Consider the following 47,768-nt stretch of genomic DNA (forward strand, 5'->3'; position numbering starts at 1 on the left):
GCCTGGAACGGAAAGCGACGGTTGTCAGGGGTTCCCCATTTATTCTCCAACCAGAAAGGGACTATCACAGAAAATCAGTTTTCACTGACTTTCTGGACAGCCCCCAATTTCATCCAAAAAATCAATAAGCTCTCGCAAACCAGACGGTATGCTTTGCTTCTTTACCACAGCAAATGCATGTCGATTTTTCTGCAGGAGGATTGAATGGAATGTTGCGTGTTGTGAATTTCGTTTCCTCTTTCACTTTTTCCTCACAGGCATCATCTCCGCACCAGCCAGCCAAAATCCAACCAGGAATCTCACCTTTACTTGCAGAATTCTCGATATGCTTTGTTAACTCATCAAGCGTATCAATATGTGTATGAGAATGTTCTGCGCGGAATGCACGTGCTTTTTCAAGCAAGCGTGTTTGCATCGTTTGCAGTTCCTGCTCAATACGCGAAACAATTTCCGATAGATCTACCGCCATTTTTTCATCTTCGTCGCGGGCTTTCAAGAGCGCTTGACTGTTTTCAAGGTCACGTGGTCCCAATTCAACGCGAAGCGGCACACCTTTTAATTCCCACTCATTGAATTTAAAGCCAGGCGATTGATCGGAGTCATCCAAACGGACACGGATGCCTTTTGCCTTCAGTTCAGCGAAAACTTCATCCAACTTCTCCATAATTGCCGGATTCTTTTTCCACGGACCGACAGGGATTAACACAACTTGCGTCGGTGCAATCCGTGGAGGCAGTACGAGACCTTGCTCATCGCCGTGTACCATAATAACAGAACCAATCAATCGTGTTGAAGTACCCCAAGATGTCGTATGAACGAATTCATGGCGATTTTCTTTCGTCAAAAACTTAATATCGAATGCTTCCGCAAACTTTGTTCCTAAATAGTGAGATGTTCCCGCTTGAACGGCTTTTCCATCCTTCATCATCGCTTCGATTGAGTACGTATCGACCGCACCCGCAAAGCGCTCGGATGGTGTTTTTTGTCCATCGTAAACAGGAATCGCAAGCAAGTCTTCAACAACTTCCTTATAAATATTCAACATTTGCATCGTTTCTTCACGAGCTTCTTCCTCATCAGCATGCGCTGTATGCCCTTCCTGCCAAAGGAACTCAGAAGTACGAATGAACGGCAATGTCTTCTTCTCCCAACGGAATACGTTCGCCCATTGGTTGATCAACACAGGTAGGTCGCGGTAGCTTTTAATCCAGTCAGAATACAAATGCCCAATCATCGTTTCGGAAGTTGGACGCAACGCCAAACGCTCCTCCAACTTTTCACCCGCAGCTTCTGTCACCCATGGAAGCTCAGGAGAAAATCCTTCGATATGGTCTTTCTCCTTTTGGAAGAACGACTCAGGAATTAACATCGGGAAATATGCATTGCGATGGCCAGTTTCTTTAAAGCGGCGATCCATTTCATCTTGAATATGCTCCCAAATTTCAAACCCGTCCGGTTTAAACGCAATACACCCTCGAACTGGCGTATAATCCATTAAATCCGCTTTCTGAATCGTGTCGATATACCATTTTGAAAAATCATTTTGCTGATTGCTCATCAGACTTCCTCCTCTACATTGTCTCCATATAATCCGCGATTCGCCAAAGGTTCAATTGATTTCAAAATGCAAAAAAGCGCAAAGCTGTCCCCAATAAGGACGTCTTTGCGCTGTGTAGACGTGGTACCACCTTCATTCGGCTCCTCGAATAGAAAAGCCCTCGAACGTTCAATAACGGAAACGAACCGGTCATGTTTGCATGACATCTCCGTGGTAGGGTTCGACGAAAAGCGGTGATATAGCTCTCAGCACCTCGCTATATTCTCTGTCTCACAATTTCCATCTACTTGGCCACATCGTGGATTGTATATTGCTTATAATATAGCAGAGTTTCATGAATCATACAAACCCAAGATTTTTGGGCGAATCAACCCACTGATGAAGACCTCACTTCGTCATTTCCAAATCTTCGAGACACATATGAATACCATGTTTCCTTAATATCGTAAAAAAGTGATTTACAAATATGAATTGAATACGGACAGGTTGAATCAACCTCTTTTTCAATAAAGTGAATTCCGTGTTCCTTAGCATACTGCAGCTGTTTTCGAAGCATTATGTCCAATACATCCATTTGATCATTGTCCTCTACACCGACCCACCCAAGTTCATAGCTTCTTTCCGAAAGCCCGTACATTAAGCTAAAGCCTACCACCTTTTCACCCGTTATTGCGACATAACTACACTCCTGTAGTAACCCATCGATTATGAATTGTTTCCATTTCTCAATCGGCAATTCTGCCATAGGATTACCTGTATGGGTTTCCGCATATTTTTGCTTAGAAAGTAAAACGAGGCTGGCTAAAAGCTTTGGATGATCTATGATGTCAGCAATCGGGTAGATGGATTCATTTTCTATACTTGAAAAATAATCTGCTATAAAATGAACAATGTCCGTCTGACGTACTAATTGAAAACCGCTTCCACTTAACACATCCATTAAACTTGCAAACCGATTGTCTATTAAAAAGAAGAGCGGTTTCTGAAAAGCATTTTTTAAGTACTCGACAATCCTTTCAAGTCCTTCAGTATCTTCTTCGTACGCAATCCTTATATAAACACAAAAAGGATGGATAGAAGAAGAATGCGCAGATACAAATGCTTTCACATCGCCGCTATTCCAAAAAAGAAATGTGCCTTCATTTTGCTTGTTTGCAACACTCCTATACAAATCCCATTTCAAATCGGCGTGTTGTGCAAAAACTCGATTCACAAACGGTTCATATTGTTCCTTTTTCGGACTCGTAATGATTTGCATACTGCTCACCCTCAACCCAATATTCCACCCCATCGTCGCTCCGATTCATAAACCCATAATCAATCAAAAATCGCCGGATCGTTGCGAAATCGGGATAAATTTGTTTTAATAACTCGTTTACCTCTTTCTCCATATAGATTTTGCCCATTTCAAACCGTTTTGCAATTTCTTCAGCAATTATATATTTTCTCTTTTCTTTGCTCGGAAACGTATCGAGCGGCCCGTCGACACCGAAGCGAAAATAGTTTTTCAAAACCTTTTCCCGTTCATTATCGGTTATTTGAAATTTTTCATCCATTTGGTTTCCCCCACTTACCAAGTCGTATTTAAGTTATTAGCATAAAACCCGATTGCTTTTTTATACGCTACAACATGAGGATCACTTGATGTCTCCGCAATGCATATTAATAATACTTCCATCGCTCTTTCATATTCGCCTACATTGTATAATGTCATCGCGTAAAATGTTTTGAGCGCATTGTTTTCAGGAAACTGTTCTATCCCTCTCTCCAATACTTCTTTCGATTGCGCATACTTGCCTAATGCGCGATAGGAGCTCCCAAGACCAATAAGCGCACCTATTGCATCTTGTTCTTCCAGTCCTATCTGCAATGCTCTCTCATAATAAGGAATTGCCGCAGATTCCTTTCCTAAAGCATCGAAACTCCACGCTGTTTGATAGTTCAACAGCGCATCACCCGGCGTCTCTTCAACAAGAGATGTTAATAGTTCATTGGATTTTACAAGTTCTCCTTCATTTCGAAGTTGAATTGCCTCATACAATCTGCTCATTGACAGTCCCCTTTCCTATGAAATCAATTCACAAAAACAGCCCTATGAACTTGACAAAAAAATTTACATATGCTATAATTTACAGTTACCGTTTTCTGTTATATAATAAGATTCTCCTGGCCAGGGGGATCTTATTTTTGTTCTACGGGAGGAGCATATATGAAGAAGAATGAATCAAGTTTAACTTCCTTAATCGCAGCATTCGCCCGAGCATATCACAGTAAATTTGACACACCTAAAATTTTTGATGATTTCATTGCAAAAGATTTAATTACCGAAAAAGAATTCGCGAATATTCGCGAAAACATGATCCAAGGTATTCAATTCTTCAATAAAGATATTACGAAGAAATATCAGGATCATCCGGATGAAATTATAAAATGGGTAACCCAAGTTCAGCTATCGCCCACTCCTCTGTCACGTGCAGCCTATTGCGAAAATGTATTGCTCAATGAAATCTCTTTAGGTGCAAAACAGTATGTTATTTTAGGAGCGGGGTTAGATACCTTTTGTTTTCGACATCCAAAATTAGAACAAAGTATAGAAATATTTGAAGTAGATTATTTAGCTACACAAGAATTTAAAAAGCAAAGACTGTCATATGCCGAATACCCAATTCCCAAACATCTTCATTTTGTTTCTATGGATTTTACGAAAGATTTTACTGTTCAACCTCTTGTTGAAGCAGGTTTTAAGCCGAACAAAAAAACATTCTACAGTTTTTTAGGTGTCTCCTATTATTTAACAAAAGAAGAAAATTCAAACTTGGTAAATCAATTGTTTACAGAAGTTCCATCAGGGAGTTCAATCGTTTTTGATTATGCAGATGACAACCTTTTTAAAGAAAAAGGTAGATCTAATCGAGTTCAAAATATGGTTCAAATGGCTTCAGCTAGTGGCGAGCCAATGAAATCCTGCTTTACCTATAATGAAATAGAGAAAATGTTAGAAAATGCAGGTTTACTCATTTACGAATATTTGTCGCCTGATACCATTAACAATGAATTTTTCCAAGAGAGATCCGATTACTTGTCCGCATTCGAAACGATTCATTATATCCACGCGGTCAAAAAATAATATGGCACCTCTCAATCCGTCATAGATTGAGAGGTTTTTCATAAATATTTAGATCTCCCAACGCGCATAAGCATTTTCCCTATCCATTCAGCTCTTGAAAATGCTTCTGCGTCAAATTCGCAAGATCCAATTCATTCTCCACTATTTTCGGTAGGCAGTACGATCAAATCAAGGAACATGTCATCCATCCAAGGCCCATTCGTTTCGCAATAGCCATTTTCACTGCATATATCGATGTACCATTGTACGATTTCATTGTCTCCATTAAAAACTGTCGTCACTGAATAGCGCTTTCCGGTAGGAAAATGCTGCATCCAGCTAAATCCTTCGTCTGCTATGCATACCGACTTCCCCTCATACGTCTTATGTAAAGGTGCTGACACTGTATGCATCCGAAAAAGCGTAACATATCCTTCAAATTCAGGGCTTACAATATACCGCTCCACATAGCTCCTTTTCAAAATCCGTTTCCAATCATATCGGCTGCCGTATTTTCTCTTTAACATTCCGTTCTCCTTCCTACTTCGGCCTAGCGCTATAAGGTTGCAATTGTCCGATGATTTGCGATTTTCCTCCGTGAACAATTTGATCGATGACACCGCCTGAAATTTCATCATGCGTCAGCCATCTGGCCGTATCTCCCTCTAAAATAAAACCCAAATACACTTCTTCATAAAGGCAATTTGTAGAGACTTGAATCTCTTCATCCTCAAAATACCTCCTACTACCTTTCACATGGACAAGTCGGAAGGAATTAGCTTCTTTATTAAGTTGGCATACTTGCTCTAACGCATTGGTATTCGGCATCCAGTTGACAATTATCTGAAATGGCCCCCGCGCATTAATGGCCTCCTTCACTTTTGTGAAAAGCAGATCGGTATTGTAATCAGCTTGAATCGGAAAAATCGACTCTGGCGGACATCCGTTTTTAAGTAATTGTAACTTTGCATAATTTCTTCCGACAACTGAAACAGCAAATCCTTCTTTCGCCAAAAAGCGGCTCACTCCCGCCAACATGCCAGAGCCGCCGATGACAAGTGCATGCTTTTTACTCATCATTTCTCTCCTTTCTACTCAAATAATCCTTCGCCATATAATAAGCACTCACTGTAAAAAACTGCGTAATCTCTTTCTCTTGAATCAATTCTGGTATACGGCTAAAAGGAAAAAGTCGAACTTCCAATCTCTCTGTCTCATCCAATTCTTGTTCATACCGTTTTTTTGCATTATTGATTAAAAACATAGCCACTTTATTTGTTTGTGTAGCCGGATTTACCATAAATTCGCCTAATGGAATCGGCGGTTCATCAGATAAATATCCGGTCTCTTCTCTAACCTCCCGAATGATGGCATCTTCATATGTTTCCCCTTCTTCTATCTTGCCAGCAGGCACTTCAATGTAAAAATCATTACCCGGATGGCGATACTGCTCGACAAGAACAATCTGTCCATCTTCCGTCATCACAACCGCATTTACCCAATCCGCATACTCATTGACATAGTAATTTTGAATGATTGTTCCGTCTTCCATTTGGCAAGTATCATTTCTCAAATTTCCAAATGGCGTTTTAAAATGATATTTCGAATCAAGCACTTTCCATTTCATATAAAGTCTCCTTTACAATATCTTTTATGGTACATGCATCATTAGAGAGCTCGCTTCTGTTTTCGCCGATAAACAAATTGCCATACACGAAAAGATATCCAACCAAGCAGCGGAAATAAATTCGCCATATACAAGTGCTGTCTATTCGCGAAAATCAAAAAGAACACTCCCGCCAAAAAAGTCGGTACCATAATTGCAACCCACATTCGGACTTCCTTATTTTTAAAGCTAAGCTCAAAACGATCATCCATACGACCTTCCCCCCTTTATCGAAGGACGCCAAATATTTCACTGATTTCTATCACTTCCGAATTTTAAAACTACCTATATCATACAACATTCCGAACAGATTGCATGCATCGATTCATCATTCGAAGCATATGGACGACTTGGCATAATCCGTATATCTGCTATAGTAAATGTATTATAGTTGGATGGAGGAAACAATTTATGATGAATTTACCAAACTGTCCCGAATGCAATTCAGAATATACATATGAAGATGGCAATCTTTTTGTTTGCCCGGAATGTGCACATGAATGGATGATTGGTGCAGAGACTGAGGAATCAGAGGAGAAAGTCGTCAAAGATGCAAATGGCAATGTACTAACTGACGGTGATACAGTTTCTGTCATTAAGGATTTGAAAATAAAAGGTAGTTCATCTATCGTCAAAATGGGAACAAAAGTGAAAAATATCCGTCTCGTCGAGGGTGATCATGATATTGATTGTAAAATCGAAGGATTCGGCGCTATGCAACTGAAATCGGAGTTTGTAAAAAAGATCTAGGCATTTAAATTAAAAAGGGAAACCAAAATAACGGTTTCCCTTTTTTCGATATTATACTACTTTCATGGCGTTATCACTAGTCGCTTATACTACGCTGCTTTCCTTTTTCGCTTGGACCAATTGCCCGCCACCAGCTTTTAAATATTTCTCAATGCCTTCTGCTGCTCGGTAGCCCAATGCTCCAATTGTGGCTGTCGGATGATGCCCGCCAAATTGTGGGAAAGCGGATCCGCCGACAACGAAAATATTTTCAGCATCCCACATTTGCAAGTAGTTATTTACAGCGGAAGTTGCTGGATCAGACCCCATGATAACTCCTCCTGCATAATGCCCACCATCGTATATATGATCGAATTCATGCGGCACTTCGTCCTCATCGATTATGTCAGCACCCATCTTCTCCATGATTTCACGACATTTCTCAATTCCGAACTTGGCAATATTTCGATCTTGATCTGTGTATTTGTTCGTTACACGCAAAAGTGGATCGCCGAAATCGTCTTTGTAGGTCGGATCTAAGTCAAGGTAGTTATGCCACCAAGACATAATATTCGGAGTATACCAAACAACGAGATTCCGATAAGCGTAATGAATGGAATTCTTCTTGAACTCCGCACCCCATTTTGGCGTTCCTTTAGGTACGTGGTTGCTCGAAATGGCCGCCTCTCCGTACTGCCTCATTTCAATTCCTCCACCGCCAATGAAGTCCAAGTCCTTATGGTCAAAGTTATCAGCTGCAAAGTCGCTCAGCGTTCCGCCTAACGCTCCGGCGCCAGCATAATAATTAAATTTCCGATCTTCAAAATACCCTCTTGCGCCAAGGAATGTAATATCGAATTGACCATTAAAATTTCTTCCAATGACACCTGTCCTCGTTTTTGGGTCATATTGCTTGCCAATTCCCGATAGCATCAATAACCGATTGTTGGTAAACGTAAATGCTGCCAATACGACTACATCTGCAGGCTGCTCGTACTCCTGGCCTGTCAATGTATCGACATACATTACACCTGTTGCTTTTCCACCTTTATATAATACACGGCGGACGTATGCCCCGACTCTCGCTTCAAAGTTCCCAGTCTTCATCGCTGTCGGTAGAACTGTCACTAATGGATCGGACTTAGCGCCGAAATCACATCCGTATTGCGTGCAATAAGAGCAGTACATACATCCATTCATTTGCTCGCCGTCAGGATTCGTGTAGGCTTGAGACAAATTGCCGGATGCGACTTGAAATGGATGATACCCTAATTCTTTTGCCGCTTTTTTGAATAGCTTAATCGGTGGAGATTCTAACATCGGCGGATTAGGATAATCACTAGAACGCGGAGCTCCTAACGGGTCAGGTTCACCCGAAATACCAGCCGTTTTTTCCCACTTATCATAGTACTTTTCCATTTCATCATATGTGATGCCCCAGTCTTGAATGGTCATGCCTTCCGGGATTTTCTCTTTACCATACCGATCGATCGTCATGCTGCGAATTTCAAAATCATATGGACGCCAACGGTATGTCGACCCAGCCCAGTGTACACTGCCACCGCCTAAGTCCGTACCCACCATCATTTCTTGACGGGTCCGAACAGGCAGTGCCACTTCGTCAATATTATTACGTGAAGTAATCGTTTCAGAAGAAAGATTCTGCATCATTTCGTATCGGTTCGTGTAGCGCAGCTCGTCTTTTACTCCTATGTAATCCTCGCGCACTTGGTTTTTCCCGCGTTCCAATCCAACCACCTTATAGCCCGCTTTCGAAAGTTCAGCTGCCACTACACCACCGGCCCAACCAGTTCCAACAATTACTACATCTACTTTATCTAATTTAATTGCCACGCCCAATGACCTCCTTTAATGACCTTGATAATCTCGCAAGCTTTTTTGTTCCAATGGAATGAACTCCTCCGGCTCGATTTGCGCCATATAACTCGCTCGCGGTCCAGGGTATTCTTTCATTTTCCAGCCCATCATATCTTTGTTTCCTCCATAAACCGGATCAGCGTAAGCACCTTCAAGTGTTGTTTGACGAAGCAAATTGAAAAAGTTTTGTGAACCGACACCTTTCAGCTCGACTTTGCCCTCATCAAACATCCGCATTACTTCGTCTTGCTGTTCAGGACTTGCCTCGACAAAACTCGTTCCAAATTCTCTCTGTGCTACGTTGTCCATTTCCCGAAGCCCTAAGATGAAGATTTCTCCTCGGTTCATTCTTGTCTGGTATCGAGGAGTTGGAGTAGGGTTTTGCACTTCTGCATTCGGCCCTTGTCTATCCTGATTGTCCGTATTATTATGTCTGCCTGCGTCTTCCATACTTAGAAGAAATGGCCCTTTCATATATTCTTTCGCATTCATACCCCATTCACTGTTCAATTGTTTATCAATGAAAAAAGGGACACCAAGCTCGATTGCACCTGGACCTAAATCATCGCTCGGCAATATTCGCTCAGTAGCGGCCGATAGTATGTCAAAATCTTCTACACGTGTGAAGAACACGCGTGCATCTTGCAAATAGCCACTATCCTGTTTGCCGGCCTGCTTGACATTTTCAGGATTTTTTTGAAGTTGATTCGTCAGTAAACTACCGAATAATCCTCCACCAACTACACCGCCTGCAACAAGTCCAGTATTTTTTATAAACGTTCGGCGGCTCATTCCTTTTTTCTCGTTCACATCCGTTGGTTGATCAGCCATTTTGCACTCCTCCTTCTTTACTAACCGCTTACCTTCCATGTTTACCCTCTATATATTGATTTATTCACTATTTTTTGTTTCTTTACAATAAAAATCGTCGTTTAATAGGGAAGCGAGTCGAAAACCGCGATGGGGGTAGGCGAAGTGAGTGAAAAATTTGAAGCTGTCTTGACATTGATTAGAGTGCAACATTGCATGCGGATGTAAAGAATCGCTAACATTATGCTGAATGCCTATGTGATGTCGACACTTTGATATGTATCAATATCTTCTTCCTTGCGAATGCAGCTCTAAAGCCCGTTACCGATGAATTTTCAAATCTCATTGGTAGACGAAAAAGCCGATCCCCGCTCGTTCATGTATTATGGATGAGTAATTCCATTAAAAAACCAGCCCGGATATGACATTACGGGCTGGCATCACTAAAATAGTTATTTAATTTGATTTGATTTGCGTTTTATCCCCCTGACTTTATTGCTGGTGGACAGCGGCTGTATCATTCGAAAGACCGGCATGAAGGGCCGTTTTATATTGCTCATTCAGTTGATGGCAGCTAGCTCGTTTTGCTTTTTGATTACAATTTAAATTGCAAGACGTGGCGATTAAGCTCCTCGGCATATTTTGCAAGCTCCTCTGAACTATTTGCGACTTCTTCCATCGAACTATTCGTCTGTTGGGCTGATGCGGATGTTTGTTCAACGCCTGCAGATGTTTCCTCTGTGATAGCTGCAATTTCCTCCACAGATCTGCGCATTTCCCGACTTCGTGATACCATTTCCGACAAATTACTTGAAATCGTCGTAATATGAGCAGTCACTTCTGTCACTGCGTCATTAATATCGTTAAACGTTTGACTCGTTTGGGTAATTTGCTCCGTTCCTTTTTGTACTTCTTCATATCCATCCAATAAAGCAGCTGCTACAGAACTGGATTCAGCTTGAATGTCATTTACGATTTTTGTAATATCCGTTACAGAGTGAGAAACCTGTTCGGCTAAGTTTCTTACTTCCTCCGCTACTACCGCAAACCCTTTGCCGTGTTCGCCAGCTCTGGCCGCTTCTATAGCTGCATTCAAAGCTAATAAATTTGTTTGATCGGCAATCGCTTTTATTACGACTACTAATTTAGATATTTCCTGTGATTGGGTGTCCAAGCCCGTAATTCTATCTACAGAAGATTGTACAATTTTATCGATTCTAACCATTTGTTCATTGGATAGATTCATTAAACGACGTCCTTCTGTCGTCATACTCAATACTTTTGAAGAACCGTTTTTAATATGCTCTCCTTTACTGTCTGCCTCTTCTACTTTTTGGACAAACAGATCCATCATGTCAGATAGATGACTTGCTTGTGTAGCTTGCGATTCCGCACCTCCCGCCAAATCAGACATCGTCATCGCAACTTGGGCAGATGCGGCTTTCACTTCTGTCGCAGATTGTGTCAACTCTTCACTTTGGGCTGTTACAGAACCAGAAATGCCATTAATCGTATTTAATAAGTTGCGGGTATTGTCTCTCATTTCATTCGCTGCACGGACAAGCTGACCTACTTCATCCTTAGCATGTGTTTTCATGTTTTCGCCGCTTAAGTCGCCTTTTGCAATTTCCAACATGCGATTCATTACCATTTTAATTGGTTTTGTAATTTGATCGGCTGTAAAAAGTGCCGCAGCGATACTTATAAGGATTAAAAGGGCAGTAACCACACTTACAATTTTAAGTGTCAGTTCACCGCTAGCCAGAATCTCCTCTTCCGCAGCATTAATATTTTCTTCAAAATCTGCAGCCAATTTTTCATAGCCTGACATAATCTCACGAACCATTGGCGTTGACTGCTCTAAGTTTCTGAGCGCTTCCTCTTGATTGCCCTTATCATACTCAGCAAATACATCTTCTGAAATGAGTGTCCTCCAAGCAACAGTTTTACTGATCAGCTGATCAAACTCCTCTGTTTCCTGTATCGCCCGTATCACTTCTTCATTTTGCATTCCATTTTTACTGAACTCATTGAATCGATCCTTATAATCTCCTCCATACAAAATATATCCTCTTGCCGCCGCAATACGGTTAGCCATAGACAATGCCAGTTGCTCATGTGCAATTAATAAAGGCAGCTCTTTCTCTACTATATTCTTTGCTTCATTGTTACTTTTCACCATTACTGAAATATTATAAGCGCCGTATATAAGCACTAATATAATCACCAACGCGAAAGCAAGTAGTAGCTTTCTTTTAATGCTTTTGAACATATTCTACATCTCTCCTATCATTTTTGAATAGCGAACACGTAACACGGTAATTTATATCGACCGAAAGGACCATATATAAAATAATTAATTATTCATGGTTATATCCATCTTTATAATCATTTTAATAATGGAATTGTTATAATGGGTATTTGTTGAACACTGTTCACAGTAGAGGTTGTTTTTCTTGAACATCGAATTTCTTTATACTACTCCTCTATTTTGTTATACTTTAAATAGAACAAACTGGAGGGAGATTTATGAAAAAAGCCATTCTATTTTTTTGCTTATTAGCAAGCATAATTTTTATAGTTGCAGGATGTAGCAAAAAGGATGTTGATTCGAAAACTGATCAGAAAGGATTAGATGCATTGGAAGCAATTGAAGGCGTTTGGAACGGCACGATCAATATACCGAATCAGCCGCTACCAATCATTTTAAAATTCACGGAGGACAAAGGAATGCTCAGCATTCCTGTACAAGGATTAGACAACTTTCCACTATCCAACGTGGACTTAGAGGATGCGGATTTAAAATTTGGTGCAACGATTCAAGGACAGCGCATCACTTTTGACGGCAAAGTAGAGAATGATAAAATTTCGGGAACCTTTACTCAAATGGGGCAATCTTTTCCTTTTGAATTAGTGAGGGGAAGTGTGGAAGAAACCCCTGATTCAGGGGATGCTGTCGAAGTACAACTCGAAGATGGCATGATGTCAGGTCTTTTAGAAATGCCTAAAGGCGATGGTCCGTTTCCACTAATGGTAATTATTGCAGGATCCGGTCCGACAGATCGCAACGGGAACTCTCCTTTGATTCCCGGTAAAAACAATAGCTTGAAAATGCTTGCTGAACAGTTGGCGGATAACGGCATTGCAAGTATCCGATATGATAAGCGAATGATTGGCGAGAATGCTAAGTTAGGCGGAAAAGAAGAGGATTTACGATTTGATGATTATATCGAGGATGCAGCTGCATGGGTGAACTTTGCTAAAGCAGACGATCGTTTTTCGAAGGTCGGAATTATCGGTCATAGCGAAGGTTCTTTAATTGGAATGGTGGCAGCTGAAAAAACGGATGCAGATATGTTCATTTCCATTGCAGGACCGGGAAGGCCAATTAATGAAGTGTTATTGGAGCAACTTGAACAACAGCTCCCTGTAAACTTATTGAAAGAGTCGGATGATATATTAATACAATTGAAGCAAGGCGAGCAAGTAAAAACGGTCAGCACCGAATTGCAAAGTATATTCCGCCCTTCTGTCCAGCCGTATTTAATTTCGTGGTTGAAATATGATCCAGCGAAAGAAATCCAAAAAATTAAGGCACCTGTTCTTATTATTAATGGAACGAGGGACGTGCAAGTACCTGCCACTGATGCTGAACGTCTTCACAACGCCAAAGAGGACTCGGTACTAGCCATTATACAAAACATGAATCATGTATTGAAAGAAGCCCCCGAAGATCGAGAAGGAAATATGGCAACGTATATGAACCCAGATCTTCCATTAGCCGAAGGACTGATGGATGAGATTTTGAGCTTTTTGAAAAAATAAAACCAATAAAAGAGTGAGCCTTCCAACAGATTCAGAGGAAGGCTCACTTTTACTTTTAATGCAATTTTACTCGTTGAAGCCTAAGGGCATTCAGTACGACCGAGACTGAGCTAAACGCCATTGCAGCACCCGCAACCCATGGAGCCAATAATCCGAATGCAGCAACCGGAATACCAATCGTGTTGTAGAAAAACGCGAAAAACAAGTTTTGCTTAATATTGCGCATCGTTTTTCTGCTCATAATGAAAGCGTCGGCAACACTATTTAAATCGCCACGCATTAATGTAATGTCAGCCGCTTCAATTGCAATATCCGTTCCAGTTCCGATCGCCATTCCAATATCTGCAACAGCGAGTGCTGGAGCGTCGTTAATGCCGTCCCCAACCATTGCGACTTTCTTTCCTTGCGCTTGCAATTTCTTAATTTGATCGCTTTTCTGATCTGGAAGAACTTCTGCAATAATATGCGTCAAGCCGACTTGGCGCCCGATTGCTTCCGCAGTTTTCTGATTGTCTCCCGTCAACATGATGACGTCAAGACCAAGCTCCTGCAATCGTTGAATCGCCTCTTTGGACGTTTCTTTCACGGTATCTGCAACGGCTACGACACCCGCAAGCTTCCCATCGATTGCGATGAGCATCGCCGTTTTTCCTTCGTTCTCCATTTTCTCCATTGTTGCTTCGATATTATCAAGTGCAATGTCCCGGCTTCGCATTAGTTTCCGGGTACCGGCAAGCACATGCTTACCAGCAACTTCCGATTCAATACCGTATCCAGGAAGTGCTTTAAACGTATCCACTTCAACCAATTCAACGCCTTTTTCTTTGACACCTGTAACAATTGCCTGTGCCAATGGATGCTCTGATTGATTCTCAGCAGACGCGACCAATTGCAAAACTTCCGCATCCACAAAGCCCTCAGCAACGATTGTATCTGTCAATGCGGGTTGACCTTTTGTAACTGTTCCCGTCTTATCCAACACGACCGTGTCAATGGAACGAGTATTTTCAAGGTGCTCGCCGCCTTTAAAGAGTAAGCCCATCTCAGCCGCTCTACCTGAACCCGCCATGATTGATGTCGGCGTCGCTAAACCGAGCGCACACGGACATGCGATGACAAGAATCGAGATAGTCGGGATGAGTGAAGATCTGAAATCGCCAGGCGTGACGACAAAATACCAGATGAAAAACGTCAAAATCGCAATTCCGACAACAATTGGTACGAAAATACCCGAAATTTTATCCGCCAACCGTTGGATTTCCGCTTTGGAGCCTTGTGCTTCCTCAACGACTTTCACAATTTGTGATAATGCGCTATCTTTTCCGACTTTCGTCGCTTTAATTTGCAAAGATCCATTTTTATTGATGGTCGCGCCAATGACTGAGTTTCCGGGAACTTTATCGACAGGAATACTTTCTCCCGTAATCATCGATTCGTCGATCGCCGATTGTCCTGAAATAATTTCTCCATCAACTGGAATTTTTTCTCCCGGCTTCACAAGAATAATATCTCCTGCCACCACTTCTTCGATTGGCACTTCTTGTTCGATGCCATCTTTTAAGACACGAGCTGTTTTCGCTTGTAAGCCCAATAGTTTTTGAATGGCTTGGCTCGTTTTCCCTTTTGCTCTCACTTCGAACAATTTACCAAGTACGATGAGCGTAATAATGACCGCAGATGCTTCAAAATACAATTCTGGTTCTCCGACGCTCCCCGCATTCATCCATTCAAACGTTAAATAGAGACTGTAGAAATAAGCTGCACTTGTACCTAATGCCACTAAAACATCCATATTAGCGCTTTTATTTCTCAATGCTGTAAAGGCACCTTTGTAAAACTGTGCCCCTACGATGAACTGGACAGGCGTTGCAAAAGCGAGCTGCACCCAAGGATTCATGAGAAATTCCGGTAAGTAGAGGAACGATAGAAACTCAAAATGCGCTACCATTGTCCATAATAATGGAAGTGTCAAAATCGCCGATAAAATGAATTTCCGGTATTGCTTTTTAATCTCTTGCTCTTTATGATCCAACTTTTCCTTGCCATCGCTTTTGGGAATCAATTCATAACCCATTTTCTTCACATTGGCGATCATTTCGTTCGGACTCGTTTGCCCGCCATCATAATCGACAGTGAGCGTTTCAAGAGCGAAATTGACCGTTGCTTTTGAAACACCATCCATTTTATTAATGCGCTTTTCGATTTTCGTAGCACACGCCGCACACGTCATGCCAGAAATATCAAACTCTGCTTTATCTTGAATAACGCCATACCCCAACTTCTCGATTCGAGCGGTAAAGTCATCGACATTCGTTTTTTCAGGGTCGTAAACAATCGTCGAGTTCTCCAAAGCGAAGTTAACATTCGCCTTTTCAACGCCCTCAATTTTAGATAACCCTTTTTCTATACGGTTTGCACATGCCGCACATGTCATCCCGTTTATCTTAAGTGTTTTTTCTATAGTTGCCATTTATATCCCTCCAATACTATGCAGGGGTATATTTTTTTGAAAAAAGAAGGATTATACAGGTAACGTATAATCACTTCTACATTCGCTTTATACCCCTACATGGTGTAAGCGAAAGCGTATTTACTCCTAATTAAGCAACTTCGTAGCCTTGATCTTCAATTGTTTCTTTGATTTGTTTTAAGGTCGTTTCGTTATCAAATTCAACTGTTACTTCATTATTCGCAAGATCTACTTTTACTGATGAAACACCTTTCAGTTCACCGACACTTGACTCGATTGAATTAACGCAATGACCGCAAGACATGCCTTCAACTTTTAAAACTTCTTTCATGATGTAAAACCTCCTGTTTTGTTGTTAGTTACAATATAATATACCCCATACCAGTATGTCAAGTGGATAGAAGCAATTATTTTGTCATTGTTCTCATGACACTCATAAGCTCCTGTATGGCCGCCTCGCCATCTTGTCCTTTAATGGCATTGACGACACAATGGTGTGTATGGTCTTCCAATAAAGCTAATGAAACCTTGTTCATTGCTGATTGAATCGCACTTATCTGATGTAGGATATCTACACAATAGCGATCGTTTTCAATCATTTGATGAACGCCCCTCACTTGCCCTTCAATTCGTTTCAACCGGTTTAACAGCTGTTGCTTATTCGGCTGGACAGTTTTCTTTGTTGCTTCTGCCATATTATCACTCCTCAGAGTTTTGTATACCCCTTACCCCTATAGTAACATCTATAGCAAGGAAGAGCAATTATAATGTTTCGACTGACAGGAAGAAGCAAACATTCTAGACCGCCAACAGCTTTTTTATTTCCTCTTCGTTCCGCTCAAATCCTATTATTACTTTCGGTTTGCCTCCAAAACCTAAAAACGTTTTTTTCTTAAATACGAAAGCTGGCACGACCCGAGAGCCACTTACTTTAATAAGCTCTTTCTCTTTTTCCGGTTCTATCGATAAATCATAACCGACATACGGAATATTTTGTTCGGCAAGAAATGCTTTTGCTTCTTGGCAATCCGAGCAGGTCGGCCGTGTATAAAGTTCAAATTGAACATTCTTCATAAGTCGCCACCGTTGCCAAAACCTTATAAAACACTATAAAGCCTGTTTGATTCTTGCTTCATCCTGTCCGATTTTGCCGAAGCTACTTTCGTTTGGTCTAACAGTCCACAAGCGTTAATTCGGGTACAACGGACCCTACACATTAACAGTGTCTTGTTGGTGACTAAACTGTTAATCCTTCGTAGCTTGCCAAATTTAACGATGCATTTCTATCCCGATCCAACTTCAATCCACATTCACATGAAAACACACGATCAGCCAGTTTCAGGTCCTTTTTAATCGTTCCACATGATGAACACTTTTTGGAAGACGGGTAAAAACGATCCGCTTTAGTGAAGCCAATTCCATATTTTTCGCACTTATATTCCATTTGGCGAATGAACTCATGGAATTTTTGGTCTCCAATTGCTTTTGAAAGATGGCGATTTTTCAACATGCCACTCACATTCAAGTCCTCCACCACAACTTTGCTTGGTTTGGTTTTCACGATAGCGTTCGTTGCCTGGTGGATATGATTGTTTCGGATATTCGATAATCGCCTGTGTAGGTGTTGTATCTGCTTTTCAAGTTTTATAATGTTGCTCGTTTTGACGAAACGGTCTCCCTCCTTATTCATTTCGTATTTGCGCGATACGCTTCGTTGCAACCTACGCAAGCGTTTACCCTCCCTTATTATGAGGACACATATTTAAAACAATTCATTTTACCTCAAGAACATATGAGTACAGAGAAACTTTGCCATTGAATTGAAATTCTGCCCAAAGTTTGTACTTGCCTGCTTCCGTCAAGACCGTATCAAATTGCGTTTGATCAGCTGAAACCGGATGGACATGGATAAATTTTTCGGCATTTTCATCTAAAATGACGACGTGCCCTAATGCACCTAAGTACCGTTCAGGCTTTTCGCCTTTTGTATCAAATTGCAATGAAATGTCTTGGCCTGCTTCAAATGTATTTTCGTTTAATTCAACAGTATGACCGTCAACAGTTTGTAATAGATCTTTACCGACAGACAAGTTATTTGAAGCTTGACTATGATGGCTGTGCCCTACATGTAGCTTAATTGGTGAAATAGCATAGGGCAGATTTTCGGGTGTAATATCTACGAATACTTTGTATTCATTATCCGCCAGCTCCTTTTCCAACGTATAAATGCCAGCATCTATTTTTTCAGGATGAACATGATAAAACTCTTGTAAATCTGCACTTACGATAATGAGATGCATCTCTTTTTCGTGAGAGGTCCCTAATTCAGGCGCATTGCCATTCTTGTCTTTCAATTCGATTGTAATCACACCATCTTTATATGTGACATTGACTGTCACTTCACTTTCTCCTTGAACATTGTGGTGATGGTGATGTTCAGCATGATGATCCATCAAAATTTCCTCCTTTTTTTATCTACTTATATACTTCTCCTCTAACATTATTTAATACTATATAGGGGTATATAGTTTACAAAAATATATACCCTTCATTTCTCCCCGTCAATCATTCGAAGTGGAATTGCACAACATCAATAAGTTTATAACTCATAACGTTTTCTCTTGTTTTGCTGAGCGTACAAGTAGAAGCGCTAATATCGCACCTGCAAAAGCCACCATACCAGACCAGAAAAATGCTTGGTGGAAGCCCTCGTTCAAAGCAACGATCGAGTCACCTGCGGTACTGGAGGACGTTGTTGCAGCTGCAATGACAACCATAATGGCTAGGCTAATCGCCGCACCGACCTGGGAGGTAGTATTGTAGATGCCCGATACCAACCCTGATTCTTCCGGCTTGGCACCTTCTATCGCCGCCTTTTGAGCCGGGATATAGGCTAGTCCTCTACCAATAGAGCCCAGTACTAAAGCAAGTAGGAGGTTAGCCAAATAAGTTCCATTCACAGGCGTGTCGAAGGCAAGCAAGAGCATGGAACCTCCAAGTGCAAGAAACCCAACAAATAGAACGACTTTTAATCCAAATTTCTCAACCAATTTTCCAGCTATAAAAATCATTGTAATCGCTATAATTATCGGTACCGGAATTAAGGCCATACCCGCTTTTAAAGGAGAGTATTTCAATACCTGCTGCAAGTACAACATAATGAAATAATTGAATGGCATCCACATTCCATTCAGCAAAACAAGCGCAATATTCCCCGCGGCCAAGTTGGGAATTTTAAAAGTGCGTAACGGCAAAAGCGGCTCGCTTTTCTTTGCTTGAATAAAAATAAATAAAATGAATAACAAGATCCCAATAATCAATGTCCATATAGTGGCAGGTGAACTCCAGCCATGTTGTTCCGCAGTTACGATGCCGTATACGAGCAGGACGATAGAAGCCGTAACGGAAATAGCACCGGTATAATCGATGCTGCCAGTTCTACGTACGCTTTTCTTCAGAAGCCCTGGAGTCAAGAGTAAGATCAGAATGCCGATGGGTACGTAAATCAGAAACGTCCATCGCCAGCCCAGCCACTCCGTAATAATGCCTCCGAGGAATACGCCGGCAAATCCTCCTGCCGCACCGGAAAGCCCCCAGAACGCAAGCGCCTTATTCATTTCCTTCGGGTTTGCGGCAAACAGTGTCATTACAATAGACATTGCCGCTGGTGTAATTAGTGCGGAACCAGCACCCTGAAAGGCACGTGCGACGTTTAGCACCGAATCATTCCAAGCGAATCCTGCAAGTAAGGATGCCAAGGTTAAGATTGAATACCCCCACATAAATATGCGCCGTTGGCCGAACAAATCGCTAAACTTGCCTCCCAATAGCAAAAGTCCTCCAAAAAAATAATATAGGCGTTCACCACCCATTGTAAACTTACCTGCGTATAGCCAAGCCCTTCTTTGATTGCCGGCAGGGCAACTTGCATGATCGTTCCATCCATCGTAGTCATGGTAAACGCGGTGCACAATAAAGCAAGTGCTTTCCAACGGTTTGGGTCTAGTAGCGAAATTGTCTGCGTTGGGGTAGACATATTGATAAAACCTCCTATACTGTTCAATTGAATAATGCCCCAAACACTCCCATTTATACGACACGGGGGTATTAATGCTGTGAAAAATATACCCGCTAATCCATTTGTAAAGTGGAATAGTAGGTTGACCACATCATATTATACCCCCGTACCGTATGTAAAGCATTTTGTCTCATCTTCAAAAAATAGTGACCGGAGCATGGCTGCCGCCGGTCACGAACTGTCTTAATGATGGTGATGATGATGTCCTCCTGACACTTCAGGCTTCATTTGACATAAAATTGAATCGTCATGCTGATGGGCAGACGTTTCCAATTGAATCGTCACATGATGAATGTTTTCATGCAATAAATCATGCTCAATGCTCCGAAGCAATTGCTCACTTTGCCCGATTGTCATTTGTTCATCCACAACAACGTGGCAAGATAATGCGTTCAGTCCGCTCGTAATAGACCAGACATGCAAATCATGAACGCTGTGCACTCCTTCTGCATTCCGGATTGTATTAATTATATCGTTCATTTTGACATTTTGAGGCACGCCTTCCATCAATACATGCAAACCGGATTTCAATACAAAATAACCGCTTCGCAAAACAAGCACGGCAACGATGACACTTGCCAATGGATCAGCCCAGCCCCAGCCGAAAAACATCATGAGCAACGCCGCTGCAATCGCTCCAATTGAACCCAACATATCGCTCATAACATGCAAATAAGCACCTTTCATGTTCAGGTTCTCATCCACATCACCGCCGCGCATCATAATCCAAGCCACTAAAATATTGACTGCTAATCCGATGCTACTGACGATCAACATTCCAGTTGTCGCAACTTCAGGCGGATTTGCAAAGCGTTGAATTGCTTCGTAGAAAATGAATAAAGCAATGACAATTAATGTTACACCGTTTAATACAGCAGCTAAAATTTCGAAGCGTCTATAGCCGAAAGTCTTGCTTTTACTGGCTACTTTTTCTCCTAACTTAAATGCAATTAACGCAATTGCTAAAGAAATCGAATCGCTTAACATATGACCTGCGTCTGCCAACAGCGCAAGGCTGTTCGTCAAAAACCCGCCGATCGCTTCAACAACCATATATGCTGTAATGATCAAGAACGAAATGAGTAATACTTTCTTATTCGCTCCGTGTGTATGATCATGCCCGTGATCATGTCCCATTTGACTGCCTCCTCCATATAATTAATTATGCGTCGCGTGTTCAATAGCCTGTCTCAATAAATTCATAACGTGATGATCATCTTCCGAATAATAAATCGTCGTTCCTTCTCTTCTAAACTTCACCAATCGTAAATTTTTCAAAAAGCGCAATTGGTGAGAGACAGATGATTGACTCAAGTTTAATGTTTCAGCAATATCATTAACTGAATGCTCCTCTTTGCATAACAAGTTTAAAATTTTTATTCTCGTTGGATCACTTAATGCCTTAAATGTTTGAGATACAACAAAAAGCGTTTCTTCATCTAAAAGTTGCTTGTTCTCCTCCAAAACTTGATCTACGCGATTCTCTTCACTCATTTTCGTCCCTCCCTTTATTGATTATATGAACATGTGCTCATATATTATAATCCCCATTCCCTTTTGTCAATTAAAAAATGTAGTACCCCCCTATTTTTTATACCCACTAATTTCACATATTAACAATCATTTATATTGAACGAACTCTCACTTTAGATAATAATTCATTTGTTTACATACCCTACACAGGTATAGTAAAATAACTTTACTTTTGAAAGCTTTTTTGATGAAAGGTGTGTTGATTGCGTGCAAACCTGTAAAAAGATAAAAATTGCCGTTAATGGTGGGATTTCGTTCGGGGCAAAGCTCAATGCCAGGCAACTATCGGTCATTGCTGACTTTTTAGGTGATCAGGAATTGGAATTGACGACATTCCAGCAGCTATATATTGAAGTAATGGAAAGCGATGTAGAATTTGTTATAAAAAAATTTAAGGAGGTCGGTCTTTTCTGTTATCCTGTTGGAAATTATGTAAAAAGCTTACGCCATTGCAATTTTTGCAAAGGTGCGGAGGAAGAAGGAATGCCTGTTGCTATTGAGCTAAATAAACGGATTGCTGGAAGACCCGTTCCCTTCACGCTCCGTCCAGCCTATACCGGCTGCCCGATCGGCTGTGGGGAACCACTTATCAATGACATCGGCGTCATTAAATCCAGGAATGGTTATGATTTGTATATCGACGGGAATCCGAAAGGGGCTTACGCGAAAACAGGCACCCTCTTCCTCGAACAAGCGCAGCCCGAGGAACTATACAAAGCTGTCGACAAAGTGATTGACTTCTATGCGGAAAACGGAAAGAAGCGGGAACCGTTTTACAAATTTGTAAATCGATTTGGTGTAGAAACATTAAAAGAATTGGTGCATGAACAAACGAATGCGACACTATCCTGAAAAAATAAATACAAAAATATACACAGGCGAAGGAATGTATAGATTCTTTCACCTGTGTATTTTTGTAGGATTTTTTAATTAAGTTCTTAAAATAAATGATTACAACGTCACATGCTTCGGCTTTTTCCAGAACAACGCTACTGCAGTGCCTAACAACAGGACGATAGCCGCGAAGTAATATGGGTAGTTCAAGTTGATGTCGAATAGTATTCCTCCAATAATGGGGCCAAATATGTTGACGATACTTGTAAACGTCGAGTTCATGCCACCATGCACCGAGACGGATGGATTATTTTTTTCTTTTGAATGATTATAGCGCCTTTATATTTAATACTTGTAAATATCCGCGCCCATTCCTACACATAGTTGCAGAATTCCTCTATACCGAAAATTTATCATTTGTAGGCCTGCATATGGTTGGCCATTTCAATAGGAATTTGCTTTTGCACGAAGCGATGAAGCACCAACTTTATTTCTTGCATAATCAACAAAAATATAATAATATGACTGTGGGTCAAAAATGACTAAGGGTCAAAACGAGGTGGGTTTTAATAATGTCAGAAAGAATGGAAAAAATATTTCATGATAGAAATATAACAATCCTAAATAATGCAGAAACGTTATTTAGATTAAATGGTTTCGATAAAGTAACTATGAACGACATAGCGAAAGAATCAGATGTCGCTAAAGGCACTTTGTATTTGCATTTTAAATCTAAAGAAGAATTACTTTTTAATATTTTGAAACCTAAATTGGAGGAATTTAATCATAAAGTAGAACTAATAGACAAAAATGAAAGTCTAACAAGAGATAAAATAATTAAAATAATAACTTATGGATTTGATAGTGACTTTTTTGACTTTTCCAAGGATCATTTTCTTTATATGCATAAGTTATTTAATGTGCAATATCACAATGAATTAAGTTCATGTATCGATAAACTCATAAAGAATTTTTCCAAAATAATACAAGAGGGCAAAGAAAAAAACGATATAAATTCCTCTTTGCCAAATAACTATTTATCACATCAATTGATGCACATTTTTGACCCTCAAATTTATTTTAGTTTAGTTGAAATTGAAAAAAACACAAAAGAAAATTTTGTTCGCAATACGATTAATTTTTATTTAAATGTATTAGGTATAGAAGGAGAGTAATATATGGATTTACAATTAAAAAATAAAAAAGCACTAATTACTGGGTCAACTAAAGGGATAGGAAAGGCAATTGCTTTCGAACTTGCAAAAGAGGGTGCAGATGTTTTAGTCAACGGTAGAAACAATGAAGAAGTTGAAATGATTGTTAATGACATAAAGAAAAAGTATCCAGAAACTAATCCTCAAAATGCTTTTGGTAATCTATTGAACAGAGATGAAATGGAAAACATATACAATAACCATCCTAATGTAGACATTCTTGTGAATAATTTAGGGGTATACGAAATGATGACTTATGAAGAAGTCAATGATGAAGTTTGGAAGAAATATTTCGATACAAATTTTCTTGTTGCTGATAAACTGTCTAGATTTTATTTAAATAAAATGCTGAGTGGAAATTTTGGTAGAATTATTTTTATCGCTAGTGAAGAAGCTGTCATGCCTTCAAGAAATATGCCCCAGTATGCTGTGACTAAATCAATGATTTTATCTTTATCTAAATCATTATCATTTTTAACCAAGGGCAAAGAAGTAACAATTAATACCATTATGCCTGGACCAACATTGTCTGAGAATGTCGAAGAGATACTCAAAGACATATATAGTAATTCTAGTAAGTCTTTCGAAGAAATTGAAAAGGACTTCGTCTTGTCTAATTTACCTGATTCGCAAATTGAAAGGTTTATTCGTCCTTTTGAGATAGGGAGAATGGTGGCATTTGTGAGCAGCCCATATTCAGGTGCTCTGAAAGGTACAGCAGTTCGAATGGACGGTGGTTTGATACCTACTATTTATTAAAATAATAATAAAAGCCCAATATAAAATAAATATGAGGCTGGGACAAAACCCTCCTCTGAGATGAAAAAGCCGGTGAAATTTACGACGAGTAAAATTTCACCGGCTTTAATTTTTNCTAGTTATGTCCCAGCCTCTTTTACTTTTAAAACTTCACCTTTTCCGGAATGTCTGATGGCTGCACTTCATCATAGGAAGTAACTTCATCTCCCTTTTTCAAATACAATTTCAAAAATGCCCCTTCTCTCAACTCTTTCGCTGCGGAAAATTCCACTTCGATTGGCTCGCCATTTTCTTTATAGGCAGTACCCGTATAGAAATACCTTTTCATAATCTCACCTGAGTCCAACTTTGTTTCTTCAACAGAGTTTTCAGCCGGAATTTGGTAATAAGCATTGTCTTTTCCCATTCGATTGAAATCTATCGTTGCCAAAGCAACTATTGCTCCAATGAGCAAAACTGCTAATACCCCTATCGCAATTAACCCTTTCTTCATCGATTATCCCTCCAAATAGCTTCTTCTAATTATTTTGTTGAAGTTACGAACTGTAGCAATATAGTAAACTGCGTATATTAACGTGTAGGCAGCCATCCAAATGATGACTGGGACTAAGAAATCCATCATGAGCAAGTTGGAGACAGCTGTCAATGCTACACCTCCATGAAGGAGTCCTAAAAGGAGCGGTGCCATGAATATAACTCCGATTTGCCCACGGATCGTCCGCTTCATATCTTTGTTCGACACGCCGATTTTATGGAGAATCGCATACTTCGCTTTATCCTCCTCCGCCTCCGTCATCATTTTAAAGAAGATAATGCTTCCTGTAGCGACAAGGAAAACAAGCCCTAAAAAGCTTCCAACGAATAATAATGATCCTAAAGACTCGATGGAGCTATTGTAATCGGCTGTTGCGCTTGAAAAACTCTCTGTCGACGCCGCCAATTTGTCGGACAATTCTCCCTGTTTTTTATAGTCAATGACGTTAACCGCTTGTAGCAACTTCTCCTCCGAATCTATTTCATCATATAATTGATCCGTCACTACAATCGCATTTGCGCCTAATGTTCCTACATTGAATAATGCTTGATCATATAGCTTCGCAACTTTATATTCGGCATCGTTAATCGTGACAGATTCCAATTTGTCAGACCACTGCTCATTATAAAAAACGTCAATTGCAAAAACTTCATTCTGCTTAAGTTTTTGCACTTTCGGCCACTCCAAGTTCTTCGCCAATGCCTTATAGGTGGTCTCATCAATGACGGTATATTCCATTTCATAAGAATCGAGTGGAACGCGGATTGTTTTGCTTTTGAATGAAACTTCCGATTCGATGATCGCAGGGTCAATTGTCTGCTGATCCCCTTCCCACATAAACGTGTACGGAGAATACGCCTGCACATTTTTTTCTGCATTATAATAAACCCCGAACACCGCTCCACCTGACGTAATCGTCGTTGCGCTCAGCACAGTAATGATCGTCAATGTTTTCGCATTTCCCCTAATCCGGTAAAGCAATTGGGAAGCAGTCATCATATGAAGGCCCTTCCAAGCCCAATGCGGATTTCTTTTCAACGCGGACAATACATATACGAGAACGCTATGGAACAGTAAATACGATCCGATTACAGTCAATGCGATAATAACGATCGGTGTCGCCAATCCTAATACTCGCCATACTTGCGAGTCCATTAAATCTTGCAACGCAATTGTATAGGCAGCAGCTAATGCCAACACACCTAAAATCGCTGTCAAAATGCGCGCTTTCGGGACTTCTTCGCCCTTTTTCTCGGCATGGAATAGGTCAATTAACTTGAAACGATAAATTACCCGATACCCCATCAATGAAGTAATTAAAAAGATGATAAAAAACACAATGATTGTATTAATGAGCGCACCTGTTGAAAATGCAAATCCTGCCACAACATCCAGTCCCATTAACTTCAATAAAATGCTAAGCAATGCGCGAGAGAGTAAAAATCCTAATACGACCCCAATGACAAGGGATAGCAGTCCGATTACCATGTTTTCAAAAAACAGAAGGAATCCAATCGAACGCTTTCGCACGCCAAGCAAGGAGTAAAGCGCGACTTCCTTTTTCCTCTTTTTCATGAAAAAAGAATTTGAATACAGTATAAAAATCGCTACAAAAATCATGAGCACAAATGCAGCTGCGCCCATCACTCCTTGAATTTGCTTTGATGTTTGAGCTGCTCCGCTAATATCATCGCTATATTTCAATGTCGCAAATGTAAAGTAAATTAGGATGGAAAACACGGTAGATCCGATGTAAAGCGAATAGCTTTTCATATTGCGGCGTATATTTTTCAATGCCAAATCAAATAACGTCATTCGTTTCACCGCCTACTTGCGAAAGCTCATCCAAAATCATTTGGAAAAACTCCTTGCGCGTCTTCATTCCACGCACGATTTCTTTCGACAGTCGACCATCTTTTATGAATAAAATACGGCGGCAAAAGCTTGCGGCGTATGCATCGTGCGTTACCATCATAATCGTTGCTTCATGCTTTTCGTTCAGCGAACTCATACTTTCCAGCAAATCCGTTGCTGACTTTGAATCCAATGCACCAGTCGGTTCATCTGCAAAAATAATTTTAGGGTTAGAAATCAATGCACGACTTGCAGCTGTACGCTGTTTTTGACCGCCTGAAATTTGATAAGGATATTTATCAAGCAAATTGGAAATGCCGAAAGTCGCTGCAATTTCTTCAACTCGTTCTTTAATGACCGCTGGTTTCTTCTTTGCAATCGCAAGTGGCAATAAAATATTTTCGCGAATCGTCAATGAATCTAATAAATTGTAATCCTGAAAGATGAATCCAAGATGGTCTCGCCTAAAATCTGCAAGCTTCTCTTCATTCATCTTAGCGATATTGTCTTTTCCAATTACGATATCCCCGCTTGTCGGTGTATCAATTGTTGCTAATACATTGAGCAATGTCGACTTTCCGGCTCCTGAAGGACCCATAACACCGACGAACTCCCCATGGTCGATTTCAAATGATATATTTTTAAGCGCATTGAATACATTTGCGCCTTTTCCATACGTTTTTTCTACATTTTTTACAAGTAATAATGGCTCCATTTATTAGCACCTCTTTCATATGCCCTTACTATACCGGCCATACCTTAAACAAAATTAAACTGTATCTTACAAAATCCTTAAGTTGATTATGACGATCACAGAAATCGCTTCTTCGCTTGAATGCCAGTAAAGGCGAATATCGACAAATTGCTTTATACTATGAGCAAATGCTTAGGCAAGTCCCCTTTGCCTTACGAAAGGATGTACACGTTTTGGACAAACCACGGATCTTAGTTGTAGATGACGAAAGCGATTTACGCCATTTAATGAAAACAGCGCTTATAAAGGAAGGGTTTTCGGAGATTGAAACGGCGGGTTCTGTTCGAGAGGGCTGGGAGCAATTCAAAACGTTCTCGCCTCATATTGCGATATTGGACATCATGCTGCCAGATGGCGATGGCTATGAACTATGCAAAAAAATTCGGGAGGTTTCCCATATACCAATTTTATTCTTATCGGCGAAATCTGACGAATTGGACAAGATTTTAGGGCTCGCGATTGGTGGCGACGACTACATTACAAAGCCATTCAGCCCGAAGGAAGTTGCTTTCCGGGTAAAAGCTCAATTAAGAAGGGCAGGCTATAACGATTCTGGAACGGCACCCCAATCAAAAAGGATTACTGTCGGGCCATTTTCGATGGATGAGGAAGAAACTGAAGTGACTAAGAATGGCGAGCCAATGGAGTTGACTGCAAAAGAGATGGGTTTGATGGCATGTTTCATGCACCATCCGAACCAAATTTTAAGCAAGGAAACACTTTTCGAACGTGTTTGGGGAGAGGATTTTTTCGGAGCAGACAATACGTTAATGGTCCATATTCGCCGGCTTCGTGAAAAAATCGAAGATCAACCATCAAAGCCTACTTTTCTAACAACTGTAAAAGGCTTAGGCTATAAATTTATCGTGAAATAGGTGATCCGATGAAATGGAAGTTAACTGCACGCTATTTGTTTTCGGTATTGATTATTGTATGCATCGTCGTCTTCGTGAACATGCTTGTCCTATTCGGAGTGCTTTATTACCAACAATCAAATGGTAATGAAAACTTATCCTCTGAAACAGGAGAGACGTTTACACGCCAATTTTCACGTTATATGTCAATAAATAATGGACAACCCATCATATCAGATGAAGGAATTGAGGCATTGCGTACGTTCGGCGGTTGGGTACAAGTGTTGGACAAAAACGGAAATGTTGTGGCTGACGCCTTATCGCCGGAAGATGCACCTACGCATTACAGCCCTATAGAGCTTGTGCATAAGTATAAATATATGGATGATCAAAAGACAACATATTTCATTAGCCAATTTGACGAGTACAGCTATCTATTGGGGGTCAAAAATTCAGTAGAACAGCGAATTGTTCTTATGTTCAATGGTCCCTCTTTCTTATCTTATGCTTCAAAAGCGTTCATTGGCATGACCATTGCAGATCTCATCATTGCGATACTTATCGGCTTGCTGTTCAGCACAATTATTACGAAGCCTGTCTCGCATATGATCAACCGAATCTCGCAGTTAAAGGAGCGGAACTTCTCCGTCCAGAAAATGAAACGTCAAGGCATTTTTAAACCGGTCTTTTCGAATTTGAACGCCGTTTCAGAAACATTGCTATCTCACGAAGAAGAACGCGCTAAATTAGAAAAAATGCGTGAGGAATGGGTTAGTAATGTTTCGCATGATTTGAAGACTCCCCTTGCGTCCATCCAAGGGTTTGCAGAATTATTGCGTGAGCAAAACGTAACAGAATCTGAACGTATTGATTATGCAGAAGTCATCGAACGAAAATCGATCTATATGAAAGAGCTTTTAGATGATTTTAATTTAACAATGCGGTTGCGCAATCAAGAAATGCCTCTGAACAGAGAAGATACACGGCTCGAAAGTTTCGTGCGCGAACTGGTTATTGATGTGTTGAATGACTCACAATCCAACAACTGTACAATTTCCTTTAATAGCAATGCACCAAACTTGAAGTGGAATATTGATCAGCATTTAATGAAACGAGCTATATTAAATTTCATTCACAATGCGATCACTCACAATGACAGGGATGTACAAATTAACGTCAGCTTAACGCCTAAAGGCATAACAATAGAGGACAACGGCAAAGGAATCTCGGAGCATGACATAGAACAAATCTTTGATCGCTATTATAGAGGAACGAATACGGATCATATACATGGCACAGGCCTCGGTCTGGCTATCTCGAGAGACATCATCGAGGCGCACGGAGGGACTGTTGCATTGACAAGTGAAGCCGGCAGCGGAACGAAAATAGAAATTCGAATGAACGCCGAGATCGATTCACAAGCAAATTGATAGGCTTCATTCTTTATTAATCGGGATTTTAACGCGTTAATTGAGAACAACAATGAAAATTAAAGCTTCCAATTAACTACAAATCTGAACAATCCATTCGCGTTTTGTTTCGAAAAATCAACAAAAACTGCTAAGAATAGACACAATTCCCCGTAATAAATGGTGTATCGGTTGACATAAACCTTAAAATATACAACAATGATTATGTCATTAGAATTATTATAGTTAGGCGGCTCCTAAACATTTTTGCTTGCCGCAGTTTAGGTTTTATCGATACGACCTAAACTATCTACGAAATTATATTTTATAGGAGGAGTTTATTTATGTCTCTAATCGGAAAAGAAATCCTACCATTCAAAGCATCTGCTTACAATAGCGGAACAGGTGAATTTATTGACGTTACTGAAGAAAACTTAAAAGGCCAATGGAGTGTTGTTTGCTTCTACCCTGCAGACTTCACATTTGTTTGCCCTACTGAACTGGGAGACCTTCAAGATCAATACGCAACATTAAAAGAACTTGGCGTTGAAGTTTACTCTGTTTCAACAGACACACACTTCACTCATAAAGCTTGGCACGATCATTCAGATGCGATTAGCAAACTTGAGTACATTATGATCGGTGACCCTTCACAAACAATTTCTCGCAACTTCGATGTACTTGACGAAGAAGCAGGTCTTGCACAACGCGGAACGTTCATCATCGACCCAGATGGCATCGTTCAAGCTGCTGAAATTAACGCTGATGGCATCGGCCGTGACGCAAGCACTCTTGTGAACAAGATCAAAGCTGCTCAATACGTTCGCAACAACCCAGGTGAAGTTTGCCCTGCTAAATGGAAAGAAGGCGAAGAAACACTTAAGCCAAGCCTTGACCTTGTAGGCAAAATCTAATTTCACGATAGCTATATGACGAGGGTAGCCTCCTTTCTGTACAGGGAACGGGGCTCCCTTTTTATTGGGCTTCGGTGGATGTCTTAGATTTTGAATCGAATCTTCTACCTTCTCGATTCAAAATCTAAGGCGTTCATGCCGAGTTATACAGATAAAGAAAAGTTGAGGAGTAGATACATATGTTAGATGCAGATATAAAAGCGCAATTAGCCCAATATCTTGAATTGATGGAGGGGGACGTACTTTTAAAAGTTAGCGTTGGAGACGACAAAGTATCACGTGAAATGGCAGCACTTGTGGATGAATTAGCTACGATGTCATCACGTATTAAAGTAGAAATAACCGATTTGGAAAGAACACCAAGCTTCAGTGTCAATCGCATCGGTGAAGATACTGGCATTACGTTTGCAGGTATCCCGTTAGGACATGAATTCACTTCCCTTGTGCTAGCATTATTGCAAGTGAGCGGTAGAGCTCCAAAAGTAGACGAGAAAGTAATCAAGCAAGTGAAAAACATTCAAGATGAGCTTCACTTCGAGTCATACATCAGCTTAAGCTGCCAAAACTGCCCTGAAGTCGTACAAGCATTAAACACAATGAGCGTGTTAAACCCGAACATTACACATACGATGATTGACGGCGCAGCATATAAAGAGGAAGTTGAAAGCAAAAACATCCTTGCCGTCCCTACGGTTTATCTTAACGGAGAACCTTTCACAAACGGACGTAAAACACTTGAAGAGATTCTTGCAGAACTTGGCAGCGGTCCGGATGCGTCCGAATTTGCCGATAAAGATCCATATGACGTCTTAGTTGTCGGCGGTGGCCCTGCTGGCGCAAGTGCAGCTATTTACGCAGCTCGCAAAGGGATTCGTACAGGAATTGTTGCAGACCGTTTCGGTGGCCAAATTTTGGATACAGCTGCGATTGAGAACTTCATTAGTGTAAATCGCACGGAAGGCCCTAAACTTGCCGCTAATCTTGAAGAGCATGTGAAAGACTACAACGTCGATGTAATGAATCTTCAAACTGCGAAACGTTTGGAAAAGAAAGATCTTGTTGAAATTGAACTGGAAAACGGCGCTGTACTGAAAAGTAAAACCGTCATTCTTTCAACTGGAGCTCGCTGGCGCAATATTGGCGTTCCTGGTGAAGCGGAATTCAGAAATAAGGGCGTTGCCTACTGCCCGCACTGTGATGGTCCTCTATTCGAAGGCAAGGACATAGCAGTTGTCGGAGGCGGAAACTCTGGTGTCGAAGCGGCAATTGACCTTGCGGGTATCGTTAAACATGTAACCGTTCTTGAATATAATTCCGAGCTGAAAGCCGATTCTGTTTTACAAGAACGCCTTCGCAGCTTGAAAAATGTCACAGTTATTACGAATGCACAAACGAAAGAGATTACTGGAACGAATAATGTAAACGGGATCACATACACTGATCGCGTCTCTGGCGATGAAAAACATATTGAACTTGCTGGCGTCTTCGTTCAAATCGGTCTAGTGCCAAACACAGACTGGCTTGGCAATGCAGTTGAACGCAATAAATTCGGTGAAATTATTGTCGACAAACGCGGTGCTACGAACGTACCGGGCGTATTCGCTGCAGGAGACTGCACAGACAGCGCGTACAAACAGATCATTATTTCTATGGGATCTGGCGCAACCGCTTCGTTAAGCGCATTCGATTATTTAGTTCGAAACTAAAACGTACTCTTTTAATTGTAAAGGAACAGGTCTAAAATGCGACCTGTTCCTTTTTTGATTGCCGTTTTTACAAAATCTCATCGTATAATCACGGCTTTATTTAAACTTACCAATTATTCACTCGGTTTTTGCTATAGCTATTGCAGTTAATCCTATGATGATAGATAAAGGCAAAGCTCGTGCCATAAGAGCATCCGCTACATAATCCTCTTGATAAACTATAATGAAACAAATAGTTGAAATAATAAACACAATAGCGACTAATATTTTCAGTACTTTGTTCATGTTCATGTTATCGAGTGATCCTCAAAAAATTTTGTGTTGCAGGTACTCCTACCTTTTGCATTTCTGTCTTACCGTCATACTCTTCCATGAGCGTATCACTTAACCCAATAAATTTATATCCTTCCAAAATTCGCCCTCCTATGATTGCTGTTGATGCTACGATTGAAGAAATCAGATACAACGCAAACGCAACAACTGATGTTGTCAACAATTTAACGATTTCCAACTATCGATTACCACCTTTCACAGAATATATAAATCTTACGCTATACTATGTAAATTGTAAACGAGTGCTATATGTTGAGAAAATTAATCGACTATTAATGTCGTATGCGGCATAAAACGGAATCGTTTTAAGTTTTAGAGTGGGTGATCGGTTCAAAGAATACCGAAAACCCGGAATCTCCGGGTTCGTTACATCTCTTCATTTAATATATGTAACAAATTCCCCTGCAGGTTTCCGATAACCTCTTAACCGTCGACTGGCTTCTTTTTCTTTTCCGACCGTGATCATTAAAACAATTTCATGGCTACTTGGAATGTCTAAAATCTCCCTAACTTTGTCTTGATCAAACCCAATCATCGGACAGCTATCAATCCCTCTATTTTTTGCAGCGAGCATAAAGAGCATGGCGGATAGGGATCCGTTTCGAATAGCATCTTCTTTCATAAACTCTTCTCCACGGGATTCATAAAAATTCGAATTGTCTTCTATTATTTCCTGCAATTCAAAATTAGATAACATCCCCAAATCAACCATTCCCTTATTGATTCTTTCTGTTTGACGATAGGCGTAGCGATCAGCCGTAACAATAATTACTGCAGAAGCGCTATGCACTTTAAACTGCCCATTTGCAGCTTGGCGAATTTGTTCTTTCACTTCCGGATTCAAAATTGTAATATATTCAGTATGCTGTAAATTAAAAGCCGAAGGTGCAAGTTTTACATCTTCAAATATAGGCAGCAAATCTTTTTCAGTTAATGTGACACCTTCGACAAAATTATTTGCAGAACGTCTCTTTTCAATTACTTTTAAGAAATCCACTTCTACTTCCCCCCAATGCGTGATAGGATAAAATGTTTCTTACAAAGGAAAATGGTCAAAATAGATTGACCACTTTCCTTCATAAAGAACCACGGCCGTACGAACGACCATGGCTCTTGTAATTATCGAATTGTATAAAGCGCTTTTGACCAAGGAATCACTTGGTCTAACATTTGATTTACAGACTCTTCTTGAACTGCTTTTGGTTTGAAGTCTGTGCCATTTTCAAAATCAGTGAATAAAGATAATGCTGGATGTACACGTACGTCAGCGATTAGCAATTCACCTAAAATGCCACGTAAATGTTCTGCCGCACGTGCACCGCCTACTGAACCATATGATACGATGCCTGCTGCTTTGTTGTTCCACTCTTCGCGCAAGTAGTCTAAAGCATTTTTCAATGCGCCTGTAATGGAGTGATTATATTCTTGAACGATAAATACAAAGCCGTCTTGTTTAGCGACTGCTTCTGACCAAGCTGCTGCGCCTGATGCATCAGCACCCGCTTCGCCTAAAAGCGGAAGTTTATAATCAGCGATATCAATAACTGTATAGTTTGCGTCACCGCGTTTGTCTGCAATTTCTTTAACCCATTGTGCTACTTGTGGAGATACACGACCTTCACGAGTTGATCCGATGATGATACCAATATTTAAAGTTGCCATTTGTTTTTCTTCCTCCTGTGATGAACCGAATAATTTATTTAAAAAACCCATAGTGTTTTTGTTCACCTCCATGATGACTCCTATGCCTCGAATTCATACATCTTGAATTCAAGATAAATATATCACAGCGATCTACATACCGTCAAGGCTATAGCTTAAGAAAATTTTCATAGTGAAAAACTTTTAGTAGATTGCAATTTAAATTGCTATTAGACAAATATTTCTTAATAGTGTATAATTAGAAGTCCTGCCAACAAATCGTTGGTGCTAAGGGAACTGTGAAAAGTTCATTCTTATTTATGGAGGATGGATCATATGGACAAAGAGCTGTTAATGGAAAGCGCACGCAAGATAAAGGATAGGGCATATATTCCTTATTCTAAATTCCCGGTTGGAGCAGCATTATTGCTAAAAGATGGGACTGTCATCAATGGAGTCAACGTGGAAAATGTTTCATTGGGTGCGACGAATTGTGCGGAGAGAACGGCTATTTTTACTGCAATCGCAAGTGGCTATCAAAAGGGAGATTTCCAAGCGATAGCTGTCGCAGGCGACACAGAAGATTTTCTTCCGCCTTGCAGCATTTGCCGTCAAGTATTAGCGGAGTTCTGTTCACCTGAGATGCCAGTTTATTTAACGAACGATAAAAAAGATATATTGGAATTAACCTTAAAAGACCTATTGCCTTATGCATTTACAGATTTAGAAATGTAAATAAACAAAGAGAATAGATTACCCAGACTGTAGACAAAGTATCTTTTTACTTTGTCTACAGTCCTTTTGAGGTTTGTAGTCATGAGATAGGTGTTTGCCCAGCTTGGCTTGAAAACGCTTGTCAGACAAGGCGCGAAGTCGAGCGAAGACCCGAATAGAACTTAGGTTCATGAGGGGACGAGCGAGACGAGCAACGCAGTATGCGAGCGTTTGTCAACAAGCTGAGATTACAAGCATGTTTTGATGAATCATCATTAAAAACATGCTTTTTATTTATAAAGATACATACATAGTCATAAGATGATAATGGCGATCTTAATATAAAATGATAAGTAACAGTTATTAAAACCTATAAATAGAGCTGTTGTTAGTACTGAAGTCGGATTATTAAAAAAACATTGCCGGATTATACCTGTTTGGATATGATAATCTTAAGGAAGGAGAATTATAATGAAAAATGACCTTGATGATTTATTTGATAAGGAACAGGCACCGAAAATGAAAATAGAGAGAAGAGACGGCGAACCAACCGCAGCTTTTAAAGGGGCTTCCTATGCAGCGCTGTTAATAGGAATCTCCGCTTATCTAATAGGCTTATTCAATGCAGGTATGGAACTAAACGAAAAAGGTTACTACTTCGCAGTTTTAATAATCGGTCTCTATTCATCTGTATCTCTTCAAAAAGCAGTAAGAGATAAAGATGAAGGAATACCAGTTACGAATATTTATTATGGCATTAGCTGGTTTACAATTATTATAGCGATCGCATTAATGGCGATCGGATTGTACAATGCAGGCAGTATCGTGTTAAGTGAAAAAGGATTTTACGCCATGGCTTTTGTACTCAGTATATTTGCAGCTATTACTGTGCAGAAAAATGTTAGGGACACACAGAAAGCAAGAGAGGCAGATTAATAGGAACAACAACCTTAAGGGACCCCCAGAAAGTCAGTGAAAACTGATTTCCGAAGGTCTCCTTTCTTTTTCTGTGAAATTAAGAGACTTTTGGAATTATATCTGAAGAAGAAACTTATAGGTGAAATAGCAGCGAAGACGCCTTCCAAGCGGCAGCCGAAGCCATAAGACTGCCGGCGTGAAAACGCCGGCGAGGCTTATGGCGGGAGGCATCCGCCAGCGCCGAAGCGGATTACAAAAGAGATAGTAGTTGGATTTATGCGCGGGATTAAAGCATTATGCGTTTTAGAACCTTATATGCGTGTTTAATGGCAGGTTATGCGTTTCTGCAATTATATATGAAGAAGAAATTATAAACGGAGCAGAAGCGAAGGAGCCTTACAAGCGGCAGCCGGAGCCATAAGACTGCCGGCGTGAAAACTCTGGCGAGGCTTATGGCGGGAGGCATCCGCCAGCGCCGAAGCGGTTTATATTAGATAGAGTAAATAGATTTTATGAGATTCCAATGTTGCGTACGAGCTATTTTTTATTGCCAATGAACGCAAAATTTTTATCTACAAGATATGCACCCCAACCAAAATCAGCGACTACTGTTACACCGTTAATGTAGGAATGATAACAGTACAATATTTGCTATTTCGCTCGTAGTACTGGCATACTGGCATTTTCAGAAAGAACGATGATCAATAGTACATATTTTTCACTCTTTCACTTGAATGACAATTTTCCCGCGTGTATGACCTGTTTGAAGTTGCTCATGTGCCCGTTGGAATTTATCTTCTTCAAACGGAAGAACTTCCTTGACTACTGCTCTTAGTTCTCCACTCTCCAGCAACTTAGTGATTTTTGTCAATAATTCTCCGCTCGGTTGTACCCAAACAGAAGCAGTATGAATCCCTTCCACTTTACCTTCTTCTATGATTCCGACCGCCGAAGAAAGAGTGCCTCCTTTTTTAAGCACTTGATAACTTCTTATTTGTGTTTCACCGCCTACTAAATCTACAACTAAGTCGTAATCATGTAGAACTTTTGTAAAATCCTCATTTGTATAATCAACCACTACATCTGCTCCGAGCTCCTTTAAGAAGTTCACATTAGACGTGCTGCCGGTTGAAGCAACATAAGCACCCGCATGTTTCGCTAATTGGATCGCCATACTACCAACCCCACCTGCACCACCGTGAATGAGTACTTTTTGGTCCTTTGTCAGTTTTCCATCAATGAACAATGCAGTCCAAGCTGTCATGCTTGTAGAAATAATGGATGCAGCTTCGTTAAAATTAATATTTTCAGGTTTCGCAACAACTTGATTTTCATCTGCAACAGTAAATTCTGCGTAGCTACCATTAGCAGTAGCTAAAACGGCATCCCCTATTTTCCACTTACTCACATTCCTGCCGACTTCACGAATAACACCAGCTACATCGTAACCAAGAATATGTGGGAACGTAAATGGCATTACATCCTTAAAATAGCCTTCTCTCATTTTCCATTCCGCTGGATTTGTTGCAATTGCATAAACTTCAATTAGTACTTCATTTTCACCAACATTCGGTTTGGATACCTCATTTAATTTTAATTGCTCAGGTCCTCCATAATGCTCAATCACAATCGCTTTCATAAGTGTATCCTCCTTAATCTATTATTTTGGTTCGCTCCAATACCGTCCATTACACTTATCGAGAAGCCAACTTCCCATCTATTATTCCCCTTCAATTTACTAGCCTCACGAAGCAAGTTCATTAAAACACGATTTCTACCGGGCTTTCTTTAAACATTGAGTCTTGTACTTGCAGAAGGAACAATTGTTAGCATTTTACATAATTAAGGAATTGTTAAGATCGTCATTAAGCATAATGAACAGATTGGATAAGAAAAGTGATATCTTTTAATGCGAATGCATCACCAGATAGCTTTCCCACCCGTCTTGCGAACCTCAAGACGGCCAATTAAAGATAGTTACTTACCAAATAATCTGAACTACGAGTCTTCAATACAATTCAACCTTACGATTCGGAAATTTTTCTACAGCTAATCTTCTTTTCTCTATTAATAAGATATGAATGTAATAGACTCTAATTCATTTGTATATACAAATGTGTTTCACAATACTAATTATAAGAATGTTTGGCCCCGCTGTAAATGAAATTGTCTTCTTCAGTAACTAATATTCATCAAAAGATTTGTGGCTTTTCATATTTAATCATTATGAGTAACAATAAAACCTCAATACCAATCAAAATAATTGCGTACAAGTAATTTCCAAAGTCCCTAAAATAGTAAAAGGCTTCCCGGAAAGTAGTTAAAAACTGTTTTCCGAGAAGCTCTTATCTATCGATTAACTTTTCATTGTAATATGAACAAACAGGGCGTTTTTCGCATACTTTAAGGCAAGACTATATCTTACAGACGACAACCGCTCCCGCTTAGATGGGATCTGCGGGGCGGTTTCTATTTTGGAGCGTGGAGAGCCATTTATTTATAGAATATCCAATTGAACAATCAGCGCCAAGAGGACTTGCAACAATAGCTGCAAGGAAATTGCTACATCGATATCTTCTGTTATCACATCGACGTCGCGGGAGTTAACGATAATAAGCTTTTGACGGTTTGTTTGCCGGATCTGTGCTTTTTCCAATAGTTCAGCTGTCACTCGTTCTGCCCTTGAAGCATCTGCAATTGTAATATTGATTACGATTGCGATCGCCACTTGGAGTGCCGCTTGTAGTGACGCAGCAATTTGTGTGTCAGTCGTGCTAACCTTAATATTGCAAGAATCACGGATGACGATCAGTTCGTTGGAAAGCTGCTCAATTTCAGAGACTACTTCCGCAGCTTCGTTTGATTTCGAGGATTCCCGAGAACAGGAAACGATCGGATGTGCGCAACAAGGATCTAAAGCAGACCACCTATTCCCGTCGCGTGAATAATATCTCATTGGTTCTTCCCCCCTCTCTCTTTCTATTACATGTATAAGAAAACGAATGAGTTGGACAAACTATCTACTCTTCTTTATTTTTATTACTTTCTTTCTTCTGTCTCATTTGAATGATTACGTCTCTTAGCGGATGTACTTGCTTAACTGTTTCTTCTTCGTCAGCTGTAACTGTTTGAACATTTTTTGTTGCCAAAAAGTCCTCAACTTGGACTTTCAACTGCTCAACAGTCTGTTTCAAACGCTCACGCTGTTCATCTGTCATTCGGCTCTTAGCTTCGTTTACGTTAACTTTGTTTTTGGTAAATAAATCGGCTACAAACAACTCCATTAATTGTCCTGATAGCCCTTGTAATTGTTCTCGGTTCATCTTGCCATCCACTCCATTCACCTCCTTCAGCGCTTACTTCTATATGTATTCTTATTGAAGAGCCTTTGGTCAGGCCTCTGTACATATAAAAATCCCCCAATTTAAAAATCCACATTATATGAAATGGCGCTGATAAAAAAGAAACAAATAAAACCACCTTCCGCTGAATATCGGTATTGTACCTAACTATCAACGTGGAGGTGTTGTACTTCGGGAACTATAGATAGCCATCTAAAAGAAGTAAAATTGAAGGCATTTGAAGCGCGGTTAGTGTGTCTTAAAAAAGAAAAATTAAATAGCCAATCGCCGGTTCAATACCGACAACTGGCTACATAATAGGGTGTTTTTTACTGTCTCAAAATTGAATTTAAGCTTTTTCCTTTTTCCATGAAAGCTTCCTTTTGCGGCATAGTTAGAATTAAATATAATGTGGTGAACAAAATTGATTTAAAAAATTAGCTTTATTCAACCTTTATTGGTATCACTTTCCACTAAAATCGTCTACCAATCAATATTACAATATTAATGCTGGGTATTCTCTAAACGCTTAAAATAATACGATTTCCTGAAGGATCAACAGCAATTGTAGCACCGTTTTCTTCTATAACGGGTGCTCCGATGCGCTCTAATCTATTCATCATTTCGTTCTTCGTTTCTTCACTTGGAAGCATTAACGTAAATGATTCCAGCCCGACACTTTGTGCAGATGGCTTAGGCGCCCCTACCCCGTTCCATGTGTTTAAGCCAATATGATGATGGTATTTGCCATCTGAAATAAAAAGCGCTTGATTGCCGTAACGATTTACAACTTCAAATCCTAGGCCCTTCGTATAAAATTCTTCAGTATCGACTAAATTGGATACGTGCAAATGGATATGTCCCATAACTGCGTCTTCAGGCATCCCTTTCCATAAGTCATTTACTCCTTTGGACAAAAGGTCTGTAAAGTTTAACGGATCAACTGTCATAGCAACTTCACCGTTAGCCCACTTCCATTCAGAAGCATCACGGTCAATATAAATTTCAATTCCGTTGCCATCAGGATCTGATAAGTAAAGAGCTTCACTGACAAGGTGATCAGACGAACCAAACTGCAGCCCTATTTCCGCAAAATGCCGTACGATTTTAATAAGATCTGATCGTGTAGGCAAAAGGATTGCAAAATGATAAAGACCTGTCGTTCTGCTTTGTTTCGGCTCAACATCAATTGGTTGTTCGATTGATAATAAAGCTGTTTTTCCATCCGCAGTTAATTTAGCTTGTCGCTCAGTTCTTTCTAAAACTTTAAATCCAATTACCCTTTCATAAAATGCGATCGACCTTTCTATGCTTTGTACTTTAAGGTTTACTTGCCCTACAAACATAATCGGTTTACGATGAAAATTCATAAAAATACCTCCTGTAGAGTATCATGCCAGTCACTTACTTTATGTAAGTAAATATATATTTATAACAATTGATAGTCAAGTAAGTAATTTATAATAAATAATTTAATTATTTGTAAGCACTCGTTATACTATAAATAAGGAGCTGATTACATTGGCGAATCCAATTTGTCCAAGATTTGAAAAAGCTATGGGTTTACTAAGCCAAAGGTGGACAGGTTTGATCATTTACCAGCTGTTACCCGGTCCGCAACGATTTTGCAGTATTGAATCTTCCATTGGAATTAGCGGCAGAGTCTTATCAGAGAGATTAAAAGACTTGGAGAAGGAAGGCATTGTGAAGAGAGATGTCTATCCTGAGACACCCGTTCGAATCGAATATTCATTAACAGATAAAGGACGATCATTGCAGCCTATCATGCAAGAAATAGAAAAATGGGCACAAAACTGGCTACAAGTAGAATAAAGATAAAATCGTCCTCAGCATTCGTAATAACTGAGGACGATTTTTCATGATATAATATTAATTGAAAGAATTGAATTTAGTCGCGGAGTACTTTAGTTGTACGTCACCTATTTTGCAACAAAATCGAAAATGATTCTATAGCATTCCTAATTAGGAATCATTACGATTTAAAAAACAGTAAAAAATTTTCACTTCATTTCTCTATGAAGTGTCACTTTCCTTATACGTGGGAAATACTTCTTAAATTCGATGCGCTCCGGGTTGTTGCATTTGTTTTTTGTCGAAATCTAATTGTTCCCGATTCCGTACAGCCATTTTGCAGCTCTACCAATTTTTCTTCTGTTCGTGAAAACCCGCCTTGTTAATTAATTGAGCATCAATATTTACCTCACTCATTGACGATGACAGCAACTTTCAGCTCATTCCGTTTGTTTAGAATATGGTTCAATAACGTCGTCTTCCCTGCTCCTAAATAACCACTAAGCACTGTAGCAGGTATTTTTTTCATCCTTTACTCCTCCTTTTAGCAGGAATTATTCGTTGCTCAACGCTTTCTCCAACGTTTCGATATTGCGCTCCATTAACGATATATAATCCTCATTATTTTTCAAGTCATCCGGGGTTAAAACACCGAGATTATGTAGCATCAATGATTCAGCTCCTATTTCTTTTCTGATGACGTCGGTTAATTTCGAGGAAACATTTTGTTCAAATAACACATATTTAATATCATTTTCCTTCGCATATTCAACAAGTGATGTTAGTTGCTTTTGTGAAGGTTCACTTTGTGAATTCAATCCAGCTACTGCAACTTGCTCTAACCCATACGTATTCGCGATATAGCCAAAAGCTGCATGGGATACAAAAAATGTTTTCGTAGGCGCATTTGAAGCCATTTCTTTAAATGTTTGATCCAGCTCTAAGAGATCAGTTTTTAAGCTTTCAAAGTTTTGTTCAAATACATCTTTTTTCTCAGGCAATGCCTCAATTAGTGAGTCTTTAATTGTCGTTGCAAGTTCTACGCTCAATAATGGAGAAATCCATACATGCGGGTCGTACTCCCCGTGATGATGATCGTGTTCCTCTTGATCTTCTCCTTCATGATCATGATTGTGATTATGTCCCTCGCCTAAAGACTCTTTCGAAATACTGTCCGCTACCGCTACCATTTTGACGTGCTCGCCTTTCATCGTTTTTTCGGCATTTTCTACAAACCCTTCAAGTCCAAGCCCGACATAAAAGAATAAGTCCGAGTCAGCCAGCGTCATCATATCTTTTTGAGTTGGCTCAAACGTATGCTCATCGGAGCCTGGTGGATAAATAGATTGGACTTGAACCGACTCCCCTCCAATTCGATCTGTAAAATATTGGAGCGGATATACAGTTGTGTAGACGGATAAAACATGATCCCCTCTTGTTTTATCCTTCTCTTTTGCCTGCTCTTTGTTGCCACAAGCAGTAAGCAGCAATAAGAAAATCACTGATAAAACCAAAAGAAACTTTTTACTCATTCCATTGCATCCTCCTTTTCATAAATCGTAATCATTACGTTTTGCAATGCCTGTTTATCTTACAAGAAAGATTTCAACTATGCAACTGTTTTTATTAATGTATTTAATTCCTGCTCTATTTCTTATTAGTAAGCTGCTTTATTGCTGCTCTATAATTGGCCTTATGCAAACAAAAAATCATTGAAAAAGCCCACTTTAGTTGCAGTGTCCTTTTCAATGATTCTATTTTTTATGGATAAATGTTGCTATCCGGCCTATTCAAAAAAGAGGTTCAATAACTTCTCAACATAACTGTGTTCACGAACCGTTTCCATAAGCTTCGGTCGCCTTAAATATAGATCATACAATATACCATTTATGGAAATGTTAATCCGTTAAAAACACCTTGCCTCGATTTCCTACCGAAGATTCGACAATCCGAACAGCCTCCTGTATTTCCGATAAGCTGTAACAGGATTCGGGCCTCAAAAGACTTAACTTTTTATCTTGGACGGATGCTATGATCTCTTTAAATGTTTCCTGCCAAGTATCAGACGAGACTTTTTTATTCCAATGTCTCAAATGAAATAATGTGGCATTCACCTGTGTCTCATTGGCGATCTTTGCCCAGTCTACTTGGATGCCCGATAAAAGGCCTAAGCTTAAAAAAGTACCCTTCGGTCGAATGCAATAGGATAGGTCGTTACCAGCCGTTCCTCCAATTGAATCGATAGCCGCGTCTGCTCCAAATCCACCCGTTAGTTCCATTACGGTTTCTCGCAATGGCTCTATAGACGTATTAATTACATAAGAAGCACCATGCTCCAGTAGATCTTTTGCATATTTTTCATTCCTAATGATTGCAATTAGCCGGAAGCCTATAATTTTCGACAATTGAGCAAAAATATGCCCAATGGATGAACCACATGCATTGACTAAGAGGACATCATTTGGTTGTAACTTTAACTCTTGCGTACAGATGACCCATGCTGTAATTGGATTTATGTATAATTGAGCAGCCGTAAAATCGTCGATAGCATCTGGAATGACCACTGTATATTGTGCCGACGTTTTAACGAACTCCTGCCAGGTTCCTTCGCCTCTCAAAGGCAAGACCCGCTTGCCGATAAGATTTTTAGATACTAGAGACCCTACATCTTCAACAATTCCAACTCCCTCATAACCTGGAATATTTGGTAAGGAAATTCTGTGAGAGTAAGCTCCTCTAATTGGAATTAAATCAGATGGGTTCATCGGCCTGGCTACCATGCGCACAAGCACCTCGTCTTCTTTTGGGGGCTGTATGTCTTTACATTCAAATTTAAGTACTTCTTGGGGGTTGCCAAATTGATTGAATATTAGACATTTACCTTTCAAAAAACCCTCTCCCTTAGAAACTTCTACTCATAAGCAAGATAATGCTACTATAAACAACTAATCTTATACAGTTACCTAAATATAAATGTACGATTGAAAATAATTCCTTACAATCTTTTCACCAAAAATATTTCTAAAATCGTAAATGTCGTCCTCTCTCCTTTGTCAGATTATACTACAATGTTAATGAATTGATAGGATTGTCTAGAATACGCAATAAACATTTAGGTGAATGAAATTTTCAACAGCCTTCGGAAAACTACTTTCTATGTCACTCAATACCGAAAAATTACTTATACTTATATAAAGGAGGAATGAGAGCAAATGGGCCGAAAACGATATAGTAATCTAGATCCCAAGGCAACAACTTCCACGCTAAAGGATATTTTACGTTGGCAAAGAGAACGAAGAGGAAAGCGCAAAGATTTAAGCTTCCGTATTGGCCAAGCCGAACAAAAGGAAAATGCATTGCTGAACAGTGATCACGATGACCTGACGATTACGTGGATTGGACACTCTACTTTTTTACTGCAAATTTGCGGATTGACCATTGTCACAGATCCCGTTTGGGCAAAGCAAATGGGGTTTAGCCGAAGGATGGAAGAACCTGGTCTGTCTATACATGAGATTCCCCCGATTGATGTCATTTTATTGTCGCACTCCCATTACGACCATTTACATATACGTTCTATAAGAAGTCTTAAAGGGTCTCCCGTTGTCTTAGTTCCAGAAGGGCTCGGTCAATACATGCGAAAACTGATGAATGGAAACGAAGTGCATGAATTGCCGTGGTGGGATTATGTAACCATCGATTCTGTTGAATTTCATTTTGTACCCGCTCAACATTGGACGAAACGCACGCTTACAGATACGAATACGTCACATTGGGGTGGATGGGTCATCCAACGGGCGTCTACTGAAGGACAAACAACCCCTTCGATTTATTTCGCTGGGGACAGCGGGTATTTTCAAGGATTCCGAGAAATCGGCATGAAGTTCAAGAACATTACATATGCGCTTATGCCGATTGGTGCTTATGAGCCTGAATGGTTTATGGGAACACAGCATGTCACCCCTGAAGAAGCGATTCAAGCTTTTATCGATGTTGGAGCGGAAATCTTCATCCCTATGCATTATGGCGCATTTCGACTGGCCGACGACACGACCGACGAAGCGCTGAATCGCTTGCTTGCCGAATGGGAGCGGTTAGAGTTAAGTTCAAGCCGCCTACGATTGCTAAAGCATGGAGAGACGATTGTACAAGAGATAAAAACTCGGTAAATTTTGAAGCCATTTGACATGGGAGTGTTGAATGGCTGTCGATTGCCGGTTATGAAACGACAGCCTATTGCAATAAAACTCTATACCTTCAAAATAATAGTAAACGAGAGCTTTATATAAGCAAGCTCTCGTTTATTTGTCGATGTCTATAGTCAATGTTGTCCTTCCAAGACCAATATTTAACGGCGCTTTTCAGGCATATATTTTAGCCATTTTGACAGATTATAGCTACTCACGTAATACCCAACTGCTGATAATCCTGATAATGCCGTTGCTATTTTTAACAGTAAATCTTCTGTCAAATAATAGCTGGTGCCCATTCCTATTAACCCTAACAGGAAAAGTTGAAAAAACCGCTTTTTCCGACTCTCATAAACGGCAAATTGAAATTCTCTGCGCTGCTCGGTTTCTTTCAACTGTTCGTATTTTTGAGGTGCGTCTAAAAACTCTGTTATAGAATGGAAGATTTTAAACAACGGCTGGGATTGAATTGCCCTCCAATAAAATGACCACTTGCTGCCCTGGGTGCTAAGCCATTCGGTAAATACAGGCTTTGCTAAATGGATCAGTTCCTCTTCCGGCAATAGTTGACGGACGATCCCCTCTATCGTAATAAAAGAACGACCAAGGAAAACAAAACGAGTTGGTACTTGGATAGGAAGTGCCGCAATCAGATCATTTATCTCCAATTTTAGTTTAATCAAATCCATCTCTTTTAAATCGGCAAGATCAATTGAAATCCACTCATTAAGCAATCTTTCTACCATTTTTGAATCTGCATTCGGTAGCAAAAATCCTAAATGGGACAAAACTTCGACAGTTTTCCCGTAATTTTTTGCAAGAAAGCTTTCAATTAGTGCTTGAAAGTGTGCTGCATCTTTTTTGGATAGTTCTCCCGCCATGCCAAAATCAAGCAGGATAATTTCTCCACCTCTGGATAAAAGGACATTCCCTGGATGAGGATCAGCATGGAAGATTCCCGGCTCCAACCATTGAGGAAGGAAAACTTTTACTAGACGCTGGGCCACCTCTTCTTTATAGGGCCCCATTTCATTGATTGTCTCCAAATCCGTAATCCGCTTTCCTTCTATCCATTCCATAATAAGCACTCTTTTAGTGCATAATTCAGGATGAATGGCTGGAATTTTTACGATTTCACGATCTTTATAACGCTCCCTAAAGTAAAGAAGTGTTTCTTTTTCTTTTGAAAAATCGAGTTCACGCTCAATTACCTGTTTCAGTTCTTGAAACAGCACACTTAAATTGATCAATCCTTTCGGAATTGGAACGAGATGATCAACGAACCAAAGAAGAATCTTTAGCGTCCGAAAGTCTGTCTGCACAATTGATTGGATTTCTGGACGTTGCACTTTTATGGCAATCGCTGTTCCATCATGCAAAATTCCTTTATAAACCTCACCAATGGAAGCAGAGGCAATTGCTTCCTCTTGGATTGACCGTACCTTTTTTGAACCTTCTTCTCCCCATTCCTCATCCAATACTTTTTGAATTTCACTCCATTTAGAAGGTGGGACCTTATCTGTAAGATCTTGAATTTCCTTTATAAACGGACTGGGAAGCAAATCCGAACGGATACTGATAAATTGACCTACTTTAATGAGCAGACCTTCCAATTCAAAAAGCGTTTTCCTAAATCTTTTTCCGATTCTTTCCCATAATTTTTCCCATTCGGCTTCGGGTTTGCGAGTCCACTTGTACCAATAAATTTGTAGAAAAATGATCAATGCGAATGAAAGCACTTTGTATATTCGTAGAAGTTTATTTTTCTTATTCATACAATCAACTCACCTCCCTTTATAAATATTGATATATCAATGGTTTAACTCCGATAGCATAGGATGCCGTACCCTGCTACTATGTCTTTTGGCGTCTAAAGTATTTGATAAATATTTATTCTACGAAACATGTAAATCCCCTTTAATCTTCTTTTTTCGTTTGACAATCCCACCTATAGCCTTTACACTTGCCAGTAGACAGTCACATATCGGACCCTCGCTAGGTGAGGCTCCTATGCGGAGATAAGCTGCTGCCCAGAAAAGTCGAAAGACTCCAATGGGTCAACAGGAACCATCGACTTAAGGTGGTTTTTAATGTAGCTGGAATCGCTCCTATGCCGCATAGTGCCAAAGCTCTGCAACGGAGGTTTATTCACTATATTTTACTATGTATTGCTGAACACCCTTCTTTGCGGAGGGTGTTTTTTTGCGTTTACAGCAAACCTTTTGTTAAGGTTCTATAATATTTGTTGGGGTATTCACACAAATATTATAGAACCCCAAAAAAGCACGTAATCACCATTTCTTTTATACTTGAATTGTCGAGAAACAAGTAAA

Annotated in this window: 46 protein-coding genes, 4 pseudogenes, 1 riboswitch and 1 other annotated feature; of the genes and pseudogenes, 14 read left to right on the top strand and 36 right to left on the bottom strand. The window is 40.0% G+C overall.

Annotated features, from left to right (window positions below):
* Positions 1–121: 121 nt before the first annotated feature.
* From proS to ACFQ38_RS09680, 4 genes are all read right to left on the bottom strand, one after another.
* Positions 122–1,558 carry a proline--tRNA ligase gene (gene proS / locus ACFQ38_RS09665; protein WP_381480546.1) on the bottom strand — a complete coding sequence of 479 codons (1,437 nt, stop codon included), beginning with the start codon at positions 1,556–1,558 and terminating at the stop codon, positions 122–124.
* Between the two features lie 92 nt (positions 1,559–1,650).
* Positions 1,651–1,867, bottom strand: a binding site (T-box leader).
* Positions 1,868–1,925: 58 nt separating this feature from the next.
* The gene (locus ACFQ38_RS09670) at positions 1,926–2,816 is read right to left on the bottom strand and encodes a hypothetical protein (protein WP_336823317.1); all 891 of its coding nucleotides are present in this window, start codon (positions 2,814–2,816) and stop codon (positions 1,926–1,928) included.
* Positions 2,779–3,114 (bottom strand): DUF2087 domain-containing protein, encoded by a 336-nt coding sequence (locus ACFQ38_RS09675; RefSeq protein ID WP_381480548.1) that lies wholly within the window; start codon positions 3,112–3,114, stop codon positions 2,779–2,781. Before ACFQ38_RS09675 ends, ACFQ38_RS09670 begins: the two co-directional genes overlap by 38 nt.
* A gap of 14 nt (positions 3,115–3,128) precedes the next feature.
* Positions 3,129–3,608: a tetratricopeptide repeat protein gene (locus ACFQ38_RS09680; RefSeq protein WP_381480549.1), complete on the bottom strand. Its 480-nt coding sequence runs from the start codon at positions 3,606–3,608 to the stop codon at positions 3,129–3,131.
* 159 nt (positions 3,609–3,767) lie between these two features.
* Between ACFQ38_RS09680 and ACFQ38_RS09685 the strand changes: the two genes are divergently transcribed.
* Entirely contained in the window at positions 3,768–4,685 is a 918-nt protein-coding gene (locus tag ACFQ38_RS09685) for a class I SAM-dependent methyltransferase (protein WP_381480550.1), read from the top strand.
* A gap of 131 nt (positions 4,686–4,816) precedes the next feature.
* Here ACFQ38_RS09685 and ACFQ38_RS09690 read toward each other — a convergent pair whose 3' ends face one another.
* The 4 genes from ACFQ38_RS09690 to ACFQ38_RS09705 are packed head-to-tail and all read right to left on the bottom strand — an operon-like array spanning position 4,817 to position 6,542.
* Positions 4,817–5,191, bottom strand: coding sequence for a DUF402 domain-containing protein (locus ACFQ38_RS09690; RefSeq protein WP_381480551.1), 375 nt, complete (start codon positions 5,189–5,191; stop codon positions 4,817–4,819).
* Between the two features lie 13 nt (positions 5,192–5,204).
* Entirely contained in the window at positions 5,205–5,741 is a 537-nt protein-coding gene (locus ACFQ38_RS09695) for a Rossmann-fold NAD(P)-binding domain-containing protein (RefSeq protein WP_336823312.1), read from the bottom strand.
* Positions 5,734–6,291 (bottom strand): NUDIX hydrolase, encoded by a 558-nt coding sequence (locus ACFQ38_RS09700; RefSeq protein ID WP_381480552.1) that lies wholly within the window; start codon positions 6,289–6,291, stop codon positions 5,734–5,736. Before ACFQ38_RS09700 ends, ACFQ38_RS09695 begins: the two co-directional genes overlap by 8 nt.
* Positions 6,292–6,332: 41 nt before the next feature.
* The gene (locus ACFQ38_RS09705; protein WP_336823310.1) at positions 6,333–6,542 is read right to left on the bottom strand and encodes a hypothetical protein; all 210 of its coding nucleotides are present in this window, start codon (positions 6,540–6,542) and stop codon (positions 6,333–6,335) included.
* Between the two features lie 199 nt (positions 6,543–6,741).
* On the opposite strand from ACFQ38_RS09705, the gene ACFQ38_RS09710 reads away from it, so the two are divergent.
* Positions 6,742–7,080 (top strand): zinc ribbon domain-containing protein YjdM, encoded by a 339-nt coding sequence (locus ACFQ38_RS09710; RefSeq protein ID WP_336823309.1) that lies wholly within the window; start codon positions 6,742–6,744, stop codon positions 7,078–7,080.
* A gap of 84 nt (positions 7,081–7,164) precedes the next feature.
* On the opposite strand, the gene ACFQ38_RS09715 is transcribed toward ACFQ38_RS09710, so the two are convergent.
* The 3 genes from ACFQ38_RS09715 to ACFQ38_RS09725 all read right to left on the bottom strand — a co-directional run bounded on the left by ACFQ38_RS09715 (position 7,165) and on the right by ACFQ38_RS09725 (position 12,019).
* Entirely contained in the window at positions 7,165–8,913 is a 1,749-nt protein-coding gene (locus ACFQ38_RS09715; protein WP_381480553.1) for a GMC family oxidoreductase, read from the bottom strand.
* A gap of 15 nt (positions 8,914–8,928) precedes the next feature.
* On the bottom strand, positions 8,929–9,768 hold the full coding sequence (locus ACFQ38_RS09720; RefSeq protein WP_381480554.1) for a gluconate 2-dehydrogenase subunit 3 family protein: 840 nt from the start codon (positions 9,766–9,768) through the stop codon (positions 8,929–8,931).
* Between the two features lie 574 nt (positions 9,769–10,342).
* The gene (locus ACFQ38_RS09725) at positions 10,343–12,019 is read right to left on the bottom strand and encodes a methyl-accepting chemotaxis protein (protein WP_381480555.1); all 1,677 of its coding nucleotides are present in this window, start codon (positions 12,017–12,019) and stop codon (positions 10,343–10,345) included.
* A 257-nt stretch (positions 12,020–12,276) separates the two neighbouring features.
* Here ACFQ38_RS09725 and ACFQ38_RS09730 point away from each other — a divergent pair, with 257 nt between their 5' ends.
* Entirely contained in the window at positions 12,277–13,572 is a 1,296-nt protein-coding gene (locus ACFQ38_RS09730) for an alpha/beta hydrolase family protein (RefSeq protein ID WP_381480556.1), read from the top strand.
* Positions 13,573–13,627: 55 nt separating this feature from the next.
* Here the strand turns inward: ACFQ38_RS09730 and ACFQ38_RS09735 are convergent, their stop codons facing one another.
* The 9 genes and pseudogenes from ACFQ38_RS09735 to ACFQ38_RS09775 all read right to left on the bottom strand — a co-directional run bounded on the left by ACFQ38_RS09735 (position 13,628) and on the right by ACFQ38_RS09775 (position 21,614).
* Complete coding sequence (locus ACFQ38_RS09735) at positions 13,628–16,042, bottom strand: heavy metal translocating P-type ATPase (RefSeq protein ID WP_381480557.1); 2,415 nt, start codon at positions 16,040–16,042, stop codon at positions 13,628–13,630.
* A 130-nt stretch (positions 16,043–16,172) separates the two neighbouring features.
* A complete protein-coding gene (gene copZ / locus ACFQ38_RS09740) occupies positions 16,173–16,373 on the bottom strand; it encodes a copper chaperone CopZ (RefSeq protein ID WP_336823302.1) in 201 nt (66 codons plus the stop codon).
* A 76-nt stretch (positions 16,374–16,449) separates the two neighbouring features.
* Positions 16,450–16,737: a metal-sensitive transcriptional regulator gene (locus tag ACFQ38_RS09745; RefSeq protein ID WP_381480558.1), complete on the bottom strand. Its 288-nt coding sequence runs from the start codon at positions 16,735–16,737 to the stop codon at positions 16,450–16,452.
* A gap of 103 nt (positions 16,738–16,840) precedes the next feature.
* The gene (locus ACFQ38_RS09750; RefSeq protein ID WP_381480559.1) at positions 16,841–17,116 is read right to left on the bottom strand and encodes a glutaredoxin family protein; all 276 of its coding nucleotides are present in this window, start codon (positions 17,114–17,116) and stop codon (positions 16,841–16,843) included.
* Between the two features lie 163 nt (positions 17,117–17,279).
* Positions 17,280–17,777: pseudogene (locus ACFQ38_RS09755) on the bottom strand (RNA-guided endonuclease InsQ/TnpB family protein); the annotation flags it as partial.
* Between the two features lie 37 nt (positions 17,778–17,814).
* Positions 17,815–18,495, bottom strand: a complete 681-nt coding sequence (locus ACFQ38_RS09760; RefSeq protein ID WP_336823298.1) for a hypothetical protein — start codon at positions 18,493–18,495, stop codon at positions 17,815–17,817.
* A 153-nt stretch (positions 18,496–18,648) separates the two neighbouring features.
* On the bottom strand, positions 18,649–20,013 hold the full coding sequence (locus ACFQ38_RS09765) for an MFS transporter (RefSeq protein WP_381480560.1): 1,365 nt from the start codon (positions 20,011–20,013) through the stop codon (positions 18,649–18,651).
* A 290-nt stretch (positions 20,014–20,303) separates the two neighbouring features.
* Positions 20,304–21,257 carry a cation diffusion facilitator family transporter gene (locus ACFQ38_RS09770; RefSeq protein WP_381480561.1) on the bottom strand — a complete coding sequence of 318 codons (954 nt, stop codon included), beginning with the start codon at positions 21,255–21,257 and terminating at the stop codon, positions 20,304–20,306.
* A gap of 21 nt (positions 21,258–21,278) precedes the next feature.
* A complete protein-coding gene (locus ACFQ38_RS09775; RefSeq protein ID WP_336823295.1) occupies positions 21,279–21,614 on the bottom strand; it encodes an ArsR/SmtB family transcription factor in 336 nt (111 codons plus the stop codon).
* A 246-nt stretch (positions 21,615–21,860) separates the two neighbouring features.
* Between ACFQ38_RS09775 and ACFQ38_RS09780 the strand changes: the two genes are divergently transcribed.
* Positions 21,861–22,505, top strand: a complete 645-nt coding sequence (locus tag ACFQ38_RS09780) for a nitrite/sulfite reductase domain-containing protein (protein WP_381480563.1) — start codon at positions 21,861–21,863, stop codon at positions 22,503–22,505.
* A 99-nt stretch (positions 22,506–22,604) separates the two neighbouring features.
* Here the strand turns inward: ACFQ38_RS09780 and ACFQ38_RS09785 are convergent.
* Positions 22,605–22,775 (bottom strand): annotated as a pseudogene (locus ACFQ38_RS09785) (MFS transporter); the annotation flags it as partial.
* Positions 22,776–23,059: 284 nt separating this feature from the next.
* Here ACFQ38_RS09785 and ACFQ38_RS09790 point away from each other — a divergent pair.
* Both ACFQ38_RS09790 and ACFQ38_RS09795 read left to right on the top strand, forming a co-directional pair.
* Entirely contained in the window at positions 23,060–23,662 is a 603-nt protein-coding gene (locus ACFQ38_RS09790; protein ID WP_381480564.1) for a TetR/AcrR family transcriptional regulator, read from the top strand.
* A gap of 3 nt (positions 23,663–23,665) precedes the next feature.
* The gene (locus tag ACFQ38_RS09795) at positions 23,666–24,460 is read left to right on the top strand and encodes an SDR family NAD(P)-dependent oxidoreductase (protein ID WP_381480568.1); all 795 of its coding nucleotides are present in this window, start codon (positions 23,666–23,668) and stop codon (positions 24,458–24,460) included.
* A gap of 142 nt (positions 24,461–24,602) precedes the next feature.
* Here ACFQ38_RS09795 and ACFQ38_RS09800 read toward each other — a convergent pair whose 3' ends face one another.
* From ACFQ38_RS09800 to ACFQ38_RS09810, 3 genes are read right to left on the bottom strand one after another with little or no spacing between them, the layout of a single operon-like run.
* Positions 24,603–24,953: a YxeA family protein gene (locus tag ACFQ38_RS09800; RefSeq protein WP_381480570.1), complete on the bottom strand. Its 351-nt coding sequence runs from the start codon at positions 24,951–24,953 to the stop codon at positions 24,603–24,605.
* A gap of 3 nt (positions 24,954–24,956) precedes the next feature.
* The gene (locus tag ACFQ38_RS09805; protein ID WP_381480572.1) at positions 24,957–26,810 is read right to left on the bottom strand and encodes an FtsX-like permease family protein; all 1,854 of its coding nucleotides are present in this window, start codon (positions 26,808–26,810) and stop codon (positions 24,957–24,959) included.
* Complete coding sequence (locus ACFQ38_RS09810; RefSeq protein ID WP_336823289.1) at positions 26,797–27,564, bottom strand: ABC transporter ATP-binding protein; 768 nt, start codon at positions 27,562–27,564, stop codon at positions 26,797–26,799. The genes ACFQ38_RS09805 and ACFQ38_RS09810 overlap by 14 nt, the downstream gene beginning before the upstream one ends.
* Before the next feature lie 212 nt (positions 27,565–27,776).
* Between ACFQ38_RS09810 and ACFQ38_RS09815 the strand changes: the two genes are divergently transcribed.
* The 4 genes from ACFQ38_RS09815 to ahpF all read left to right on the top strand — a co-directional run bounded on the left by ACFQ38_RS09815 (position 27,777) and on the right by ahpF (position 32,486).
* The gene (locus tag ACFQ38_RS09815; RefSeq protein WP_336823288.1) at positions 27,777–28,478 is read left to right on the top strand and encodes a response regulator transcription factor; all 702 of its coding nucleotides are present in this window, start codon (positions 27,777–27,779) and stop codon (positions 28,476–28,478) included.
* Positions 28,479–28,486: 8 nt separating this feature from the next.
* Entirely contained in the window at positions 28,487–29,887 is a 1,401-nt protein-coding gene (locus ACFQ38_RS09820; RefSeq protein ID WP_381480574.1) for a sensor histidine kinase, read from the top strand.
* Positions 29,888–30,210: 323 nt separating this feature from the next.
* Positions 30,211–30,780: an alkyl hydroperoxide reductase subunit C gene (ahpC, locus tag ACFQ38_RS09825; protein ID WP_336823286.1), complete on the top strand. Its 570-nt coding sequence runs from the start codon at positions 30,211–30,213 to the stop codon at positions 30,778–30,780.
* Positions 30,781–30,959: 179 nt separating this feature from the next.
* On the top strand, positions 30,960–32,486 hold the full coding sequence (ahpF, locus tag ACFQ38_RS09830; protein WP_336823285.1) for an alkyl hydroperoxide reductase subunit F: 1,527 nt from the start codon (positions 30,960–30,962) through the stop codon (positions 32,484–32,486).
* Between the two features lie 292 nt (positions 32,487–32,778).
* Here the strand turns inward: ahpF and ACFQ38_RS09835 are convergent, their stop codons facing one another.
* From ACFQ38_RS09835 to ACFQ38_RS09845, 3 genes are all read right to left on the bottom strand, one after another.
* Positions 32,779–32,997, bottom strand: coding sequence for a hypothetical protein (locus tag ACFQ38_RS09835; protein WP_381480577.1), 219 nt, complete (start codon positions 32,995–32,997; stop codon positions 32,779–32,781).
* A gap of 198 nt (positions 32,998–33,195) precedes the next feature.
* On the bottom strand, positions 33,196–33,816 hold the full coding sequence (locus ACFQ38_RS09840) for a nitroreductase family protein (RefSeq protein WP_381480579.1): 621 nt from the start codon (positions 33,814–33,816) through the stop codon (positions 33,196–33,198).
* Positions 33,817–33,938: 122 nt separating this feature from the next.
* A complete protein-coding gene (locus ACFQ38_RS09845; RefSeq protein WP_336823349.1) occupies positions 33,939–34,532 on the bottom strand; it encodes an NADPH-dependent FMN reductase in 594 nt (197 codons plus the stop codon).
* A 264-nt stretch (positions 34,533–34,796) separates the two neighbouring features.
* On the opposite strand from ACFQ38_RS09845, the gene ACFQ38_RS09850 reads away from it, so the two are divergent.
* Positions 34,797–35,195, top strand: coding sequence for a cytidine deaminase (locus ACFQ38_RS09850; protein WP_336823284.1), 399 nt, complete (start codon positions 34,797–34,799; stop codon positions 35,193–35,195).
* Positions 35,196–35,645: 450 nt separating this feature from the next.
* The gene (gene yiaA, locus ACFQ38_RS09855; protein ID WP_336823283.1) at positions 35,646–36,110 is read left to right on the top strand and encodes an inner membrane protein YiaA; all 465 of its coding nucleotides are present in this window, start codon (positions 35,646–35,648) and stop codon (positions 36,108–36,110) included.
* A gap of 700 nt (positions 36,111–36,810) precedes the next feature.
* Here yiaA and ACFQ38_RS09860 read toward each other — a convergent pair.
* The 4 genes from ACFQ38_RS09860 to ACFQ38_RS09875 form a co-directional block, all read right to left on the bottom strand.
* Positions 36,811–37,731: an NADP-dependent oxidoreductase gene (locus ACFQ38_RS09860; protein WP_381480582.1), complete on the bottom strand. Its 921-nt coding sequence runs from the start codon at positions 37,729–37,731 to the stop codon at positions 36,811–36,813.
* Between the two features lie 858 nt (positions 37,732–38,589).
* Positions 38,590–39,048, bottom strand: a complete 459-nt coding sequence (locus ACFQ38_RS09865) for a spore coat protein (protein WP_336823281.1) — start codon at positions 39,046–39,048, stop codon at positions 38,590–38,592.
* A gap of 64 nt (positions 39,049–39,112) precedes the next feature.
* Complete coding sequence (locus ACFQ38_RS09870) at positions 39,113–39,427, bottom strand: hypothetical protein (protein ID WP_336823280.1); 315 nt, start codon at positions 39,425–39,427, stop codon at positions 39,113–39,115.
* A 527-nt stretch (positions 39,428–39,954) separates the two neighbouring features.
* Positions 39,955–40,803, bottom strand: coding sequence for a VOC family protein (locus ACFQ38_RS09875; RefSeq protein WP_336823279.1), 849 nt, complete (start codon positions 40,801–40,803; stop codon positions 39,955–39,957).
* 187 nt (positions 40,804–40,990) lie between these two features.
* Between ACFQ38_RS09875 and ACFQ38_RS09880 the strand changes: the two genes are divergently transcribed.
* Complete coding sequence (locus tag ACFQ38_RS09880; protein ID WP_336823348.1) at positions 40,991–41,266, top strand: winged helix-turn-helix transcriptional regulator; 276 nt, start codon at positions 40,991–40,993, stop codon at positions 41,264–41,266.
* Between the two features lie 188 nt (positions 41,267–41,454).
* Here the strand turns inward: ACFQ38_RS09880 and rpmG are convergent.
* The 4 genes and pseudogenes from rpmG to ACFQ38_RS09900 all read right to left on the bottom strand — a co-directional run.
* Positions 41,455–41,553, bottom strand: a pseudogene (gene rpmG / locus ACFQ38_RS09885) (50S ribosomal protein L33); the annotation flags it as partial.
* 20 nt (positions 41,554–41,573) lie between these two features.
* Positions 41,574–41,774 (bottom strand): annotated as a pseudogene (locus ACFQ38_RS09890) (GTP-binding protein); the annotation flags it as partial.
* A gap of 25 nt (positions 41,775–41,799) precedes the next feature.
* Positions 41,800–42,777 (bottom strand): metal ABC transporter solute-binding protein, Zn/Mn family, encoded by a 978-nt coding sequence (locus ACFQ38_RS09895; RefSeq protein ID WP_381480585.1) that lies wholly within the window; start codon positions 42,775–42,777, stop codon positions 41,800–41,802.
* A gap of 366 nt (positions 42,778–43,143) precedes the next feature.
* Positions 43,144–44,133, bottom strand: coding sequence for a zinc-dependent alcohol dehydrogenase family protein (locus ACFQ38_RS09900; protein WP_381480587.1), 990 nt, complete (start codon positions 44,131–44,133; stop codon positions 43,144–43,146).
* A 324-nt stretch (positions 44,134–44,457) separates the two neighbouring features.
* On the opposite strand from ACFQ38_RS09900, the gene ACFQ38_RS09905 reads away from it, so the two are divergent.
* Positions 44,458–45,414, top strand: coding sequence for an MBL fold metallo-hydrolase (locus tag ACFQ38_RS09905; RefSeq protein ID WP_381480589.1), 957 nt, complete (start codon positions 44,458–44,460; stop codon positions 45,412–45,414).
* 179 nt (positions 45,415–45,593) lie between these two features.
* Here ACFQ38_RS09905 and ACFQ38_RS09910 read toward each other — a convergent pair whose 3' ends face one another.
* A complete protein-coding gene (locus ACFQ38_RS09910) occupies positions 45,594–47,210 on the bottom strand; it encodes an ABC1 kinase family protein (RefSeq protein WP_381480592.1) in 1,617 nt (538 codons plus the stop codon).
* Between the two features lie 209 nt (positions 47,211–47,419).
* Positions 47,420–47,584: riboswitch (M-box (ykoK) riboswitch) on the top strand.
* The last annotated feature ends 184 nt before the right edge of the window (positions 47,585–47,768 follow it).

The organism is Sporosarcina contaminans, assembly GCF_042679045.1.
GTDB lineage: Bacteria > Bacillota > Bacilli > Bacillales_A > Planococcaceae > Sporosarcina > Sporosarcina contaminans.

Coding starts and splice junctions, on each gene's coding strand:
- ACFQ38_RS09775 (WP_336823295.1), bottom strand. CDS start 21,614: ATGAGTGAAGAGAATCGCGTAGATCAAGTTTTGGAGGAGAACAAGCAA.
- ACFQ38_RS09875 (WP_336823279.1), bottom strand. CDS start 40,803: ATGAATTTTCATCGTAAACCGATTATGTTTGTAGGGCAAGTAAACCTT.
- ACFQ38_RS09670 (WP_336823317.1), bottom strand. CDS start 2,816: ATGCAAATCATTACGAGTCCGAAAAAGGAACAATATGAACCGTTTGTG.
- ACFQ38_RS09690 (WP_381480551.1), bottom strand. CDS start 5,191: ATGTTAAAGAGAAAATACGGCAGCCGATATGATTGGAAACGGATTTTG.
- ACFQ38_RS09845 (WP_336823349.1), bottom strand. CDS start 34,532: ATGGGTTTTTTAAATAAATTATTCGGTTCATCACAGGAGGAAGAAAAA.
- ACFQ38_RS09720 (WP_381480554.1), bottom strand. CDS start 9,768: ATGGCTGATCAACCAACGGATGTGAACGAGAAAAAAGGAATGAGCCGC.
- ACFQ38_RS09730 (WP_381480556.1), top strand. CDS start 12,277: ATGAAAAAAGCCATTCTATTTTTTTGCTTATTAGCAAGCATAATTTTT.
- ACFQ38_RS09860 (WP_381480582.1), bottom strand. CDS start 37,731: ATGAAAGCGATTGTGATTGAGCATTATGGAGGACCTGAGCAATTAAAA.
- yiaA (WP_336823283.1), top strand. CDS start 35,646: ATGAAAAATGACCTTGATGATTTATTTGATAAGGAACAGGCACCGAAA.
- ACFQ38_RS09725 (WP_381480555.1), bottom strand. CDS start 12,019: ATGTTCAAAAGCATTAAAAGAAAGCTACTACTTGCTTTCGCGTTGGTG.
- ACFQ38_RS09880 (WP_336823348.1), top strand. CDS start 40,991: ATGGGTTTACTAAGCCAAAGGTGGACAGGTTTGATCATTTACCAGCTG.
- proS (WP_381480546.1), bottom strand. CDS start 1,558: ATGAGCAATCAGCAAAATGATTTTTCAAAATGGTATATCGACACGATT.
- ahpC (WP_336823286.1), top strand. CDS start 30,211: ATGTCTCTAATCGGAAAAGAAATCCTACCATTCAAAGCATCTGCTTAC.
- ACFQ38_RS09680 (WP_381480549.1), bottom strand. CDS start 3,608: ATGAGCAGATTGTATGAGGCAATTCAACTTCGAAATGAAGGAGAACTT.
- ACFQ38_RS09905 (WP_381480589.1), top strand. CDS start 44,458: ATGGGCCGAAAACGATATAGTAATCTAGATCCCAAGGCAACAACTTCC.
- ACFQ38_RS09805 (WP_381480572.1), bottom strand. CDS start 26,810: ATGACGTTATTTGATTTGGCATTGAAAAATATACGCCGCAATATGAAA.
- ACFQ38_RS09750 (WP_381480559.1), bottom strand. CDS start 17,116: ATGAAGAATGTTCAATTTGAACTTTATACACGGCCGACCTGCTCGGAT.
- ACFQ38_RS09820 (WP_381480574.1), top strand. CDS start 28,487: ATGAAATGGAAGTTAACTGCACGCTATTTGTTTTCGGTATTGATTATT.
- ACFQ38_RS09795 (WP_381480568.1), top strand. CDS start 23,666: ATGGATTTACAATTAAAAAATAAAAAAGCACTAATTACTGGGTCAACT.
- ACFQ38_RS09675 (WP_381480548.1), bottom strand. CDS start 3,114: ATGGATGAAAAATTTCAAATAACCGATAATGAACGGGAAAAGGTTTTG.
- ACFQ38_RS09770 (WP_381480561.1), bottom strand. CDS start 21,257: ATGGGACATGATCACGGGCATGATCATACACACGGAGCGAATAAGAAA.
- ACFQ38_RS09865 (WP_336823281.1), bottom strand. CDS start 39,048: ATGAGATATTATTCACGCGACGGGAATAGGTGGTCTGCTTTAGATCCT.
- ACFQ38_RS09800 (WP_381480570.1), bottom strand. CDS start 24,953: ATGAAGAAAGGGTTAATTGCGATAGGGGTATTAGCAGTTTTGCTCATT.
- ACFQ38_RS09735 (WP_381480557.1), bottom strand. CDS start 16,042: ATGGCAACTATAGAAAAAACACTTAAGATAAACGGGATGACATGTGCG.
- ACFQ38_RS09700 (WP_381480552.1), bottom strand. CDS start 6,291: ATGAAATGGAAAGTGCTTGATTCGAAATATCATTTTAAAACGCCATTT.
- ACFQ38_RS09790 (WP_381480564.1), top strand. CDS start 23,060: ATGTCAGAAAGAATGGAAAAAATATTTCATGATAGAAATATAACAATC.
- ACFQ38_RS09710 (WP_336823309.1), top strand. CDS start 6,742: ATGATGAATTTACCAAACTGTCCCGAATGCAATTCAGAATATACATAT.
- ACFQ38_RS09685 (WP_381480550.1), top strand. CDS start 3,768: ATGAAGAAGAATGAATCAAGTTTAACTTCCTTAATCGCAGCATTCGCC.
- ACFQ38_RS09910 (WP_381480592.1), bottom strand. CDS start 47,210: ATGAATAAGAAAAATAAACTTCTACGAATATACAAAGTGCTTTCATTC.
- ACFQ38_RS09810 (WP_336823289.1), bottom strand. CDS start 27,564: ATGGAGCCATTATTACTTGTAAAAAATGTAGAAAAAACGTATGGAAAA.
- ACFQ38_RS09895 (WP_381480585.1), bottom strand. CDS start 42,777: ATGAGTAAAAAGTTTCTTTTGGTTTTATCAGTGATTTTCTTATTGCTG.
- ACFQ38_RS09850 (WP_336823284.1), top strand. CDS start 34,797: ATGGACAAAGAGCTGTTAATGGAAAGCGCACGCAAGATAAAGGATAGG.
- ACFQ38_RS09745 (WP_381480558.1), bottom strand. CDS start 16,737: ATGGCAGAAGCAACAAAGAAAACTGTCCAGCCGAATAAGCAACAGCTG.
- copZ (WP_336823302.1), bottom strand. CDS start 16,373: ATGAAAGAAGTTTTAAAAGTTGAAGGCATGTCTTGCGGTCATTGCGTT.
- ACFQ38_RS09705 (WP_336823310.1), bottom strand. CDS start 6,542: ATGGATGATCGTTTTGAGCTTAGCTTTAAAAATAAGGAAGTCCGAATG.
- ACFQ38_RS09760 (WP_336823298.1), bottom strand. CDS start 18,495: ATGGATCATCATGCTGAACATCACCATCACCACAATGTTCAAGGAGAA.
- ahpF (WP_336823285.1), top strand. CDS start 30,960: ATGTTAGATGCAGATATAAAAGCGCAATTAGCCCAATATCTTGAATTG.
- ACFQ38_RS09695 (WP_336823312.1), bottom strand. CDS start 5,741: ATGAGTAAAAAGCATGCACTTGTCATCGGCGGCTCTGGCATGTTGGCG.